The organism is Massilia niabensis (genome assembly GCF_042655085.1).
GTDB classification, from domain to species: Bacteria; Pseudomonadota; Gammaproteobacteria; order Burkholderiales; family Burkholderiaceae_D; genus Telluria; species Telluria niabensis.
Genome location: NZ_JBHSMU010000016.1, coordinates 229,369 through 284,615 on the forward strand (window position 1 = coordinate 229,369; position 55,247 = coordinate 284,615).

A 55,247-nucleotide genomic window follows, 5' to 3' on the forward strand; every position below is an offset into this window, starting at 1 on the left:
CTCTTCGAAGTGGGTCTTGGCGCGCATCACGACGCGGCCGCGGCCGGTGCGGTAACCGTCGCGCACGCCCGAGACGCCATAGATGATGCCGGCGGTCGGGAAGTCCGGCGCCGGGATCAGTTCGATCAGTTCGTCGATCGTGCAGTCCGGGTTGCGCAGCAGGTGCTGGGCGCCGTTGATGACTTCCGACAGGTTGTGCGGAGGGATGTTGGTCGCCATGCCCACGGCAATACCGGACGAGCCGTTGATCAGCAGGTTGGGGATCTTGGTCGGCAGGACCGTCGGTTCCTTTTCCTTGCCGTCGTAGTTCGGCTGGAAGTCGACCGTGTCCTTGTCGATATCGGCCAGCAGTTCGCCGGCGATCTTGTCGAGGCGGCACTCGGTGTAACGCATTGCGGCGGCACTGTCGCCGTCGATCGAGCCGAAGTTGCCCTGGCCGTCGACCAGGGTATAGCGCAGCGAGAAGTCCTGCGCCATGCGCACCAGCGTGTCGTAGATCGACGAGTCGCCGTGCGGGTGGTACTTGCCCATGGTGTCGCCAACCACGCGTGCGCACTTCACGTACGGGCGGTTGAAGTTGTAATTACTCTCGTGCATTGAGAAGAGGACGCGGCGGTGCACCGGCTTCAGGCCATCGCGCACATCCGGCAGCGCACGGCCCACGATCACGCTCATCGCGTAATCGAGGTAGCTCTTGCGCATCTCTTCTTCGAGGGAAATAGGGACTGTTTCTTTTGCGAATTGATCCATTGGGCGGGTCGACTGCTTTCAGGCTAATGGTTATGAGTTCCAACCAATGATTCTACCATGCACCTATAGGTGGTGCGACTTTTACAGGCAGGGTTCCGCCTTGGCGACCGGCCTTGGCCCCAGCGGGCGCCACAGGCACACAATTGTTGATCTGACACAGGCCTGTCATAAACATTCGTCAAGCTGGCGTGCCCTACCAAGACGTTGTTGCGCAGAAACAACGGGGGTCCACCCTGTGCACTGGAATTGCGCACTCAGGCGAGCGTGTGAGTGTGGCGTATGTGGCAAAATGGCCGAGAAGTTAATTGTATGTTTCGCAATGCGAAACGAGCGCGGCGTTGTCGATGTTAATATTCTGCCTACGTTACCCAGCATGACAGATCGTTTCGCTACGAAAAGATTAAAACCGAAAGGAAGAAAAATATGAAGAAGATTGCAACCCTCATGCTGGCAGCGTCGGCAGCGATGGCTGGTGGTGCCTTTGCACAAAGCGCACCGCCATATGCACCGCTGACGACCGACATCCAGGCGAACAAGCCGTACAGCGCGTACGTCCAGGACAGCCGCGGCGTGATCGCGCGCGATCCTTTCGGCCTTTGCTGGCGTACCGGTTACTGGACCCCTGCAGACGCGGTCCCAGGTTGCGACGCGCCGCTGTGCGTGCCGCCTGAAAAACTCGAAAACGGCAAGTGCGTCGCCCCGCCGCCACCGCCGCCACCAGTGGCCGAGGCGCCAGCCCCTGCCCCGGCTCCAGCACCGGCACCGGTCCCGACCTCGGAAAAAGTGAGCTACTCGGCTGACGCCTTCTTCGACTTCGACAAGGCTGTCCTGAAGCCTGCCGGCAAGGCATCGCTCGACGAGCTGACCTCGAAGCTGGGCGACATGAACCTGGAAGTCATCATTGCCGTCGGCCACACCGACTCGATCGGCACCGATGCCTACAACCAGAAGCTGTCGATCCGCCGCGCCGAAGCCGTCAAGTCCTACCTGCAGGGCAAGGGCGTCGATGCAGCACGCATCTACACCGAAGGCAAGGGCGAGAAGCAGCCGGTTGCCGACAACAAGAGCTCTGCTGGCCGCGCGAAGAACCGCCGCGTCGAAATCGAAGTGGTCGGTACCCGTACCCGCCAGCAGTAAGCTCCTCCCCCTTGGGGCCTCCCCCTTGGGGCCTCCCCCTTGGGGCCTCCCCTTGGGGACGCTGCCATGAACCCCGCCCCGGCGGGGTTTTTTTTCGCCCTATCCTTCAAGGGTATATTTTCGCCATGCGTCCGTCGCAAGCGAATATTTCCCGCTATTATTCCGACCTATGAATACGAACGCCGACCCCCTAGAAATCAACAAGTTCAGCGAGCTGGCCCACCGTTGGTGGGACCCGACTTCCGAGTTCCGCCCGCTGCATGAGATCAACCCGCTGCGCCTCGAATGGATCAACGCGCGCGCCCCGCTGGCGGGCAAGAACGTGATCGACATCGGTTGCGGCGGCGGCGTGCTGTCGGAATCGATGGCGCGCAAGGGCGCGAAAGTGACCGGCATCGATCTGTCGAAAAAGGCGCTGAAAGTGGCCGACTTGCACGGCCTGGAATCGGGCGTCGAAGTGCGCTACAAGCACATCGCGGCCGAAGACATGGCGTTGGCCGAACCGGGCCAGTACGACGTCGTGACCTGCATGGAAATGCTCGAGCACGTGCCGGACCCGGCCTCGATCGTGCGCGCCGCGGCGGCGCTGGCGAAACCGGGCGGCAAGCTGTTCTTCTCGACCATCAACCGCAATCCCAAGGCTTACCTGCTGGCCGTGATCGGCGCCGAATACGTGCTGCGCATGCTGCCGCGCGGCACCCACGACTATGCCAAGTTCCTGACCCCGGCCGAACTGTCGCAATTCATGCGCGCGGCCGGCCTGCAGGTCGACGGCATGAAGGGCCTGACCTACAATCCGCTGACCAAGATCTATTCGCTCAACAGCGACACCGATGTGAACTACATGGTGGCCTGCACCAAGCTCCCTGATTAAGCCTCTCTGAACCAAGCCCCTCATCCGATGACCTCCCCTGCCTTCACCCCGGCACCGCGTGCCGTCCTGTTCGACCTCGACGGCACGCTGGCCGACACCGCCCCCGACCTTGCCGCCGCCGTCAACTGGCTGCGCACCGAGCGAGGCTTCGAGCCGACGCCCTACAGCGTGCTGCGCCCGACCGCCTCGGCCGGCGCGCGCGGCATGATCGGCGCCGCCTTCGGCCTGGCGCCGGGCGACGAAGGCTATGAGGAACTGCGCCTGCAATGGTTCGACCGCTACCAGGCGCACATGGCCGTGGAAAGCGGCCTGTTCGAGGGCGTCGACGAGCTCCTGCGCGGCATCGAAGAGGCCGGCATGGCCTGGGGCGTGGTCACCAACAAGCCATCGCGCTTTACCGACCCGCTGATTCCGCAGATCGGGCTGGCGCACGCCGGCTGCATCGTCTCGGGCGACACCATGCCACACGCAAAACCCCATCCGGCGCCGCTGCTGGAAGGCGCGCGCCGCCTCGGCCTCGAACCGGAGCACTGCTGGTACGTCGGCGACGACCTGCGCGACATCGAAGCGGGCCGCGCAGCCGGCATGGTGACGGTGGCCTGCGCCTGGGGCTACTGCGGCGCCATCGAACCGACCACCTGGGGCGCGGACTTCCTCTGCGCGACGCCGGTCGAGTTGCTGGAAGTGTTGCGTGGCCTCGCGCCAAACGCCGGCGCCGTCGGCGCCGTGGAGCACAGGTCCGCGGCAAGCCAGGGTTACAACTGATTACGACTGAAACAGCCTTCTGTCTACCGTGTAACTGAAGCGGCCGGTAACCTGCATCCATCGACAACGCAACACTGATGGAGCAGAACATGAACACCACCACCGCCACCGCTACCCGCATTCATCCCCTGATGGCCGCCGCAGCCGCGTCGGTGATCATCGTCAGCCTGACCGGCGCCGCCGCCATCACCGGCCTGCTGCCGACCTCGCGCGGCGCCGCCGAACCGGCGCTGAGCCAGGCCAGCACCGCCCTGCCGCTGGCAGCCGGACAACTGCAGGCGACCGCCGTGCCGCCGGCTCAGCAAATCCTTGCAGCCCAGCCAGCAGCACCGGCCGCCGCCCCGCTGGTCGTCAGCGCCGCGCCCGGTACCACGACCTACGTGCAAACCGGCAATCCCACCGCGCCGGTGGTCGTCGTCAAGCAGGAAGCAGCGCCCGCCGTCAAGAAGACGGTCGTGCAGAAGCCGGTTGTCCAGAAAGTCGTGTACAAAGAGAAAGAGCCGAGCTACCGCCCAAGCCAGCAGGTCGCCCGCTACGAAGAACCGTCCTACCGCCCTGCCCCGGCACCCGTCGCCCCGGCCCCGGCACCAGCGCAGCCGAGCTACGTCGGCATCGGCACCGGCGCCGTCATCGGCGGCCTGATCGGCAACCAGATCGGCGGCGGCAACGGCAAGAAACTGGCCACGCTGGCCGGCGTCATCGGCGGCGGCTACCTCGGCAACGAAATCGCCAAGCGCAACGGCCAGTAAGCTATTGCTGTTCACCGAAACCGCAGCGCCAGGTGCGCTGCGTTTTTTTTGGGTTCATTTGCAACACTTCGTAACCCCACGGGGCATGCCTGATGTACGACAGCCTGAGGCACTACACATGCTGTGCGATTGGAGTACAATGGAGTTTCGTTGGGGGCGACCTGGTTTCGACGTGGGTTGCAAAGCAGCGCAGGGCATACCGAGGACTGGTTACCTCGTAAATACATCCAGAAATCAATAACTGCAAACGATAACTCGTACGCACTCGCAGCTTAATTGCTGCTAGCTCTACAACACCTCGCCCCTGGGGTGGCCGCAAGGCAGTAGAGTCATTTACAGGGGCTAGGACTCAACCGGGTTACTTGGTTGCTTCCGAAATTTAAGGTAACTCGCTGGTACAAAGGGTGCACATCCCCGTTGTGCCGGTTAAATTAAATGATAGTGCTAAGTATGTAGAACTGTCTGTAGAGTGCTTGCGGACGAGGGTTCGATTCCCTCCGCCTCCACCACCGCATAAAAAACACAGCCCCGCTGGCGCAAGCCAGCGGGGCTGTGTTTTTTATGCGGTATGGTTCCGGCGTCGGGAATCGAATCCTCGGACGGCACGGACGAGGGCCGAGTGGGGATTTCGAGCTGCGCAGCAGCGAGCCCACGAGGGACTTTGCGCCTCCGGGCGCAAAGGCTCTCCGATTCGCCTGACTAAAGGAAAATCGCGCAGCGATTTTTTGCCTTCCCGCCTCCTGCAGGCGCTGCCGAGGTATCAATCCCAGTCAACGGTTGTACACCCCCACATTTGAGCGTATCGTTTGTACATCGAAGACATGCAGTACGCACACCCATGCGAACCCGTCGCGACCACCAGACCGCCAGACTGATCGACACCACGATCAAGGACCTCCGGTCGCGCGGCATGTACGCCACCGCGCGCTCCCTGTACGAGGCAGGCGTACCCTTCGCCATCGCGCGCCGGGTCCTGGCACATCCCGACCAGCGCCGGACCTATGGCAGCGCCGCGCTGCATTAGTCTCCACGCGCAAGCCGAACCGGACATCCGCCCCCTGCCGTGTTAGCATTTGACCAACGCGACCCCAGTCGCGACATCACGTCATCAAGGGAATCATGCTGAAAGTAAACGGTAAGGAAGTACTGTACTCAACCTCATTCATCATCGGCGCAGGCGAAGAAGCCGTGCTGGCCCCTCCTCAGTTCCAGGGTACGAAAATCACGATCCATGCGGTTCAACAGGCAGACGAAGCTGCTCCGTCGCCCCTGAAAATCGAGGGTTCGCCGGGCAATGCGAAGATTTCCTTGCCGTTCCTGAACGCCGGCGCCTTCTCGGGTGGACTGGAAATGGGCGTGTCGGGCAAGGACAAGGTCACGGGCCGTGTCGTCGGCCAGGGCTTCAATGGCGCCATGGTCGTGCACTTCGCCATGTACATCGAGCGCGAACCGAACTACGCGCAGCGCAAGCCTTAAGCGCCTATCTCCCCGCCCGCTTCTTTTTCTTTCCAAAATGCATGCAACCGGTGGCAGCGTTATAGAATCGTCGCCACCGAAACCGTTGCCGTGCAAAAGGAAAGTCGCGTATGAATTTTGAAGCAGCCAAGACCCTCTGCCGGTCCTTCCCCGGCGTCACCGAAGACACCAAATGGGGCAACGACATCGTGTTCTCCGTCGGCGACAAGATGTTCGCGGTGACGAACCTTGGCGAGGCGACCGGGATGAGCTTCAAGGTCGAGGACGAGCGCTTCCTGGAACTGACCGACCGGCCGGGGATCATTCCGGCGCCTTACCTGGCGCGGGCGAAATGGGTGTATGTCGAGGATGCGAAGGCGCTGGGCGATGCGGAGGCGGCGGAGTTGCTGCGCAGGTCGTATGAGCTGGTGTTTGGGAAGTTGACCAAGAAGTTGCAGAGAGAGATAGGCGGGGCCTAGTCGCGGTTGAAAGCGCCGCAGGCCGAAGGTCAACACCCTTCAGCCGCAGCGTCCTTTCACAGGATTACGACGACGGTCCCATGTCCGCGGCTTGCGGGTCGATCTTCAAGGCCTTGAGCAGCGCGTCGTTGAACGCCGGGATATCGTCCGGCTTGCGGCTCGTGATCAGCTTTTCGTCGATCACCACTTCCTGGTCCACCCACTCGGCTCCGGCGGCACGCATGTCGTCCTGGATGTCGGGCCAGCTCGTCAGGTTCCTCGACTCGGCGATGCCGGCGTCGATCAGCACCCACGGGGCGTGGCAGATCGCGGCGATCGGCTTGTCCTCGGCGTAGAAGTCGCGGATGAAGGCGATCGATTCGGGGCTCTTGCGCAGTTCCAGGGGATTCTTCTCGCCGCCCGGCAGCAGCAAGGCATCGAAGTCCGCCGGGTTCGCATCGCTAACGTTCATCTCGACCCGGAAGGTGTCGCCCATGGCGTCATGGTTCATGCCCTGCACCGCCTGGCCTACGCCCTTTGGCGAAATCAGGATCACCTGCGCGCCCTGCCCTTCCAGGAAAGTACGCGGCCCGGTGTACTCGACCTGCTCGACGCCGTCCGTCATCAGCACTGCAACGCGCTTGCCCTGCAGCGCCCCGCCATTACTACCTTGTTCCATATGACCTCCTCGGTGTCGTTAGTCGTGATCTATCTGACACCATTCTAGGAGCACACCCGCATACACGGCGCTCGCTTCAGGTATCCGGCAGGCCCAGCGTGCGCAGGCGCGCGCGCAGCCGGCGGACTTCGTCGGCCAGGTCGATGACGAGCGCGGCCAATTCCTCGTTGGCGTCGAAAGCGCGCTCGAGCTCGAACAGCCGCCGCGCCCGCGCCAGGTCGACGCTGCGAAAGCGCACGCTTGCCAGCGCGTGCGGCGCTTCGCTGCCCGGTGCCCCCAGCACGCCTGCCTGCACATGCCGTACCACCCAGTCCGGCTCGACCCTGCAAGCCCGTGCGAGCTCGTCCAGGTCCAGCGCCACCTCGTCGATCAACACGCCAGTCAAGGTCTGGTTCGCCAACATTGTCAGCCTCCTCAATAAGCATCGTCTAACGCTACGCGGCCCGCCTAGGCGGGGCGCGGATTAAACGCGAGGTCGCGCGCCATCGCCTGGTACAGCGCCCGCGCCTTGTCATTGTTCGCCGGCGGCAGCACCACGTCGAGGATCAGGTACAGGTCGCCCGGCGGACTGGCCGGGATGCCGCGCCCCTTGAGGCGCAGCTTGCGCCCGCTCTGCGAGCCGGCCGGCACCGTGACCTCGACCGTGCCCGAGGGCGTCTGCACCGACACGCTGCCGCCGAGCGCCGCCTCCCAGGGCGTGACCGGCACGTTTTCGACCACGTTTGCGCCTTCGACCCGGTAGCGCGGGGCGGGTGCAAACTGAATTTCAAGATACAGGTCGCCCGCCCCCGCGCCGCCGTGCCCCTCGTGGCCCTGGCCGGCCAGGCGCAGCTGCTGGCCCGGCGTCACGCCGCGCGGGATGTTCACGCTCAGCGTCTTTTCTTCCATCACGGTTCGGCCCTGCGCCTGTCGGCGCGGCACGCGCAGGCTGACCGTGCGCGTCGCGCCCTGGTAGGCGTCGCGCAGGTCGATGGTAATGGCCGCATGGATGTCGTCGCCGCGCATCTGGAAGTCCCCGTTACGGCCGCCGGCGCCGGCGCCACCGCGGTGGCCTGCGCGTCGCCCGGCCTGTGCGAACAGGTCGGCAAAGAAGTCTTCCGCGCCGGCGCCGGCGAAGTCGAACTGCTCGCCCCAGTCGGGCGGCGGCTGGAACGACTCGCCCGGGCGATGGCCACGGCCGAGCGCATCGTAGGCCGCGCGCTTGGTGGCGTCACCCAGCACCTCGTAGGCTTCGTTGATTTCCTTGGTTTTCGCGTCGGCGTCCTTGAGCTTGCTGACGTCGGGGTGGTATTTGCGCACCATTTTCCGGTACGCCTTCTTGATGTCCTCCGCGGACGCCTCCCTGTCGACGCCAAGGGTCTGGTAATAGTCCTTGTATTCCACGAGCTTGCTCCTGGATCAGGTTGATGGTCGAGATACGCCATATCTAATGATCACAGGCTGGCTTTTCAACGGGACGGGATATATTTACAGGAATGTAAATGCCAATTAGAGTTGAGCTTTATTAATTATCTCCTTGCCATGGTTAATCACGCTCCGAAACGCCTGCTCATGCTTGCGGCGCTGTTGTGTATGGCACTGCCTTCTTTCGCTTACGGGCTGAAGCAAGCCCAGCCAGCAACGTGCAAGCAACCGGAATACCCGCGCCGGGCGCAGAAGGCCGGCGAAGAAGGGGTGAGCTTGCTCGGGTTTCTCGTGCGTGGCGATGGCACGGTGGCCAGTTCAGTTGTACTCAATTCCAGTGGATCCCAGGAGCTGGACCGCATAGCGGCGGACGCATTGTCCAAGTGCGTGTTCAGGCGCCCTGCCAACAGTGACGACGCTACCGAGCACTGGGTGCGCCTGGCATACACATGGGACTTCAACGACGGGCCCGGCATGCTTCGGGCGAAGCAGGCCGCAGCACTTGCCGCAGGCAAAGGCAGTCTCCCGGCACGCTACCATCTCAGCCTTCTTCTCTCGCAAACAGCCGAGACCGACGCCGATCGAGAGAAGGGATTGCTCGTCTTGCGTAGTAGCGCCGAATTGGGGCATGCGCCTGCGCAGTTCGACCTTGGCCGGCGTTACGAAAAAGGAGTTGGGGTCGAGACGAATCTCGACGAAGCAGTTCGCTGGTACCAGAAATCCGCCGCACAAGGCGATCCGCTGGCGACGCAACGCCTGAGGCTGGGACTACTGCCAGACTAGCCATACGACTGCCTGCCTTAGACAGTCTGGATTTTCAAGGGCATGCCCGAGGAGGATGCCGGCATGGGATATCTTTACAAAAATGCAATTGCAATCTAGAGTTAAGCTTCACTAATTAACTCCTCGTCATGATTATTCACGCTCCGAAACGCCTGCTCATGCTTGCGGCGTTGCTGTGCACGACAATGCCTTCGCTCGCTTCCGAGCCAATGCAGCCAGCGCCGCCCATAAGTTGCAAAAAGCCCGAGTACCCGGAACGGGCGCAGAAGGCCGAAGCGGAAGGCATCACCGTGCTCGGGTTTCTCGTGCGTGCCGATGGCACAGTAAGGGATACAGTCGTGCTCAGCTCGACTGGCTCCCGGGACCTGGACCGGGCAGCTGAGCTCGCATTGTCCAGATGCCTATTTGAACGTGTTGCCAAGGTGGACGATGCAGTCGACCTCTGGGTGCGCATGGTCTACGTATGGCACCTCACGGACGACGACTACTTGCTGCGAGCAAAGCACAAGACGGCGGTCGCCGCAGGCAACGGCAATGTCGCGGCGCGCTACCACCTCAGCCTGCTTCTATCGACGACAGCAAAGACGGATGCCGATCGGGAAAAAGCCCTGGTCGTGTTGCGCAGTGCGGCCGAGCTGGGGCATGCACATGCACAATATGATCTCGGCCAGCGTTATGAAAAGGGAGAGGGGGTCACGGTCGATCCGGATGAAGCTTTGCGGTGGTACCGGAAATCCGCAGCCCAGGACGATCCGCTCGCGAAGCAACGCCTGACATTGGGGATACTGGGAAGCTAAGCAGGCCTGCTGTCGTAGCGCCGTGCGATCGGCCCCCTCGATAGACACGCGGACTTGACACGCATTTGCCAATTAGACAGTAAAATCGGCGGCTTTCTCCACCCGTCCACCTCCTCATGACCGTCACCGTTTCCGCTGCACCTTCGTCACCCGTCCGCCTCGAAATCTCCACGCTCTGGAAACTGTCCTGGCCCATGCTCGTCGGCCAGCTGGCAACCGTCGGCATGGGCGTGGCCGACGTGGCGATGACGGGCCATGTAAGCGCAGCGGAGCTGGCCGCCGTATCGCTGGGCGCCTCGGTCTGGTCGATCGTGCTGGTGACGGTGATGGGCACCATGATGTCGATCAATACCGTGGTCGCACACGAGATTGGCGCCGGGCGCTACGACAAGATCCCGCATTCGGTACGCCAGGCCTTGTGGAAGGGTGTCGGTGTCGGCCTGATCGCCTTCCTCCTGACTAACCTGGCCACGCTGCTGTTCGACCACATCGGCCTGGACCCGGCCGTGGCCGACCGCGCCGCCATGTTCCTGCACGTGACGAGTATCGGCATGCCGGCCTTCGCCTGCTACCGCGCGCTCTACGGCTACACGACCAGTATCAACGAAACCAAGCCGATCATGATCATCGCGATCCTTGGCCTGCTGTTTGTGATCGCCAGCAACTGGCTGCTGGTATTCGGCAACTGGGGTTTTCCACAGATGGGTGCGGTCGGTTGCGCCGTGTCGACCAGCGCCGGCATGTGGCTGATGCTCATTGCGATGCTCTTCTGGGTGAAGGTGTCGCCGGTCTACCGCATGACCTATCCCTTCACGGGCTGGGAAGGTCCGGATTGGAAGGAAATCCGCGAGATGCTGCGCCTGGGCCTGCCGATCGGCGTCACCTACTTTGCCGAGGTCAGCGCCTTTGGCCTGATCAGTTTGATGGTGGCGCGCTTTGGCGTGGTGCAGGTGTCGGCGCACCAGATCGCGCTGAACTTTTCGTCGCTGGTATTCATGGTGCCGCTCAGCTTCGGCATCGGCCTCCTGACCCGCGTCGGCCAGGCGATGGGCGAAGGCAATCCGGTGCGGGCGCAGTTCGTCTCGCGCGTCGGGGTCGGGATGTCGGTCGCGTTCGGCGTGCTGTCGGCCGCCTTCATCGCCCTCTTCCGCTGGGAAATCGCGCGCGCCTACACCTCCGACCCGGCGGTGCAGGAAGCCTGCGTGCACCTGCTGCTGTTCGCGGCGCTGTTCCAGTTGTCGGATGCGACCCAGGTCGCCACCGCCTCGGCCATTCGCGGCTATCAGGTGACGCGTCCGCCGATGATCATCCAGCTGGTCGCCTTCTGGGGCTTTTCGCTGCCGCTCGGCTATATTCTCGGCATCGCACCCGCCTGGTTCCCGTGGTCGCCCGCGGCGCCGATGGAGTCGACCGGCTTCTGGATCGGCCTCGTGCTGGGACTGACGATTGCCGCCGTCCTCCTGACATGGTCGATGGAGCGGCTGTCGCGCCAGAAAGTGCGCCTGATCGCAAAATAAAGGCCAAATAGCCGGGGGGCCCGGTATGTACTGCTTTTGGAAGGCGACTCTGGTATCGTCTCGTCCGTTGCATATAGCTAACTTCAACGAGACAATCAATGCGCCTTCTCCTCTGCCTCCTTGCCGCGCTCGCGGCCGCGCCCGCTTCCGCGGAACGCCTGACACTCGACCGCATCCACGGCGAAACTTCGCTGGCTGGTCCCGGCGTGAAAAACGTGCGGGTGTCGCCCGACGGCGAACGCGTGACCTTCCTGCGCGGCCGCACGGACAACCAGTTCCAGCAGGACCTGTGGGAATACAACATGAAGGACAAGACCACGCGCCTGCTGGTCGACTCCAAGAAGCTCGTGCCCACCGAGAACCTGTCGCTCGAGGAAAAGGCACGCCGCGAGCGCGCCCGTACCGCCAGCCTGTCCGGCATCCTCAGCTATACCTGGTCGCCCGATGGCAAGCAGTTGCTGGTGCCGATCGCCGGCGACCTGTACCTGGTCGACGCGGCCAGGCCTGACGCGGCGCGCAAGGTTGCCTCGGGCAACGTGCTAGACCCGAAGATTTCGCCGAAGGGCCGCTACGTCAGTTTCGTCCGCAACCAGAACCTGGTGGTGATCGACCTGAAAACCGGCGCCGAGCGCCAGTTGACGACGGACGGCAAGGGCACCGTGCACAACGGCGAAGCCGAGTTCGTCGCGCAGGAAGAGATGGACCAGACCACGGGCTATTACTGGGCGCCGGACGACTCGCGCATTGCCTACAAGCGCTACGACGAAGCCCCGGTGCCGGTCGCGCGCCGCTTCGAAATCTTTGCCGACCGCACCGAAGTGATCGACCAGCACTACCCTGCCGCGGGCGATCCAAACGTGCTGGTGGACTTGTTCATCGTGTCGCCGGAGGTGGACGGAAAAGCGGGCGTTCCGCGCAAGATCGACCTCGGTGCGGAAAAAGACATCTACCTGGTGCGCGCCGACTGGAGCGCTGACGGCAAGACCCTGGTCTACCAGCGCCAGACGCGCGACCAGAAGCGCCTCGACCTGGTGGCGGTGGACGCCGCCACGCTGTCGCAGCGCAACCTCCTGACCGAGACCTCGAAGACCTGGGTTAGCCTGCACAACGACCTGCGCTTCCTGAAGAACCGCCAGGCCTTTATCTGGGCCTCGGAGCGCACTGGCCGCAACCACCTCTACCTGTACGACCTGAACGGCAAGCTCTTGAATACCATTTCGAGCGGCGAATGGGGCATCGACAACGTGCTCGCTGTGGACGAGGCCGCCGGCAAGGTGTATGTCGCCTCGAACCGCGACGCCGTCATCGATAAGCAGACCTATGCGCTGGCGCTGAACGGCAGCACGGCCGCCAAACCGGTCCGCATCACCCAGGGCGACGGCTGGCACGAGGCCGCGTTCGCAAGCAACGGCAAGATTTTCGTGGATACCTATTCGGACCCGAAGACGCCGCCGCAAGTGTCGATCCGCCGCGCCGACGGCAGCATGGTGCAATGGCTCGAGCAGAACGCGCTGAACGCCAGCCACCCGTACGCGAAATACCTGCCCGACCACCTGCCGACCGAGTACGGCACCATCAAGGCGAAAGACGGCCAGACGCTGCACTACTCGCTGATCAAGCCGGCCAACTTCGACGCCACCAAGCGTTATCCGGTGTTCCTGTTCACCTACGGCGGCCCGCACTCGCAGCGCGTGACCCGCACCTGGGGCAATTATTTTGACCAGTACATGGCGCAGCAGGGCTTCGTGGTGTTCCGCCTGGATAACCGCGGTTCGAGCCGCCGCGAACGCCAGTTCACCGATGTCATTTATAACAACCTCGGCAAGCACGAAGTCGAAGACCAGCTGACCGGCGTCGACTGGCTGGCGCAGCAAACTTTCGTCGACCCGAAGCGCGTCGGCGTGTTCGGCTGGAGCTATGGCGGCTTCATGACGCTGCGCCTGCTGGCGGCGGATTCGAACCGGATCGCGATGGGCGTGTCGGTGGCGCCGGTGACCGACTGGGCGCTGTACGACACCCACTACACAGAACGCTACGTCGGCGCCACGCCGAAGTCCGGCAAGGACGCCTACGACCGCAGCGGCGTGTTCGCCCACCTCGACGGTTTGAAGTCGCCGCTGCTGCTGATCCACGGCATGGCCGACGATAACGTGCTGTTCACCAACAGCACGCGCCTGATCGACGAACTCGTCAAGCGCAACGTGCAGTTCGAGCTGATGACCTACCCGGGCGCCAAGCACGGCATCTCGGGCCGCACCAGCCAGCGCCACGTGTACGGCATGATCGAGAACTTCTTCAAGAAAAATCTCGGCAGCACCGCGCCGCGCTAAGCACGCGATTTGTAAAAAAAACCGGAACGCCTTGCGGCGCTCCGGTTTTTTTTCGTCAGCAGATTCTTCGTTACCCACTGGGTTCGACGGAAATATTTCTCCCAAGTCTACGAAAATTCTGACGACCCAGCCAAATGTCAATGCCACTGTTGCGTTAACGCTACAGTGTGCAAATTATTTTGTGAATACATTTGCCCTCAAATGCTTATCCTTTCCTATAGGAATGTGAACACTGAACTCAACAGTTCAGCTTTCCTGTAACAAATTATGTCGCCACGGAATTAATTCCTACGAGTATTCTTCGTGTTCCTGATCTAGAGACACGCTCAAGAAGAGCGGCACCCAACGAGGACATTTACAAATGCACGCCATCCGTACCAGCGCTACCCGCATCTCCTTCGCAGTTTCCGCCTTGGTCATCGGCACCGCCATCGCCGCCCCGGCGTCCGCGGTCACCCGCAGCGTCGGCGCAGGCCAGACCTACGCGACCCCATGCAAGGCGTTCGCCGCAGCAGCAACTGGCGACGTCATTGAAATCCAGGCTGGCACTTATTCCGGCGACGTCTGCGCCATCTACAAGAGCAACCTGACCATCCGCGGCGTCAATGGCCGTCCGAAGATCGATGCCGCCGGCAAGAACGCGCTCGGCAAAGGGACCTGGGTCGTCGTCGGCAACAACATCAAGATCGACAACGTCGAAATGATGGGCGCCAAGGTGACGTCCCGAAACGGCGCAGCCCTGCGCCTGGAAGGAACCAACTTTACGCTGACCAACTCGTTCCTGCACAACAACGAGAACGGTATCCTGAGCGGCGCGAATACCGCCAGCGCCATCATCCTCGAGAACAACGAGTTCGGCCATAACGGCTACGGCGACGGCTACACCCACAACATCTACATCGGCTCGGTGGGGAAACTGACCTTCCGCTTCAACTTCTCGCATGACGCCAAGGTCGGCCATAACCTGAAGACCCGGGCACATTACAACGTCATCGCGTACAACCGCTTCTCGAGCCTGCGTACCGGCGAAACCGGCAGCACCGCCGCGGGCAAGCCAAGCTACGAGATCAACGTGCCGAACGGCGGCACCACCTACATTATCGGCAACGTCATCATGCAGCCGGCCGATTCGAACAACCCGGCCATGGTGGCCTATGGCGAAGAAGGCGTGGGCACCCGCAAGACCGACCTGTATGTGATCAACAATACGTTTGTGAACGACGACGCCTCGCGTGGCACCTTCGTGATGGTCAGGAACGCCGCTGTTGGCGCCAAGCTGATCAACAACCTGTTCGCGGGTTACGGCACCGTCACCAACCAGACGACGGCCGTGAAGAAGACGAACTACCAGTCGCTGGCGCTCGCTTTCGTCGACCGCGCTGCCTACGACCTGCGTCCCCTGATCGGCACCCTGATCGTCAACGCTGGCTCGTCGCCGGGCTCCTCGAGCGGCGGCCTGTCGCTCAAGGCCAGCTCGAGCTACAAGCACCTTGCCTCCGGTGCCAGCCGTTCGACCCTCGGCAGCCTGATCGATATCGGCGCCTACGAAGTCCAGTAAGTTTCCCCGGTAACGGCGCCCGGTAACGGCGGTCCCGCAATGGGAACAAGCAGGGAACTGGATGTAGAATAAAAAGCCCCGGCGTGATGAGCGCCGGGGCTTTTTGGTTCCCGCTGGCCGCCATCCGGGGACGGCGCGGCCTTCTTAATTGGTTGCGTCGCGCAGGGCGTCCTTGGCGTCGCCGTACTTCTCCTGGGTCTTGCCTTCGACCTGGTTCTTCAGGCCCTTGACTTGCTGCTCCTGGTTACCGACCAGCTTGCCCGCTTCTTCCTGGAGTTTGCCGCCGATGTCCTGCAGCTTGCCTTCGACTTGGTCTTTGTTCATGGTGCGCTCCTTGAATGCGGCGCGGTCCGGGTGACCGCGCGATGAGTCCAGAATACGCCGCCATACGGCCGCGCTCTGTACGTGTTTTCACATAGCTCGACAATATCGTGCGGCACCTGCACGGGAAGCCGGGCCGGCAAGCCGGAAACAACTCATCCATGCGCCGGGCCGGCGCGACCCATGCTAGTGTTCAGTTAATCTTTTGTTAATGGAATGCGACCATGAGCGAACACTCCGACTCCCCGCCGCCGCCGAACGGTGCCTCAGCCCCTGCACAACGTACGCTAATGAAGCGCGTGGCCGTCATCGACGGCATCGGTGTCCTGTTTTTCCTGGGGCTGGCCGCCGTCTGGTTTGCGGCCGATGCCCTGCTGCTGGTGTTTGCCTGCATCCTGTGCGCGGTGCTGTTCTACGAATTGAGCCGCATGCTGGCGCAGCGCTTTCATTTCAAACGCAAACGGGCCCTGGCCCTGGTCGTACTGCTGCTGATCGCCGTCATCGGCCTGGGCGGCTGGGCGATGGCGCCGCAGATTGCCGAGCAGTCGACCAAGCTGGCCGAAGCGGTGCCGAAATCGCTGCAACAATTGCAAAGCTTCGTCAACGAATATCCCCTGCTCAAGCGCCTGATGGCCGGCATGCCGGAGCCGGAACAGATCGTCAAGCAGATGTCCTCGATGGTGCCGAATGCCGGCCTGTTCTTCGGCGGCGTCGTGGGTGCGCTCGGCAATGTGGTGATCATCCTGTTTGTCGGCATTTATTTCGCCGCCTCGCCCCGGCTCTACACGAACGGCATCATCAAGCTGGTGCCGCAGTCGAAACGGCCGCGCGCGCGCGAGGTGCAGCAAAAGATTGGCGAGACGCTGGGGAGCTGGCTGCTCGGCAAGGCGATGTCGATGCTGATCGTCGGCATCGTGACCTCGGTCGGCCTGTCGGTGCTGGGTGTGCCGCTGGCGCTGATCCTCGGCATCATCGCCGGCCTGCTCGACTTCGTCCCCTATCTCGGGCCCATCATGGCGGGCGTGCCGGCGGTGCTGATCGCGTTCTCGATCAGCCCGGACCTGGCCCTGTACACGGTGCTGCTGTTTGTCGGCGTGCAACTGGTTGAAGGCTATGTGCTGCAACCGCTGATCGAGTCGCGCGCCGTCGACCTGCCGCCTGCGCTGACCATCGTGATGCAGCTGATCTTCGGCACGATCTTCGGGTTTGCCGGGGTGGCGCTGGCCACGCCGCTGGCGGCGGTGATCAAGGTGCTGGTGCAGATGCTGTACGTGGAGGATGTGCTGGGGGATCGGATCGAGGAAAAGAAAGAAACGTAAGGAAAGAAATGTAAGACAAAAAAAAGCCGCGACGAGTCGCGGCTTTGTTTTTCACGGGCGGCAGGATTATTTGTTGCCCTTGAAGATATCCTTCACGTCGCCCACTTTTTCCTGGACCTTGCCTTCGGCCTGGTTCAGGTTACCTTCTTTCTGCGTCTGGCGGTTGCCGGTAACTTCGCCGACTTTCTCCTGGATCTTGCCGCCGATGTCTTTGGCCTTGCCCTTGATTTGGTCGTCGTTCATGGCTATACCTCTTCGGTTGAAATGAGACCCCACCTTAGGCCTGATTGCCCGGCAAATCTGTTCGTTCGTTAACATTAATGCGGCTTGCGCCATAAGCTTGCCAGCCAGGGCTGCTGCTCGCGCGGCAAGCCCTCCGGCCGGTAGTAATGGCGCAGCGGCACGAATCCGGCCGCCACGAGGTAGCGCTCCCAGGTCGGGTAATCGTAATAGCTGCCATAGCGCGGCCCGTTCCAGCCCTCCTCGTTGTGCCCGCGCGGATTCGAGCTGAACAGCACGCCACCCGGTTTCAGGGCGCCGTGCAGCGCGGCCAGCACGCCGGGCAGCGCCGCGCTCGGCACATGGAACAGCGAGGCATTCGCAAAGATGCCGTCGAACATGTCTTCCGGCAGCGCCAGGTGCAGGAAATCCTGGTGCCAGACTTCGCAGCCGCTGTGCTCGCGTGCCATCGCGACGAATTCCGCAGCGCCGTCGAGCCCGATTGCGCGGTGCCCGAGCGTGCTGAAGGTTTTCAGGTCGCGCCCCGGCCCGCAGCCGAGGTCGAGCAGCGTGAACGGCGCAGGCCCTTCGATGGCACCCAGCAGCGCCGCCACGTTCTGGCTGACGTCGTGGCCGATGGTGCCGGCAAAGAACTGCTGCGCAGTGCGCTCGTAATGCGCCAGCGTGCGCTGCGCAATGTCGTCAAAGCGGTCGTCGAGGTGATCGGTCATGAGTCGGAATTTACCAGATCCGCACCCGTTCCTGCGGCGGCAGGTACAGCTCCTGCCCCGGCTTGACATCGAAGGCCTTGTACCACGGGTCCAGGTTGCGCACGATGTAGGTGCGGTACTGGGCCGGGGCATGGCCGTCGGTAAGCACGATGCGGCGCAGCGAGGCTTCGCGCATCTTGGTGCGCCAGCCCTGGGCAAAGCCGGTGAAGAACTGGCGGTCCGCCTCGATCGTCTTGCCCGATGGCGTGGTCTTGAAGGCGTCGTAGGACGCGGCCACACCGGCCAGGTCGGCCAGGTTTTCGCTCAGCGTCAGCTGGCCGTTCACGGCCAGGTCCGGGAACGGTTTGTAGGCGGCGTACTGGGCGACCAGCTTGTTCGATGCCGCCTTGAAGTGCGCCAGGTCTTCTTTGGTCCACCAGTCGCGCAAGCGCCCCTGGGCGTCGAACTGGGCGCCCTGGTCATCGAAGCTGTGGCTGATCTCATGGCCGATGATCGAGCCGATGGCGCCGTAATTGACCGCGTCCGGTGCTTTCGGGTCGAAGAACGGCGGCTGCAGGATCGCGGCCGGGAAGTTCATCGCGTTCTGCAGCGGCAGGTTGACGGCGTTGACCAGCTGCGGCGGCATGGCCCATTCGGTGCGCTCGGGTTTGCGTCCCAGCTTGTCGAGCTGCTGGCGGTAACGGTATTGTTCGGCGCGGATCGCATTGCCGAAGGCGTCGCCCTTGACGACCTGCAGGCCCTCGTACGACTTCCAGCGCTCCGGATAGCCGACGCCCACATAGATCGCCTTGACCTTGGCCTGCGCCTGGGCACGCGTGGCTGGCGCCATCCAGTCAAGCTTCTCGATGCGGCGGCTGAAGGCGTCGATGATGTTGGCCACCATCGCCTGCACCTTTGCCTTGTTCTCGGCCGGGAAGTAGCGCGCCACATAGAGCTTGCCGACCGCTTCGTCCATCCCCTCGTTGGTAGCGGCCAGCGCGCGCTTCCAGCGCGCCGACTGCTGCGGCGTCCCGGTCAGCGTTTTACCGTTGAATTCGAAGCGCTGGTCGGCGAAGGCCTTCGGCAACAGGCTCGCATATTGATTGAGCTTGTGGAAGGCAAGATAGTCGCGCCAGATGGCGACATCGGCCGCCGTTGCGTTCCCCAGCAGCCTGGCCGCGCCCGTCACGGCGCTCGGGTGATACACCTGGAAGCGCTGCTGGCTTGCCAAGCCGGCCGCCTTGAAGAAGGCCGGCCAGTCCACGCCCGGCGCCTTTGCGGCGAAGTCCTTCAATGTCCAGACATTGTTCGACTTCTGGATGTTGGCCGAATCCTCGCGCGTGGCATGGGTTTGCGCCAGCGCCAGTTCGAGCTCGAACACGCGGGCGGCGCGCTCCTCGGTTTTATCCATGCCGGCGAGCTTCAGCATGGCGCCGATGTGCTGCTGGTATTTCGTGCGCAGCTCGGCCATGCGGGCATTGTTCTCGAGGTAGTAGGCGCGGTCCGGCAGGCCGAGGCCGCCCTGCAGCAGGTAAGGCAGGTTGACTGACGAGTCCGTCAGCCCGCCGGCCACCCACAGGCCGAACAGGTTTTCGGTGAAGAAGTCGGTGGCATTCAGCGGGTCGACATCGGCGCGCACCGAGGCGCCCAGGGCGCGCACCAGCGCCGCCTTGTCGCGGATACCGGCGATGCCCGACAAGATCGGCCTGATCGGGGCCAGACCGCGCTTTTCGATGCCCGCCTCGTCCATGTAGGCGGCGTAGAAGTCCGCCACCTTGCGCGCTTCGCCGCCCGTCCCTTTGGCGGCACCCAGCTCCTCGATCATCTTCGCGATGCGGCCGTTGGTCTCTTCGGCAAGCGCACCCATGGCGCTCCACGAACCGCGGTCGGCCGGGATCTCGGTCTTGGCCAGCCAGTCGCCGTTGGCGTAGGCGAAGAAATCGTCGCCTGGCAGCACGGTCATGCTGGCGGTCTTGCCGGCGGCGGGACGCTCGACCGGAGGTGCGACTTTCGTCGTCTCCTGGGCATTGGCGAAGCCGAACGTGCCGCCGTAGCAGGCAAACGCAATGGCGGCTGCGGATAAGGTCAAACGTGGTTTCATGCTCGTCCTTGTCAAGTGATCGTTACCGTGGCTGGGCCGCCAGCGCGGCGCGTGCCTGCGGCAGCAGGCGCGCCTTTTGCGCCGCGCGCACGCGGATGCCGCTGCCGATGCGCCGAGCTTCGACCAGCGCATCGGGGCCGAAGTTCTGGGCCACGTAGTGCTCCATCATATCCGCATGGCGCACGTCCGACGACGAGGCGACGACGCTGGCCACCGCGCGGTTGCGCGCCACCGCGTCGGCGCTCGCCACCAGCGCGCTGCGGTTGGCGGTGGCGAATGCCCAGGCCTGTTCCGGATGCTCGCGCCCGACACCGGTCACGATGTTGCCCACCAAGTTGGCCGGGGTCTGCGGTGACAGCGCCATGTCCAGGGTGCGGCCCGCGAGCGCCGGATCCAGCACGAGCGTCATCGCCCCGCCGATACGGTAACGTTCCTCGTCCGTCGTGGCGGCCGCCAGCGCCTTGCCGAGCGCCGCGTAGGTGGCGGCGTCGGCATAGCGGCCGGCGGTGTTGATGACGAAGTCGAGCATCTCCGGGCTGATCGATGACGGATCCGCCGTGTAGCGCGCGAAGAGCCTGCGCGCCTCGGCAATCGCGCGTTCGTCGCCGGCACGCGCCAGCGCGCCCGCCAGCAGCGGGCGCAGCCGGCTATCCTCGAGCGTTTCGCCGTCCTTCGGCTCCCAGCCGAGCTTGTCGAAACGCGGCTGCACGAAACGGAGCACGAAGCGCCGGATCAGCGCGCTTTCCGGTTCGCCGCGCGCCAGGTTCTGCAGCGTGCCGAGGTTCGAGAGGATCGATTCCCAGACCGCCAGGCGCGGCTCCTCGCCATATTTCGCGACCAGTGCCAGATAGCTGGCGAGCGGCGTGCGTCCAGCCGTGACCAGGCTCCAGGTATCGAGCAGGAACTTCAGGCGCGTCGGGTCGGGCAGTTGCGCGGCATTCGCGGCGAGCGCGTCGAAGCTGGCGCGGTCGTACTGGATGCGGAAAAAACCCACGCTGTCCGGGTCGACCACCAGCGCGCCCTCGCAACCGCCCTGGGTGATGGTGGTGCTGCGGTTCGTCAGCAGCGTGGTCCAGGCACGTCCGCCGACGGTGCCGACCTGCAGCGGCACGTTCCACAGGCGGTCCTCTAGCGCCGGCTCGTCGAGCCGGTACTGCTCCTGCAACAGCGTGACCTTGCGCTTGCCGTCCTCGCAGGCCTGCGCCACGCTAATCAATGGAAAGCCGGGCTGGGTCGTCCAGTCGGCGGCCAGCCGGGCGACCGGCTTGCCGGACGCCGTTTCGATGGCCGTCCAGAGGTCGGCCGTGGTCGTGTTCGAGTACTGGTGCGCGGCGATATAGGCGCGGATGCCCTTGCGGAACTTGGTTTCGCCAACATAGTTTTCCAGCATGCGCAGGAAACCCTGGCCCTTGACATAGGTGATGGCATCGAAGGCGCCGGCGGCCTGTTCCTCGTTGTCGATGCGGGTCTGGATCGGGTGCGTGGTCTTGCGCGCATCCAGGTTCAGCACGCTTTCGCGTTCGACGATGCCGTCCAGGTAGGGCCGCCACTCGGGATGGAAGCGCTCGGTGGCTTTCGACGCCATCCACGAGGCGAAGCCTTCATTGAGCCAGAGATTGTCCCACCAGGCCATCGTGACCAGGTTGCCGAACCACTGGTGCGCCACTTCGTGGGCGTTGACCTCGAAGGTCAGCTTCTTGACGTCTTCCGGGCTTTTTTTGGGGTCGTACAGCAGGGTCGCTTCGTTGTAGACAATGCCGCCCCAGTTTTCCATTGCACCATTGAAGCCGCCGGGAATCGCGATCTGGTCGAGCTTGGCGAGCGGATACGGCACGCCGAAGTAATTATTGTAGTAGCGCAGCAGGTCGCGCGTGGCCGCCAGCGGGAAGGCGGTCGCGCCGAGCTTGCCCTCGGTGGTGACGATGCCGATCTCGACGCCGTCCTGGCGCGCCGTCACGCGCTCCATCTCGCCCGCCACCAGCACCACCAGGTAGCTCGGCATCTTCGGGGTCGGGGCGAACGCGATGCGCTGCAGGCCGCCGGCCAGCTTTTCCTGCTTCAGGGCGGGCGTGTTCGAGTAGGCCTTGAAGCTGGCCGGCACGTCGACCGTCAGCCTGAAGCGGGCGCGAAAGGCCGGCTCGTCCCAGGTCGGCAGCATGCGGCGCGCATCCGACGGCTCCATGGTGGTCGCGACCAGCTTTTTATCCACGCCGCCCGCCTTGTAGCGCACCTGGAACAGGCCGCGCCCTTCGCGGTTGATCTGGCCCCGGAAGCGCAGGGCCAGCGTGTAGCGTCCCGGCGCCAGCGGCGACTTCAACTCGAAAGCAAGCGTTTCCTGCTTCTCGTCGAGGATCGGCTGCAGCGCCTGGCGCGTCTTGCCGGGGCCGAGCAGCGTGGCCTCGTCGATTGCCAGGTTGGCGGCGTTGAGCACGATACGCTTCGTTGCGCGCAGCACCTCGATCTCGACGCTCTGCTGACCGCTGAAGGTATCGTCGGCGATGTTGGGCACGAGGTGCGCGTCGTACAGCAGCGGAACGATATCCTTCGGCAGTTTGCCGGGGGTGGTGGCAAACGAAAATGGGGCTTCGGCCAGGGCCGCTGCCGGGGCAAACGCGGCGGCCAGCGCCAGCGTGACGGCAACGCCGCACAATGCCTGCTTGTCTCTCATGATGTCCTCTCTTATTATTTTTGATGGGTATTTTGATGCCTATCCTGGTGCCGCAGCCGGCGCAGCGATCCAGCACGCACTGTAGGGGAAGCGAAGCGGCACGATACCCCGAATGCGACGAACGGCAAAAAACCGCGCTGGAATGCAGAATCCCGGCAGTATGCCGCATGCATGACGCCAGGCCTTGAGGGGCGCGTCAGCCCCTGCGCGCCGCGGCCCGAAAATTTTTGGATTATTTTTGCGAAGGACCCTAAAGTTTCCGAAAGCACTGCCGTAAAAGGAGGACAACCGGTAATCCGGCCGAAAAAAATTGCAGCGGTGCTCACATGACCTCCAACGAAGTCCTCTCGATGTACGAAAATATTGCTGGCCTGACGGGCAAGATGGCCGTGGCGGCACAATCGGAGGACTGGAACGGTTTCGACAGCCTGCAGGCGCAATGCGCCGCACAGGCAGCGGCCACTGCGACGGGCGTGCCGGCCCTCGACGGCGCCAAGCGCCTGCGCAAGATCGACCTGCTGAAACAGATCATGGCCAACGACCGCGCCATCCGCGACATCACCGAACCATGGATGGGCCAGCTGGACCGCGCGATGCGCGCGCACTGAGCTGCCCTTTCTTCGAATAATCAAGCGCCTGCGGGCGCTTTTTTTATTGCGCCTGGCAATTGATGTGAATTGGAGGCGCAAACAAAAAGGCGCCCGCAGGCGCCTTGGTGCTGTGACCGGCTGGCGCCGGCCACATGAATTCGGAGAGCAACACCAGGTAGCCTGGTGTCGCCTCTTTGCCGGTTGCATCCGGCGTCCGCTGCCGCAGTTGGCAACGTGACCGCTTCCGGAAACAGGCGTCTTGCGACGTACCTCCGTTACCCGCGCCACGCTATCGGTGGTGGCTGCGGCGGACTCTGTTCCGTTTTGTGGTTTTGACAACCAACGAACCCAGTATATATCAAAATAATAACTTGTGTAGACTGATTCGTGCGCGCCACCTTCGCCTCAGGTTTCGCTGTTTTCGAGGGCCGGCTCGACCGGTTCCGGTGCCGCAGGTTTACGCGAACCCGGCATCAGGCGCGCCTTCACGGCGGACATGAAATTTGGTTTCGGCACGCCGTCCGCGGTGGCCGCCGCCGGCATCCTGGCCGGCTTGTGCTCTTTCGGGATCTTGCCCAAGCTTGAGCGCTTGCGCCGGCGCAGCAGCGCAAGGGCCAGGCCGGCCAGCGCGAGAACGGCCGCAATGGCGCCGCCGATCAGCCCCCACGGCGTTTCTGGTTCGGGTGGCGGCGCCTTCTTTGCCTTGAGCTGGATACGCGGCGCGCCCTTCGGGGCGGGTGGCGGGGCCGTGGCAGGCGCCAGTTCAGCCGATGGTGCCCCTGCCGTCGCCTGCAACACCTTCACCTTCTCTTCAAGCTGGCCGAGCTCGTGGCGCAGCGCGGTATTCTTCTCGCCCAGCACGGTACAGGCATTGAGCTGGCCGGCTTCCGGTTGCGGCGCGCATGTGCCTGGGGTGTCCTGCCGTTTTGCCGTCGCCGTTGGCGGGACCTCGACGGGCGCGACTTCCCTGGCGATGGCCTTCTTGATTGGCACTGCCGCGCGCCTCACTACCGGCTTGCGTGGCTCCACGTATTCCTCGCCCTCGTGCAAGGCTGCTGCCGGACGCGATGCGGGTTGCGGTTTAGCCGGCAGTGTAACCGCGACCGGCACAGGCGGAGCAACCAATGCCGGTGCCGGTGCCGGTGCCGGATTCGGGTCCGGCGTCAGCCACAGCGTCACCAGGCGCACGCTGCGCTGGCCGCCATCCTGCAGCTCGAGGTAGACGTGCAGGTGGCGGCCCTCGACGGGCTTGCCTGTGGTGAGGTGCAGGAACTGGCGGCCACCCTGCCGCGTCACATTCAGGCCCAGGCTGGAGAGAACGGCGGGCATGGCGATGTTCGCGCCCCGGTAGACGTCCGGATGGGCCAGGCCCACCCCGACTTTCGCCGCCCCGTCCTCGATCATCGTCAGCTCGACGCTGGCCGCCAGTGGCTGGCCGATGTGGGACGCTACCCTTGCATCGCCCAGTTCGGCGCCGTGCGCTGCCGTGGCCGTGGTCGTGGCCACACAGGCGAACAGCAAGCTTGGGAAGATGTGGGAAGCGCGAATCGCCATGGGAAGATGAATTTGTAGCCTAAGCGTAATTAACGGGTGTTCGGCTACACTCTTTAGCTTCTGCCCCGAAAATAAATAAGAGGACAAGCTCATGGATACCCGGATAGAAGACCAGCGGATGGAAAAGGACAGTTTCGGCCCGATCGAGGTCCCGGCCGCCCGCCTGTGGGGCGCGCAGACCCAGCGCTCCCTGCACCACTTCCATATCTCGACCGAAAAGATGGCGCCGGAACTGGTCGGCGCGCTGGCCCAGGTCAAGCGCGCGGCAGCCGCCGTCAACCGTTCTCTGGGTAAACTGCCGCGCGACAAGGCCGACGCCATCATCGCAGCCGCCGACGAAGTGCTGGACGGCCGCCACCCGCACGAGTTCCCGCTGGCCGTGTGGCAGACCGGCTCCGGCACCCAGAGCAACATGAACATGAACGAGGTGCTGGCCAACCGCGGGTCCGAGCTGATGGGAGGCGAGCGCGGCGAAGCGCGCCTGCTGCACCCGAACGACCACGTCAACATGGGGCAGTCCTCGAACGACATCTTCCCCACCGCCATGCACGTGGCGGCGGCGCTGGCGGTGTCGAAAGACCTGCTGCCCTCGCTGGTGCGCCTGCGCGGCACCCTGCAGGTGAAATCGCGCGATTTCGACGACATCGTCAAGATCGGCCGCACCCACCTGCAGGACGCCACGCCCCTGACGCTGGGCCAGGAATTTTCCGGCTATGTCGCCCAGCTCGAGTTTGCCGAAAACGCGATCAAGGCGTCGCTGCCGGGCCTGCTGTTGCTGGCGGCGGGCGGCACGGCGGTCGGCACCGGCCTGAACGCGCACCCCGAGTTTGCGCCGCGCATCGCGGCTGAACTCGGTTCGCGCACCGGCCTGGCCTTCAAGACCGCGCCGAACAAGTTCGCCGCCCTTGCCGGGCACGACGCGCTCGTGTCCAGCCACGGCGCCCTGAAGACCCTGGCCACCGCCCTCATGAAGATCGCCAACGACGTACGCTGGATGGCCTCCGGCCCGCGCTCGGGCCTGGGCGAAATCACGATTCCGGAAAACGAACCGGGCAGCTCGATCATGCCGGGCAAGGTCAATCCGACCCAGTGCGAAGCGCTGACGATGCTGTGCTGCCAGGTGTTCGGCAACGACGTCGCCCTGAGCGTGGGCGCCTCGCAGGGCAACTTCGAGCTGAACGTGTTCAAGCCGATGATCGCGCATAACTTCCTGCAGAGCGCGCGCCTGCTGGCCGACGGCATGCGCTCCTTCGACGAACACTGCGCTAGGGGGATCGAACCGAACCGCGAGCGCATCGGCGAGCTGATGGAACGGTCGCTGATGCTGGTGACCGCGCTGGCGCCGCACATCGGGTATGATGCCGCCGCGCAGATTGCCAAGCACGCACAGCACACAGGCATCACGCTGCGCGAGGCGGCCCTGCAATCGGGCCTGGTCACCGAAGAACAGTTCACGCAGTGGATCGTTCCGATGGACATGACGCGGCCGGACCCGGCGTAAGCTGCGGGCGCAAGCTCAGACAAGGCCAAGCGTGCGCCCTACAATTTTTCCCGAGGATAGTATGCAAAAGACAACTTTCGAACTGACATCCGAGTTCGTCGAGCTCAACCAGCTATTGAAAATGGTCGGCTTGTGCGACAGCGGCGGCGCCGGCAAGCACATGGTGGCCAGCGGCGCGGTATCGGTCGATGGCAAGCAGGAACTGCGCAAGACCGCAAAGATTCGCACCGGACAGACGGTGACCGTGGGCGACGTGCGGATCTCGGTGCAGTAGGAGGGACTGCCGGGCTCTACGGCACACGTTTGCGCGCAGACAAACGCGACCGGTAGTCCTTGTGTAGATTTTAAGACGTGACCAACCGGCTTAAGGTGACGGCAATGGAAACCCCGCAAGACAACCCGCAAGCCCAGGAACGGCTGATCGGCGATCTGCGCCTCGTGATCGAGAACGCGGAAGAGCTGCTGAAAAACACCGATCAGTACACAAGTGTCCTGTACCAGAACGCGCGCGCCAAGCTGGCCAGGGCGCTCGACGCGGCGAACGAAGAACTCGAACGCTTCGAAGACGCCCAACTGAGTCGCATGATGGAAGCGACCCGGCAGGCCAACGAGCGATTCGCTGACCAGACCGGCGAGGCCCGCGTCCTGCGCGCTTTCCATTGAGTCGCCTGCCGCGGCGCCGCAAGGCGCCGCGTTTCGTTTACGTCCGTTCTTTCAGGTCCGCACAGCTTCTCAAGCCAGGTGAAGCAGGGATCAGGCTGTCGTGTTGATCTTGTTGCCCAGGTGCGCCGGCAGATTTGGCATCGGCGGCGGTGGCGCGATGGTGTCGAGGATCTGGGTGGCCATCGAATTTTGCATGTCCTGCTGCTTCTTGAGCATGGTCAGGGCAACCTCCTGCTTGTTGCCCGTCTCGGCAATGGTGGTAGACAACTTGGCGATAGCGAGGACATCCATTCCGGTCTCCTGATGAGGGTTATCCTCCATTAACGACTTAATTATCGGAAACTTGAGCCCTTCCCTTCATCCATTCGGTGAGCCAGGTCAACACGTCCTCGGGCCTGTTCAGGTCCAGCCAGGCCGGCCCGGTTGCACCGGTCGTTAACGCGGGCACATCCGAGGCCACCGCCACCACCAGCGGGTCGTCCAGGTACAGCGGCGCCCGTCCGAGCCCCGGGCGGAATACCTCGAGTTTCGGCAACGGCTCCCACTTGTATCCCTCGACCAGCGTCAGGTCGGCCGGGGCCAGGCGGGCGATCTGCTCGGCCAGCGGCGGTTCGCCCTCTCCGCGCAGTTCGCGCAGGATGGCGTAGCGGTAGGGCGAGGCGATCATCACCTCGGCGGCGCCGGCCATCCGCAGGCGCGCGCTGTCCTTGTGCGGCGGCTCGAGTTCGATGTCGTGGTGGCTGTGCTTGACGATGTTCACGCGCAGGCCCTGCGCGCTCAGGCGCGACACGAGGAATTCGAGCAGCGTCGTCTTGCCGCTGCCGGACCAGCCGACGACGGCCAGCACGGGGCCGGCCGCTTGTGCTACCTCCGTCACCCGGGAATCAGTAACTGACACGATAGCGGGTACCCCGGTAATTCATCACGGCGTATTTCGGCATCAGGCGCTCCAGCACCAGGCCCGGCGCCAGCTCCTCGCCCTCGCGGCGCAGCACCTTGTCGACCAGCAGCAGCCGGTCCGATGGATTCGGCGAATAGATATAGCCGCCGACGACGACCTTCGGCACTTCGCGCTGGAGCGCTTCCGGCAGTTGCTGCAGGGTGCGCAGGCTTTCTTCAGGAATCGGTTCGGGCGCGCGCGCCGGCGGGGAGGTGTCGGCGACGCGGGCAGGCGCGGGCAGGTAGACCGCTTGCGGCGCACCCTCTTGCGCGGCGATGCCGGGGGCCGCGGCAGGCCGGGCCGGTGGCGGGCGCACAGTCTTCGGCGCGGGCGGCACCGGAGCCGGCGCAGGGATCGGCACCGGCGCGGCAACAGGCTCGCTCCGCGGTGCGGCAGGCGCCGCCTCCGGCGGTGGTGCGACGGGCGGCAGCGCCGTATCGGCAACCGCTACGGCGGGTACGGGAGTATTCACCGGCGCGGCCGCGGCGGGAGAAACCTGGCTGTGCGCGGCCGGCTGCGCTGGCGCCGGCGCCGGCGCCCGGCCGCGCCAGGCCAGAGCGGCCACCACCGCGGCAAGCAGCAGGCCGGCCCCGAGCCCGATCAGCAGAGGCTTGCGGTTCGCCGGCGCCGCGCGTGGCGGCACGTGCACGGGCGCGGGCGCGTGGATGTCCGGCGCATGGCCTAGCTGGCGTTCGGCTTGCGCTTTCTTGAGTGCTTCGAGGATGTACGACATCTTATTGTCCCGTCCCGGCGGCGGCGAGCAGGCGCGGCTCCTCCACCCCGGTCAGCTGGTTGAGGCGGATATGGGTGCGCGGGCCGGCCACGCCGTCCGCAGTCAGGCCCTGATTTTGCTGGAAGGCGCGCAGCGTTTCTTTCGTGCGTGCGTTGAACGGCTGCTGCGCCGGCGGGGCCGCGACCCGGCCGAGCGCTGCCAGGCGCGCGGCGAGCCAGTCGACGTCGACGCCCGCATCGCCCAGCGCCAGCTGCTCGCGATAACCCCGTGGCATTTTCCAGAAGGTGGTGTACTCGCCGGTGAAGCGCGGCGCCAGGCTGGCGAGGTCGACGCGCTCGCGCTTGTTGCCGGTATCAATCGTCACGCCGCCCCCGTCCATGCCGACCAGCACGGCGTAGCGCGTGGCCGCACCCTCGCGCAGCGTGATCACGGCCGGGCGGTCGAGCTGGCGCAGCTCGTAGATGCCGCCGCGCCCTTGCAGGCAGCGCAGGTCGATCCGGTACGCGACCTCGCAGGGTTCGCCCTCGGGCAGGGCGCGGCCCCAGCGCGTGGCCAGCGCGCGCAGCGCCAATGCCTCGTCTGCGCGGCCAAGCGGCAGCACCGCCCGCGTGCCGGCTGGCGCCGGCTTGGCGGCGGCAAGCAGGACGGTCTTGGCCGGCGCCCTGGCTGCGGGAGCGCTTGCTGCCGGCACGTCGCCACGCGGCAACAACTGCCACGCCGCGACGCTCAAGGCCGCACCGGCAAGGACGCCGCCGGCCACCAACGGCCAGCGCGCCGACCGTGCTGCCGGGGCGCCCTCGCCCGCGAACACCTCGGCGGCGGCCGTACGCACGATGATTGGCGTCGCTTCGCGGCTGTTTTCCACGTAGGCGCCCAGCAGCGCGCGGTCGCACAGCAGGTTGATGCGGCGCGGCACGCCCCCGCTGATCCGGTGCACGAGCGGCACGACCGAGTCCGGGAACACCGGCGCGCCCTGGCTGCCCGCGACCGCCATCCGGTGCGCGATGTAGGCGCCGGTTTCCTGCTCGGACAGCGGCCCCAGGTGATAACGCGCGATCACGCGCTGGGCCAGTTGCTCGAGCTCGGGGCGCGCCAGCATCGTGCGCAGCTCCGGCTGGCCGATCAGGATGATCTGCAGCAGCTTGCGTTCGCTCGTCTCCAGGTTGGTCAGCAGGCGCAACTGCTCGAGCACGTCGGTCGAGAGGTTCTGCGCTTCGTCGATGACGAGTACGTTGTTGCGCCCCTGCGCGTGCGATTCCAGCAGGTAGGCATTGATCGCATCGATGTAGCTCTTCACCCCGCCCTGCCCGCCCGGCATCGCGATGCGGAACTCCTCGCACACCGATTGCAGCAGCTCGCCAACCGTCAGTTTCGGATTGAAGATATAGGCCAGCCGGCAGTTCTCGGGAACCTGCTCGATGAAGCAGCGGCAAACCGTGGTCTTGCCGGCCCCGATCTCGCCCGTCAGCAGCACGAAACCACCGCCGCTGTTGATGCCATACAGCAGGTGCGCCAGCGCCTCGCGGTGGCGCTCGCTCATGAACAGGTAGCGCGGATCGGGCGCGATCGAAAACGGAGCCTGCTTCAGGCTGAAGTAATTGGTGTACATGAACAGGCTAGCGGAGGAGCGCCACTGGTACAGGCGGCAAGGGTTTATACCTCGCGCAGTATATTTTGGATTTGTCCTGGTGATAAGCGATGACGCTGCCCGGGTTCGATACCCTCAAGGGAAAGCGCGAAGCGTCGGCGGGCAGGTGGCGCAGGCCGGCGCCGGCACGGACCGCGCCTTCCAGTTCTTCCGGCTTGCTGTCGAGCACGGCGGCCACGAACACCAGCGGGTTGGTGTCGTCGCTGACCATGATTTCCCGCACCGGTTTACCCCACAGGGTCGCGTCCAGCTTGAACCAGTACGCTCCGCCCTCCTGCTTGTAGGCGGGGCCGAAGGCGGTGGTGAGCCAGGAATGAAAGTAGGCGTTGTCGAGATGGCTGCGGCACAGCAGCGCGCTGCCGATGACGGGGGCAAAGGTCGAGGGCGCCGCATTGACCTGGATGCAGGCGAGCGCCAGCACAGCGCCCGCGGCGGCGCGCGGCAGGGTCACAGCTTCGACAGCCAGTCGCGGTTGGCGGCGATCTTCGCCTTGGCCGATGCCGGCAGGGCCTCATAGCAGCCGGGGTGCTGCTTGAGCGCGTGCTCGCGGACCTCTTTTTCGAGGCCATTCACGATAAACACGTAGACGGTGGCGCCGTCGCCATTCTTGCGCGTGCCCAGGTAACGAATCACTTGTTTCTCCTCACTTGACCCCCGCATTATGACACCTGCCGCCGCGGCCGGCAGTGCCATGGCGCCTCAGAATGCGCGCTGGCCCACCGGTCGCCATGAAGAACTGTTGCTTCGGAGCCACCGGTTGCCGTTCAGCGCCCTTCTTTGACTGTTGATACCGCCATTTTGCGCGTCTGTCGGTTGCCCCGTCCAGGCCGGAGCGCTTTGCCTTATCGTGCAAGTTCCCAATTAAACAAAAACAACGAGGACACCTGTGAATACCCGAATCAAGCACACCGCCGTTGGCGCCCTCCTGCTCTGCATTGGCATTGCCAGCATGCAGGGCGTCATTGCCGAGGAGCGCGCCCAGGAGCCGCGCCAGGCCGTGACCCTGGACAAGCGCAGCGTTGGCGCCTTTAACGCCATCGAACTGGCCGGTCCGTTCCGCGTCATCGTCAGCGAAGGCGCGCCGCGCCTCGAACTGTCGGGTGAGCCGAAGCAGCTGGCCGAGATCGAAAGCGAAGTGCGCGGCGGCACCCTCATCGTGCGCCAGCGCTCGCGCTCCGGCATCCACATCAGCTTCGGAAAGCGCGACCGGCAGGAGGTGGTCGTGCGCATCGGTGCAAGCGGCTTGAAGAGTCTGACTACCAGCGGCAGCGGCGACGTCGAGCTCGAATCGATCGGCGGCGAACGCTTCGTGCTGGCCGCGCAAGGACCGGGCGACATCCGCGCCCGCGGTTCGGTGCGCGACCTGCGCCTGACCAGCAGCGGCAGCGGCGACCTCGAGCTGCGCGGCGTGAAGGCGGCGAATGTCGACCTGGCCATGTCCGGCCCGGGCGATGTGCACCTCGGTAGCATCGGCAGCGACCTGGCGGCGCGCGTGTCCGGTTCCGGCGACGTCGAAGTCGACGAACTGCGCGTCGCGCGCGCCGTGGCCCAGGTCAGCGGTCCGGGTACTGCGCGCCTGCGCGGCAGTGCCCGCGAACTGCGGCTCGAGCTGACCGGTTCCGGCGACTTCGACGGTTGCAAGCTCGATGTCGAAAAGCTGAGCAGCGTGCAGCGCGGGCCGGGCAGCGCCTGCGTCGCCGGCACCATCCGCCAGTTCGAAGCCGAGGTGCACGGCTCGGGCGATTTGGATGCCCGTGGCCTGCAGGCCGGCCGCGCCATCCTGCGCATGAGCGGCCCCGGCAGCGCCACGCTGTCGGGCAGCGCCGACGAGCTGCGCGCCACCCTGAGCGGCTCGGGCGAACTCGAAGCCGAGCGCCTGGCGGTCAAGAACGCCATGATCGACAGCGGCGGACCCGGCGACGTATCGCTGGCCAGGGTATCGGACACCCTCGACGCCTCGCTGCACGGCTCGGGCGACCTGTCGGCGGCCATCGACGGCAAGCGCGTCATGCTCAAGATGCGCGGCCCCGGCAGCGCACGCCTGGAAGGCCGCGCCGACCGCATGGAGGCCGAGCTGACGGGATCGGGCACCCTGCAGGCACGGCGCCTGACCGTGCGCCAGACCGACATCAATGTGCGGGGGCCGGGCAGCGCGACGGTGAATCTGGTGCGGGATGGGGAGAACGGCCGCCGCGATGAGCTGGTGCTCGTCGAGCGCGGCGGGCGCCGCCAGGCTGACTAAGAAACAGATGAGGCGGGCTGAATGCCCGCCCCACGCGAAGCGGCATCGTTGTCCACCGTGCTGCCAGCTCATCAATACCACTTCGCACCGCTGACCATACCAATCAGATACCTGTTGACAAGCCGGGACCGCCTCCCTATAGTGCCCTGACCTCCCTCCGGCACCTATTTCACATGATCGAATACCTTATCGGCGTCGATGGCGGCGGCACCGGCACCCGTGTGCGTTTGGCCCGCCCCAGCGGCGAAGAGCTCGCGCAAGCGACTGCCGGCCCCTCCGGCCTCTCCCACGGCATCGGCAATGCCTGGACCACCATCCTCGGTGCCATCGGCGAAGCCTGCGCCATTGCCGACATCGGCTCCCCTCCCCTGTCCTCGATGGCGATCGGCCTGGGCCTCGCCGGCGTCCACAATAAAGACTGGGCGGCGCAGTTCGTGGCCAGCGATCCCGGTTTCGCGGCCCTGGTGCTCGATACCGACGGCTTTACGACGCTGATGGGCGCGCACGGCGGCAAGCCGGGTGCCATTGTCGCCATCGGCACCGGCAGCGTCGGCGAAGCGATGCTGGACGACGGCACCAAGGTCGAAGTCGGCGGCTGGGGCTTCCCGGCCGGCGACGAGGCGAGCGGCGCCTGGATGGGCCTGCGCGCGTTGAACCACATCGAGCAGGTGCTCGACGGCCGCGTCGAAGGCGGCGCGTTTGCACGCGAAGTGATCGCGGAGTGCGGCGGCAACCGCGACGCCGTGCAGATCTGGCTCGGGCGCGCCAACCAGACGGCCTACGCCGGCCTGGCGCGTTTCGTGGTCATGCACGGCGAGACCGACCCGACTGCCCGCGCCATCCTCGAGCACGCCGGCCGGGAAACCGCCGCCATCGCCGACGCGCTTGACCGCGGCCACACGCTGCCGCTCGCCCTGTGCGGCGGCCTTGGCGAAGCGTTGATGGCCTGGCTGCCCCACGAGACCCGCGCGCGCTGCCTGGCGCCGCAAGGCGACTCCGCGCGCGGCGCCCTGCTCATGATCGAACGACACCTGGAAAGAAGCGCCCGATGAAAGGCAACATCCTCACACCCGGCGGCTGGGTCCACGGTAACCTGCGCTTCAGCGCCACCGTCGAGGCCATCGAAGGCAGCCCGGTCGACCCGGACGGGAACGGCGACGACTACATCCTGCCCGGCTTCATCGACGTGCACGTGCACGGCGGTGCCGGCCGCGACATGATGGAAGGCGGCGACGCGCCGCACGTGATCGCCGCCCTGCACGCGAAGCACGGCACCACCAGCCTGCTGGCGACCACCATGACCGCGCCGCCGGAAGACATCGAGCGCGCGCTCGACGCCATTGGGGCGGCCGTTGAGACGCGCGGCAAACGCGAGGCGCGCATCCTCGGCGTGCACCTGGAAGGCCCGTACATCAACTCGGCCAAGCTGGGCGCCCAGCCGCCGTTCGCGAAGGAAGCGACGCTGGCCGAAGTGGAAGCCTACGGCCGCCGCGCGCCCATGCGCGTGATCACGGTGGCGCCCGAGATCCACGGCCACCTGGAACTGGTGCGCGCGCTCACCGACCTGGGGGTCCGCGTCCAGATTGGCCACACCAGCGGCTCGTACGAGGACGGCGTCGCCGCGCTGGAGCACGGCGCGGCCGGCTTCACCCACCTGTTCAATGCGATGCCGGGCCTGCACCACCGCGAGCCGGGCATGGTCGGCGCGGCGCTGGCCCATGCGCAGTACGCCGAGATCATCCCCGACCTGCTGCACGTGCATCCGGGCGCGATCAAGGTCGCGCTGCGTTCGATCCCGCACCTGTTCTGCGTGACCGACTCCACCGCCGCCGCCGGCATGCCGGATGGCGAGTACATGCTGGGGCGTCAGGTCGTCCATAAATGCATGGGCGGCGTGCGCCTGGCCGACGGCACCCTGGCCGGCTCGACGCTGACCATGGACGGCGCGCTGCGCAACCTGGTCAAGATCGGCCTGCCGCTGGCGGAAGCCTCGCGCCGCGTCTCGACGAATGCCGCCGACTACCTCGGCGAGACCCGGCGCGGACGCCTCGCTCCCGGCTGCCATGCCGACATCGTGGTCCTGGACCGCGACCTGAATATCAAAGCTGTCTATATCGAAGGGGAAGTGCTGTGACGGTCAATGAAACCTCGAATTTGACTTCCCTTATGCTGCAGGAAGCCCTGTCCGCCGGCGACTGCGTCGCCCTGCAACTGAGCCAGGACGTGGAACGCTACGCCGAACTCGGGCGCACGCTGAGGTCGACCAACTTCCACAGCGCCGTCACCGTGGCGCGCGGCAGCTCGGACCACGCGTCGAACTATGTCGCCTACCTGATCATGTCGCGCATGGGGCGCCTCGTCACCTCGCTGCCGATGTCGCTCATCACGCTGTACAAGTCGCCGCTGGTCACGCGCGACACGCTGGCGATCTCGATCTCGCAATCGGGCCAGAGCCCGGACGTGGTCGAGCCGATCCGCTACTTCGGCGATGGCGGCGCCACCACCGTGGCGCTGGTGAACGACGCCGAGTCGCCGCTGGCGCAAGCCGCCCACTGGGCCATGCCGCTGCACGCGGGCAAAGAGCAGAGCGTGGCCGCGACCAAGAGTTTCATCACGAGCCTGGTCGCCGGCGCGCGCCTGGTCGCCGAATGGCAGAACGACGACGGGTTGAAAGCGGGCCTGGCCGCCCTGCCCGACGACCTGCGCGCAGCCTCGCAAGTCGACTGGTCCGCGGCAATCGAGGTGCTGGCCCCGGCGCGCAACATCATGGTCGTCGGGCGCGGCATCAGCTTCCCGATCGCGCTGGAGGCGGCGCTAAAGTTCAAGGAGACCTCGGCCCTGCAAGCCGAAGCCTTCTCCGGCGCCGAGATCAAGCACGGCCCGATGGCGTTGATCGAGGATGGCTACCCGCTCCTGATCTTCGCCACCCGCGGCCCGGCCCAGGCCAGCCTGGTGGCGCTCGCCATCGAGATGCGCGGGCGCGGCGCGCGCGTGCTGCTGGCCGCGCCCGAAGACGTCAACGAACGCGACCTGACCCTGCCGGTCGCCGCCACGCCCGATCTCGACCCGATCGTCGCGATCCAGGCCTTCTATGTGATGGCGGCCAAGCTGTCGAAAGCGCGCGGCCTCGACCCGGACCGCCCGCGCCACCTGAGCAAAGTCACCCGGACCAACTAAGAGCTAAAACGATGGACGAACTGAGCATGGATGAATTCCGAAAAATCGCCGGCCAGCTGATCATGGTGCGCCTGTTCGGCACCGAGCTGGACGAAGACACCGCGGCCTTTCTGGCTGAAAACAAGGTACGCGGCGCCTGCCTGTTCCGCCAGAACATGACGGACGCGGCGCAACTGACCCGCCTCACCGGCGCCCTGCGCGCCGTAATGGGCCCCGGCGCGCTGATTGCACTCGACCAGGAAGGCGGCGCCGTGGTGCGCTCGACCTGGGTGCCGGCGCCGCCGTCGGCGATGGCGTTGGGCGCCGCCAACGACCCGACGCTGGCACGCGAAGTCGGCGCGGCGGTGGCGCGCGCGGTGCGTTCGCTGGGCTTCAACTGGAATTTCGCCCCGGTGCTCGACCTGAACAACAACCCGGATAACCCCGTGATCGCAGAGCGTTCCTTCGGCGCCGACCCGGACATCGCCACGCGTATCGCGCTGGCCTGGATGGAAGGCAGCGAAGCCGAAGGCGTGGCCTGCTGCGTCAAGCACTTCCCCGGCCACGGCGACACCCACGTCGACTCGCACCGCACGCTGCCGACCGTCGACAAGCCACTCGAGGAGCTGGAACGCTTCGAATTCGCGCCCTTCCGCATGGCGGCCCAGGGAAGCAATGCTGCACCGGCGATGATGACCGCGCACATCATCTACCCCGCGCTGGACGCCGAAAACCCGGCGACCATGTCGCGCGCGATCCTGACCGGCATCCTGCGCGAGAGCTGGAACTACCAGGGCGTGATCATCACCGACGGCATGGACATGCATGCGATCGCGCACCGCTACGGCGCCGGCCCGGCCGCCGTGCGCGCGCTGGTGGCCGGCGCCGACATGGTGATGGCAATCGGCTCGCGCGAAACGCAGGTCGAGACAATCGACGCGATTGCCGCCGCGATCGCATCTGGCGAGCTGCCGATGGCGGAAGTCGAAGCGCGCCTGGCGCGGCTGGCAAAGCTGGCCGACGCGCATCCGGCCGGCGGCGCACTGCGTCCCGCCGCGGCCATCGTGGAAGGAAGCCCTGCCGTCATGACCGGCGACGCACCCGGCGCCGACGAAGCCCCGATCTACACCACCGACAGCGAAGACCGCGAGCTGATGTCCCGTGCCTGGCGGCGCGCCCTGAGCGCGCGCGGGCCGGTAACGCGTCCGGTCGCGGGCAGCCGCGTGCGCCTGGTGGCGCGCCAGGACGTGGTCAGCGACGGCGTGTCCGAGGCCGGCGTGCCAGCATCGAACATCGCCGCCTCCCTCGCCCAGTTGTACGAGGTGGAGCTGGTGACCTTTGCCGACCCCGACACCTTCGACTGGAGCGCGCTGCCCCAGGACGGGCGCTTCACCATCCTGGCCTCGACCTCGCGCCGCCGCTACGGCGCGCATGCGCGCGACACCTGGCGCCCGGACCTGCACCTGGCCCTGTGGAACCCCTACCAGGCGCTCGATTTTGCCGCACCTGCCCTGATGACCTATGGCTTCGCGGCGCCGGCCCTGGCGGCCGTCAACGCCTGGCTGGCGGGCGAGATCGAGGCCGAGGGCCGTTGCCCGGTTCCGGGTTTCTGACGGTAACGCTATGTAACGGCACGCCGCGCACGGCCTGGCGTGCTGCACAATTGCGGCGCAGTGTCCCGGACATTTATGGGACAATGCGCGTTTACACAAGCTTGGCAAAACTGCCACCATGTTGCGGACGTACCGCTCATGTTGAACCGCTCATCTTTTTAGAAGGATCATTCATGTCCCATTTCCGCCTTGCTCGCCTTTGCCTGCTGCTGGCCGCCGTTGGCCTGAACACCGCGCCTGCCCTGATGACGAGCGCCCATGCGCAGAAGGCCGCTACGCCCGCAGCCGCGCCGGCCAACAACGTCCGCCCGGAGCTGGCCAAGATCTTCGATCCGGCGCAAGTCCAGCAATTTGTCGCCGCCAAGAACGTGGCCGAACTGCAGAACCGCATCACCCAGGCCGAGGCGCTACCGAACAAGACGCCTTACGAGACCTATTACACCACTCGCATGAAGATGGTGCATGCCTCACTGGCCGGCAATGAAGCCGGCGTGCTCGCATCCGCCGAGGAAGTGCTGAAGTCGGGCTTCGAGCCGAAAGAGTCGCAGCCGAAGCTGATGCTGGCCATCGCCGACATCCAGTACAAGACCAAGAACTACGCCGGGGCGATCGAAAATCTCAAGCGGTATGAAGCGGCGGGCGGCGACATGACGACCGCGCGGCCGTTGCTGGTGCGCGCACAGTACCTGAACAAGGACTACGCCAGCGCCAAGACCCAGCTGCTGCAGACCGTCGCCGACGCCGAAAAGGCCGGCAAGGCGCCGACCCAGGAAGACCTCAAGCTCCTGCTGAGCGCTGCGAACGAAACCAAGGATACCGCCGCCTACGAAACCACCGTCCAGAAGTTGGTGGCGCATTATCCAAGCGACGACATGTGGAACGAAGTGATCCGCGTCGGCGTGATCAAGAAGCCGGGCTTCAGCCAGGACAACTACATGCCGGTGCTACGCCTGCAGCACGCAGTCACCAAGACGATGCGCGAGGAAGACTATGTCGACCTGGCCGAAAGCGCGCTGCGCGACGGTTTCCCGACCGAAGCGAAGACCGTGCTGGACGCGGGCTACTCGGCAGGCGTGCTGGGCAAGGGCGGCAACGCCAAGGCCCACGACGCCCTGCGCAGCCGCGCCAACAAGGGCGCCGCCGACGATGCGAAGAACATCGCCGCCGGCGAAGCCTCGGCCACGAAATCGAAGAGCGGCGCCGGCCTGGTCAACCTGGGCTGGGCGTACGTGACGATGGGCCAGCACGACAAGGGCATCGGCTTCATCCAGCAGGGTATCGCCAAGGGCGGCCTGAAGCAGCCTGACGAAGCGAAGATCCGCCTCGCCGCGGCCCAGGCCAAGGCCGGCCGCAAGGACGAAGCGATCAAGACCTTCGAGAGCGTGAAAGCCGGCGGCGGCCTGTCCGACGTGGCACGCGTCTGGGCCATGTCGCTGCGCCAGTCGGGCACTGCCGGCGCATCTGCCGCACCTGCTGCTACCGGGGCCTCGGCCCAGTAAGCCACCCTGCTGCAAACTCGGTTGCTGCAAAAAAGCGGGAGGCGCCATTGGCGCCGCCCGCTTTTTTTATCCTCCGGTCAAATGGCGGTGAAACCGCCATCCACCGCCAGCTCGTGCCCGGTCACGAAGGACGAGGCGCCCGAGCACAGCCACAGCACCGCATCGGCGACCTCGCCGGGTTCGGCGAAACGTCCCATCGGATGCGCGGCGCGCAGTTTCTTGTCGAAGCCCGGTTCGCGGCCAACGGCGCGCGCCAGCATCGGGGTGCGCACGGCGCCGGGACACACGGCATTGACCCGGATGCCATCCTTCGCATAGTCGAGCGCGGCGCTTTTCGTCAGGCCGGCCAGCGCATGCTTGCTGGCCGCGTAGACCGACTGGGCGGGCGCGCCGACCTGGCCGAAGGCCGACGACAGGTTGACGATCGCGCCGCCGCCGTCCTTTCCCATCTGGCGGATCTGGTACTTCATCGACAGCCAGACACCCTTCACGTTGACGTCCATGATCCGGTCGAAGCCTTCTTCGTCGATGTCAGCCAGGCGCAGGCCCTCCTCCTGGACGCCGGCACAATTGACGGCGCAGTCGAGCCGGCCGTAGTGGTGCACCGTCTTGTCGACCAGCGTTTCGACCTCGAGCGCGCGCGTCACGTTCGCCGCCACGAACAGCGCCTTGCCGCCATGCTGGACGATCGTGGCCGCCGTCGCGTGTCCGCCGTCGACCGAGACATCGGCCACGACCACCGACGCCCCGGCGCGTCCGAACGCCAGCGCCACCGCGCGACCGATGCCGCCTGCGGCGCCGGTAACCAGTACCACCTTGCCGGCAAAGGAAGCCGGGTCCTGCCTGGGGTCTCGTTTGAGGTCTTGCTTGATACTGCCCTTCATGATGCTGCTCCCGCGATGATGCCGAATGATTCTCAAAGGCAACATGATAGCGGGATGGCGCGCAATCATCAAATGCGCGCGCGCCCGGGGGCGGCAAATGTTGCGTTACGGCTTCTTTGCCCCGCCTGCGGTCACTGCCGGCGCCACTTTCACGGGCGCCTGTTTCGCCTTGCCCTGGTCGCCCGCCACGACCACCGACAGCCTGGCCGGGTCGATCGCCTTGCGGAAGGCGGCATTCAGCTGCGGCAGCGTCACGGCCATCAGCTTGTCCTCGAACTGGCGCGACCAGGCATAGGTGCGGTCGCGGTACAGGTAGGAAGTCCAGCCGGCGGCCACCGCCCCATCCTCGGCACGGGTCTGCTGGCGCTGCTGCATCAGGCCCGATTTCGCGCCCGCCAGTTCGGCGGCGGTAAAGCCCTCCTTCACCGCGCGCGCCAGCTCTTCGCGCACCGCGGCATCGAGCCGCTGCAGGTTTTGCGGCGCGGCAATGGCGCTGATGCCGAAGCCCCCTGCCCGGTCCAGGTCGCCGGCGTCGAGCTGCGAACCGCCGCCGTAGGACAGGCCGTCTTTCTGGCGGATGCGATCCATCAGGCGCGAGCGCAGGCCGCCCTCGCCAAAAATGTAATTCGCCAGCATCAGTGCCGGGTAGTCGGCGTCGTCGATGTTCAGGTCGAGGTTCAGGCGCGCCAGGTAGAAGCCGTTTTCCTTGTCCGGCGTGTCGAGCGTCTTCTTCAAGGCCGGGATGTCGGCATGGCGGCGCAGCACCGGCGCGAAGTTGGCCGGCGCTTTCCAGGCGCCGAACAATTCCTCGACCAGCGGCGCGATCGTCGCGGCGTCGAAGTCGCCGACGATTGCCATCTCGGCCGGCACCGTGCCATAGAACTCGCGGTGGAAGGCGCGCAGGTCTTCCAGGCGCGCGGCCTGCAGTTCGGCCAGGTCCTCGTCAAAGGTGTTCGCGTGGCGCACGTCGCCCTTCGGGTACAGGTCGAAATGCTGGGACAGCGCGCGCGAGGCCACTGCCTGCGGCTCGGCGCGGCTCGCTTCCAGGGCTACCTGCGACTGGCGCCGCAGCTGCTCGAACTCGGCTTGCGGGAAGCCCGGTTCCTTCAGCACGTGGGCCACCAGGCGCAGGGCCTGCGGCAGGTGCTCGCGCGTGGTCTGGAAGTGGGTCAGGCCGCCGGCGATCTTGAGGCGGTCGAATTCGTCGGCCAGCTGCTCGCGCGTGTAGCGGCTGGTGCCGCGCACCAGCATCGCGGCGGTCAGTTCGGGAACCGCGCCCTTGCCGAACAGGTTCTTCTCGTCGCCCATGTGCTGGCGCAGGTTCACGGTCACCGTTTCGCCGCGGTTCTTCTTCGGCAGCAGCGCCAGCTTCACCCCGCCTGCCCGGGTCAGCTGCGTGCGCTTGAGGATGTTTTCCTGGGTTGGCTCGAAGTCTTCCGCCACCAGGGTCGAGGCGTTCGGCTTGAATTTTTCCAGGATGCTTTCGATGGACGGCGCTGGCGGGATCACGGCGCGCAGCGGGGATTCTTCGGGCACGAACACGCCAGTGACGCGATTGTCGCGCCGGAAGTAGCGCTTCGAGGCGGCGGCCACCTCCTCGGCGGTAATCGTCTTGACGCGCTCGCGGCCGGTGAAGAACAGGCGCCAGTCGCCCAGGGCAATGGTCTCGGACAGCGCCACGCCGACCCGCTGCGGGTCGTTCAGGCTGCGCTCCATCTCGTTCTCGTACATGCGGCGCACGCGTGCCATTTCATCGGGCGTAGGCGGCTTGCTCCCAAAGCCTTCGACCGCTTCCGTCAGCGCCACGCGTACCGGCTCGATCGGTTCGCCCTTCTTGACGATCGCGCCCACGTACTGCAGGCCGGGCGCGTAGCCGGTTTCGCCGAAGGTGAACACCTGGCTGGCCTTGCCGGTTTCGACCAGGCTCTTGTGCAGGCGGCCGGTCGGCACGTCGCCCAGGATGCTCGATGCGAAGGCCATCACGTCGCTGTCGTCGTGCACGCTCGAGGGCACCTTGTAGCCGAGCATGACGATCTGGACGTCGCCCTGGCGCCGCACGGCGAAACTGCGCTCGCCATCCTGGGTCGGCTCGACCGTCCAGAATTCGGGCAGCTTGCGTTTCGGCTTCGGGATCGCGCCGAACAGGCGGTTGATCTTGGCCAGGGTCGGTTCAAGCTGGAACTTGCCCGCCACCAGCAGCACGGCATTGTCGGGCTGGTAGTAGGTGCGGTAGAAGGCCTGCAGGTTCGCCAGCTTCACGTTCTCGATGTCGCTGCGGTTGCCGATGGTCGAGCGGCCATAGCTGTGCCAGTCGTAGGCAACGCTCTGCATGCGCTTGACCAGCACGCTCGAGGGCGAGTTCTCGCCACTCTCGAACTCATTGCGCACGACCGTCATTTCCGAGTCGAGGTCCTTCTGCGCGATGAAGGAGCCGGTCATGCGGTCCGCTTCCATCTGCAGCGCCCAGTCGAGGTTCTCCGGCGTCGCCTGGAACACTTCGTAATAATTGGTGCGGTCGAGCGAGGTGGTGCCGTTGAAATCCATGCCGCGGTCGGCGAACTGGCGCGTGATGTCGGGGTTCTTCTTCGAGCCCTTGAACAGCAGGTGCTCGAGCAGGTGCGCCATACCGGTTTCGCCGTAATTCTCGTGGCGCGAACCGACCAGGTAGGTGACGTTCACGGTAACGGTCGGGCGCGAGCTGTCGGGAAAGAGCAGCACTTTCAAGCCATTGGCCAGGCGGTACTCGGTGATGCCCTCGACCGAGGCGCCCAGGGTGACGCCCTTCGGCAGTGGCGCAGCCAAGGGTGCAGTCACCGCGGTGCCTGCCGCGAGGAAGGCGAACGCGCTGGCCACCAGGTGCGCAGGCAGGCCGCGCGTGAAGCTCGTGAAAATCATGTCATCCCGTCAGATTGTGCGTCGCACGGACGCGCGTGCGCCGCTCTCGCGGCGCGCCAACGGCGATGGTAACAGATGGTTGTTCCGGGAGATGCCGGCCCGCACTATTGCGTGCTCAGTGACGGGCGCGTTTCTCGTGGGCTTGCTGGCTGCCGCTGATGCGCGACAGGTCGCCCATTTCGTCGGCCAGGAATTCGAGCAGGTCGTCGGCGCTGACGATGCCGGTGAGCGAGCCGGCGTGGTTTACCACCGGCACCCGGCGGATGCCGCGCAGGCGCATGTGCTCGATGGTCTGGTAGACGTCGTCGTCCTCGCGGCAGGTGAGCAGGTCGTCCGTCATGATGTCGCCGACCAGCAGGCTGGACGGATCGAGCCCCAGGGCGATGACGGAGACGACGATGTCGCGGTCGGTGACGATACCCACGGGAATGGCGTCGTCGTCGACGCGGTCGACGACGACCAGGTCGCCGACATGGTGCTTACGCATCAGGAACGCGGCGGACTGGACGGTTTCGTCGCGCGTGCAGCTGATCGTGTCGGCGGTGCAGATGTCGCTGATGTTCATGGTGGTCTCCCCTGCTGGTTTGCCGTGGTCGCTTTGGTAGGGTGACCCTACGAAGCCAAGCTAACGCAAGAGGACGTGGGTCGTTTGATCTAGCTCAAACGCCTCAGGACCGCTCAATCCTTCTTGTCGCCCGGCAGCTCGACGAAGCAGGCATTCACCACCTGCAAGTCGTTATCCTTGGCGAAATTAAGGACAAAGTGATAAGCCAGCGGTTCGGCTTTTTGCAGCGCGTTGTTGACGACAACGGCCTTGACGCCGTTCACGACGGTCGGGTGGACGTAGGGGGAAAACTGGAGGTGGGCGTGGCGGCCGCCGCTGCCTTCCGGGCGGAAGCAGGACATGACGCCGCACAGGCGCTCGGCCCAGTCACTCGGGCGGAACTGCTTGCCATTGCTGGTAAGACCCAGGATAAAGAACTCGCCGGCGGCGCTTTCCTTCCCGGTATGCGGTAACTCGGCCATAGTGCTGCTTGCTGATACAAGAATGCTGCGTGGAGGAGAAGAACTATTATATCTTATAGAAGACCTGCGGACGAGGCTTGCTGCCTAGCGAACTCGGGAGGCCGGCGTACGGCCAGCGTCCCGAGTCCGCCATCAGCCCAGCCAGACCATGCTCGAAAGAAGTAGCAACAGGATCATCCATAGTATCAGGGCGCGCCAGACAAGTCCCACCGTGCTTTGCAGTGCGCGCAGGCTTGGTTCCTCGCCGGGCAGGACGTCGTTTTCCGTATCGGTCAGGTCGACCAGGGCGGCGTCGACCGGCAACAGCTGGGCCGCGTTCTCGTTCGGGGTGCCGAGGCGCACGCCCATCGCCCCGCCGCCGGCGGCGAGGATGATACCGCGCGACTCATCCGCCCAGCGATTCGCGAAATTGCGCCAGGCATAGATGGCGTCCTCGAAATTGCCGACCACGGCAAAGGCGATAGCGGTCAGGCGCACCGGGATCCAGTCGATCCAGTAGAAGGCTTTGGCGGCGAACTGGCCGAAGGCTTCGTTGCGCATGTGCTCGGGCTCGTTCCAGGCCCGCGCCAGGTATTCGGACACACGGTACAGCACGGCGCAGGCGGGGCCGGCCGGCATCAGGAACCAGAAAAACACGCCGAAGACGCTGCGGTGCGTCGTAATGAGGGACATTTCGACGGCGATGCGGGCGATCTCGGTGGCGTCCATGCCGACCGTATCGATCCGGGCCCACTCGGCCAGCAGCGTGCGCGCGCTCGCTTCGTCGCCATTGTTGAGTGCCAGCTGGATCGAGGTGAAATAGTGGCTGTAATGGCGGAAGCCGAGCGTCAGGTAGACGATCGCCACGTTCCATGCAAAGGCCAGGAACACGAGGCCGAAGTACTGCAGCACCCAATAGACGAGCGCAACGGGCAGCACCAGCACCGCCATCATCAGGATCCAGCCCATGCGGCCATTCTTCGGCTCGCCCGCGTTGAACCAGCCTTCGATGCGCATTGCCAGGGCCTTGATGCCGCCATAGACCTGGTTATCTGCGCGCAGGGGTTTCAGTTGCTCGATGAGCAGGGCGCACAGAATGGAAAAAAATGTCATGCAAGTCCTTCTTTTGTTATGGCAATACCACGCTGCTCGCTACGATAGCGCAGGTGACCGCCATAATCAAATCGAAGTCTGTCATCACTCTTTCATGCTCTTAAGAAATGGAACAGATTACGCAGCATGCCGGCAGTTGCCCCCCAGATGAAGAAACGCTCGTAGGGCATCGCATACACATTGCGCCGCCCTGCCCCTTCCGGCAAGTCGAAGGACAGGCGCTGGTGGTGCATGCCGTCCATCAGGAAGGCGAGCGGCACCTCGAAGATCTCGGCCACCTCGTTCGGGTCGGCGGTCAATTCAAATGGCGGCTTGACCAGGGCCACGACCGGCGCGACGCGATAGGCGCTGCCGGTGACGTAGTCGGGCAGCACGCCCAGGATCGACACATGGCGCCGGTGCAGCCCGATCTCTTCCTCGGACTCGCGCAGCGCGGTCTCGATCGGTGATGAGTCGAGCTCTTCGGTGCGCCCGCCGGGAAAGCTGATCTGCCCGGCGTGGCTCGTCAGGTGGTCGGTGCGCAGGGTCAACAGCACTGTCACGCCTTCGGGACGCTCGACCAGCGGAATCAGCACGGCGGCGCGGCGCAGCTTCAGGCCTGATGGCACCAGCAATTGCTCGGGCGCCTCGGGGGTCCAGGTGGGCTGTGACTGGGCGAAGCGCGCACGCAGGCGTGCCGGATCGAGGAGATCGGGCGTGACGGCCGCTTCGCCGGCAATACCGTCGACTGGCAGGCGCGAGGGATCGAAAGGGACCTTAACCAATGCACTTCCTTCAACATGATGTGGGGACGAATGAAAAAAGGCATCCCGAAGGATGCCTTTTCCGTACCACAGACGCGATTACTGAGCGGCTGGAGCAGCAGCGACTTTGCGCTGTGGCAGCTTTTCTTTGATACGTGCCGACTTGCCCGAACGCTCGCGCAGGTAGTACAGCTTGGCGCGACGGACGTCACCGCGGCGTTTCACTTCGATCGAAGCGATCAGCGGCGAGTACAGCTGGAACGTACGCTCGACACCTTCGCCCGACGAGATCTTGCGAACGATGAAGTTCGAGTTCAGGCCGCGGTTACGACGCGAAATGACGACGCCTTCGTATGCCTGGGCGCGCTTGCGGGTGCCTTCGACGACGTTGACGTTGACGATCACGGTGTCGCCAGGTGCGAAATCAGGAATCGAACGGCCGAGGCGCGCGATTTCTTCCTGTTCGAGTTGTTGAATCAGATTCATTTTTATGACTCCAAAAACCATCTTGCTGGCGCTGCTGCTGCAAATGCGTGCCCAGTAGAGGATGGGGTTGAACATACGAACGACATGTTCGCATGTCTCGCACCAATTGGTGCATTTTCCGGCTACTCCCCTGGGGGGAGTGTTGCCAAAAATTTTTCGTCGGCTGGTGTCAACCGGCCCGCTGCGCGTGCCTGGCTTAACAGTTCCGGCCGTTTCTTCGCGGTCGCTTCCAGCATCCGCTGGCGGCGCCACTTGATAATCTCGGCGTGGTTGCCGCCCATCAGGACTGGCGGCACCGCGACGCCCTCGTAGACTTCCGGGCGCGTGTAATGCGGCGAATCGAGCAGGCCGTTGACAAAACTGTCTTCGACTGCCGAGGCGTCGTCGCCCAGCACCCCGGGCAATTGCCGCACTACCGCATCCATCAGCGCCATCGCCGGCAGCTCGCCGCCGGACAGGACGAAGTCGCCCAAGGAAATTTCCTCGTCGACGACGCGGTCCAGCAGGCGCTGGTCGACCGCTTCGTAGCGGCCGCACAGGACGACCAGGCCCGGCTCGTCCTTCAGCGCCATGACGCGCTCGTGCGTCATCGGTTTGCCTTGCGGCGACATGAAAACCACGCGCGGCGGCGGCAGGCCGAGTTCGACCTGGCGCGCCTTGGCCGCATTGACCGTCGCCTCCAGGGGGCGGGCCAGCATCACCATCCCGGGGCCGCCGCCATACGGGCGGTCATCCACGGTGCGATGGCGATCCGTTGTGAAATCGCGCGGATTCCATAACGTGAGGCCCCAGCGTTCCTGCTCGAAGGCGCGCCGGGTCACACCCGACTGCGTCAAAGCGGCAAACATCTCGGGAAACAAGCTCACGACGTCAAACTGCATCGGGACCTCGCTTCGTGCTGACCGGGTTAATAATCCAGGCCCCAGTCCAGGGTAATCTTTTTTGCTTTGAGGTCGACGTGCTTCACGAACTGGTCCACGAACGGAACGAGGCGCTCGGGCGCCTTGTCGGTGGTGTCAGGCGCGGCGACGGGCTCGATGCGCAGGATCGACTGCGGACCGTTGCTCATCATGTCGATCACCTTGCCGAGGGCTTCGCCCTCCAGGTTCACGGTATCCATGCCGATCAGGTCGGACCAGTAATACTCGTCTTCTTCAAGCGAGGGAAACTCTGAGCGCGACACGTACACGCCGGTGCCCTTGAGGGCCTCGGCAGCATCGCGGCCGGGCATCCCGACCAGGGTGGCGATCACGTCGCCACCATGCATCTTCACGGTCCGTACGGCGACGGAACGCAGGCTCGGCTTGTCGAGCCACCAGGTTTTCACGTTCAGCAGCGCATCCGCATCCGTCGAGAACGGCGTGACGCGGATGGCGCCTGCAATCCCGTAGGCACCGGACACATACCCGACCTGGGTCAGGTCGTCAGGGGCTTGCGCCCCGCCAGCAACTGCAGCTGAATCGGTCAAACCTGGAACCTTGCTTTAGGCAGCTGCTGCTGGGGTCTGCTGAGCGACCAGGCGAGCAACGGTTGGCGACAGTTGTGCGCCAACGCCTTGCCAGTAGGCCAGACGGTCAGCGGTGATGCGCAGGCCGACTTCGGCGCCCGACGCCATCGGGTTGTAGAAACCGATGCGCTCGATGAAACGGCCATCGCGACGGTTACGCGAATCGGTTGCAACGATGTTGAAGAACGGGCGCTTCTTGGCGCCTCCACGAGCTAAACGAATAACGACCATAATATTTCCAAAAAGTTGTGCTGGGCGGAGAAAGCCGACGATTATAGCGCGCAATGCCGCAGATCAGCAAGCAATATGGTAAAAGGCGGACAACAGGCGCGCGGTCCCGGCCGAATTGAGCATTATCGCTGATTTTCGGCGCGCCCGCTACCTGCCCTCCGGCCTGGATGCCGGGACTGCTACATACTGATACATAGCATTTACATAAAAGCTGATGCTTTTGCCACCTTTTTGAACGATACTCGGTGTTTCCGTGTACACATTCTTTGCATCCCTCCCCGCATTCACTCATATACGCATGGCACACAAGAACAAGACGCTCGCCACTGCCCTGGCACTGCTCCTGGGCACGCTCGGGGCGCACCGTTTTTACCTGCACGGCGCCGTCGACCGGCTCGGCCTGCTGCACGCAAGCAGCCTGCCGCTCTCGGCGCTCCTCTACAGCAAGGTGGACGGCATCCATACTTTCTACGCCCTGCTGCCGATGCTCATCTCGAGCATTGCCGCTTTCATCGGCGCCCTGGTCATCGGCCTGAGCCCGGACGATAAATGGGACGCCCGCTTCAATGCCGGTTCAGGCAAGCAGTCGCGCTCGAACTGGCCGCTGGCCGTCCTGCTCGTGCTGACCCTGCTGGTCGGCACGACGGTGCTGATCGCCACCATTTCGCGCCTGTTCGACCTGATGTATACGGGCGGGGCCTACGGCTGAACTCGCGCGCAGCACCCAGCCGGCCCGCTCGCGCCCCTCCCTACTCTCATAAGCCGCTGGGCCACCGATACTTCGGCAACACCGGCGGCGCCTTGCCGCTGATGATGACGATTTCGCGGTGCGCCGTCAGCTCCAGCTGCGCCGGATCGCCCGTGAAGGGCGTGAGTTTTTCGTCCTCGATCAGGTAGAAGCGGACCGGCCCCGCCAGCCCGGCCGTGCCGCCTGTCCCCAGCGGCTGGTTCCACAGCGCGAAGAACTGACCCAGCGTGAACTTTTTCGGCACGTCGGTTTCGATGTGCACCACGCCCGTCACGTCATGCGTATGCAACTCATACGCACAGCCGCTGCGCCCGACGTTTTCGGGCAAGCCCTGCCGCACCCCGTCCTTGTAGATCGTGACCAGCGAATGCAGGTGGTAGTTTTCGTTGATGAGGCAGGCGACACCACTGACGGGGACACGGCCGGCGGGCGCCACCCAGGCTGGCCAGGGGGACTGGCTGGTGATGGTTCCGGCGACGAGTTCGGTATAGGTGTCGGCAAGGACGACTTCCGGCGGCGGTGGGTTGGGCTGTGCCGGCGGGGGCGCGGGCTCCGGCGGAGGCGGCGCAGGCGGCGGCAGGGGCGGTGCGGGCTGCTGCGGGGGAGCAGGCGGCGCAGGCGGATCGGCGGCGATGACGTCCGGGCGCGAATCGCCGCCACCGCCGCAGGCTGCCAGCAACAACAGCGAGGACACGGCCAGGGCCGGAAAAAGGGTTTTGCGCACCAGCGTCGATAACATGTTGCCCCCCCTGTATTGATGGGTGAATGGAGCCAGCTTACGAACGCGGCTGTAGTGTTCCGTTTATCCGAGATCAAACTCAGCCGATAGAGGGCGCATAAAAAAAGCGGCCCGCAGGCCGCTGCTTGAAAGCGCCGGGCGTTCAATGACAGTCCTTGTCGACTTTGCGGCAGGCCTTGGCGAGGTCGACCTGCAGGCGCTCGACGGTGCACAACTCGCCGAAGATGTGGTCAAGGATCTTATTGACGAAGACCAGCTCGGCAGGCGAGATCCAGCCCTTGCAGTCGATGATGCGCTGCAGCTCGCGCAGGTGCGCCCCGCGGCCCAGGTCATCCAGCCGGTCGGCCATCTTCTTCACGGTCTTCTCCAGCTCGTGGATGTGGTGCGAGTGGTACCGGCACTTGTGGCGATCCTTGCCATGGTCATGGTCATGGTCGTGATCATGGTCATGGTCGTGGTCGTGGTCCTCGCGCTTCTTCTCCAACTGTTCCTTGGCAGCCATAGTGAATCTCCTCGTCGAGCCGGTGAGATTGGACGGGGCCGTGCGGCTCATGCGCGGCTTGAGTACAAGTTAGTTCACTCAACATGAGCTCGCTTTGAGCCAAACTAAATATGGCCTCTGATTATTCCTTGCAAACTTTTATCATAGTAAAACTTCGCTATCGAAATATTGTTCGATATTATCTTGTTAACGACAGAGAACAATGTGGTCTGCCAGATGGCAATAAAAAAGCGGCCCGCAGGCCGCTTCCAGTGAGCTCTCAAGAGTTCGCTCAGAACTGCTCCACCTCCAGCGCCAGCACGCCGGCGCTGCCTTCGACGATCGCACTGCGCAGGCCGCCAGCGCCTGACAGGATGTGGTCGGCAAAGAAGCGCGCGGTGGCGATCTTGGCGCGCAGGAAGGCGGCATCGCCCTCCCCTGCATCGAGCTTCTGCTGCGCGACCAGTGCCGCGCGCGCCATCTGCCAGCCGCCCAGCACGATGCCGGCCAGCTTCAGGTAAAGCACGGAACCGGCAAACACGCCCTTGACGTCGAGCTTGGCGTTCGCCACGACGAAGTCGACGACTTCTTCGAGTGCGGTACTGCCGAGGGCCAGCTGCTTGCGGATCGCCGCCAGGTCGGCGCCCTGCGCTTCGCCCAGCGCCGCCTCCGTCGCGCGCACTTGGGCAATGATCGACTTCGCAGTCGCGCCGCCGTCGCGCACCGTCTTGCGTCCGACCAGGTCGTTCGCCTGGATCGCGGTCGTGCCTTCATAAATCGTCAGGATCTTCGCATCGCGGTAGTGCTGCGCCGCGCCGGTCTCTTCGATGAAGCCCATGCCGCCGTGCACCTGCACGCCGTCGCGGGTCACGTTCTCGCTCATCTCGGTCGACCAGCCCTTGATGATCGGGACCAGGTATTCGTACACCGCGAGGCTGGCCTTGCGGGTCGCCTCATCCGCGTGATAGTGGGCGATGTCGGAAATGCCCGCGCCGACATAGGCCAGCGCGCGCGCCGCTTCGGTCTGGGAGCGCATCGACATCAGCATGCGGCGCACGTCCGGGTGGTTGATGATGGCCACCGGGCCGCTTGACCCCGCGAGGTCGCGCGACTGGATGCGCTCCTTGGCAAAGGCCGCGGCTTGTTGGTAGGCGCGTTCGGCCAGGCCAATGCCCTGCATGCCGACGCCGAAGCGGGCCGCGTTCATCATGATGAACATGTATTCCAGGCCGCGGTTTTCCTCGCCCACCAGGGTGCCGATGGCGCCGCCGTTGTCGCCGAACTGCAGCACGGCGGTCGGGCTGGCCTTGATGCCCAGCTTGTGCTCGATCGAGACGCAGTGCGCGTCGTTACGCGCGCCCGGCGTGCCGTCGGCATTGACCAGGAACTTCGGCACGATGAACAGCGAGATCCCCTTCACACCCGGTGGCGCGTCCGGCGTACGGGCCAGCACCAGGTGGATGATGTTCTCGGCCATGTCATGCTCACCGTAGGTGATGTAGATCTTGGTGCCGAAGATTTTATAGGTACCGTCGCCCTGCGGCACGGCGCGCGTGCGCACGGCGGCCAGGTCCGAACCGGCCTGCGGCTCGGTCAGGTTCATGGTGCCGGTCCACTTGCCGGTGATGAGCGGCTCCAGGTACAGGGCCTTTTGCTCGTCCGAACCTGCAGTCAGCAGCGCCTCGATGGCGCCATCGGTCAGCAGCGCGACCAGCGCGAACGAGATCGACGCGGCGTTGAGCATTTCGGTGCATGGCGTGCCGACCAGCTTCGGCAGGCCCTGGCCGCCGAATTCTTGCGGGTGCTGGATGCCCTGCCAGCCGGACTCCCCAAAGGCCTGGAACGCGACCTTGAATCCGGCCGAGGTGGTTACCTCGCCGTCGTGCCAGAAGCTCGGCTCCTTGTCGCTCGGGCCGTTCAGGGGCGCTACGACTTCGCCGCAGAACTTCGCGTTCTCTTCCAGCACGGCTTCGACGGTGTCGAGCGTCGCGTCTTCGCAGCCTGGCAGCTGGCTCACCTGCTGCAAGCCGGCCAGTTCGTTCATCACGAACAGCATGTCTTTGATCGGGGCTTGATAGCTCACCTTGGTCTCCTCAGAATTGGATGTAAAACAGGCCACGCAGCCTGGCAAGAATGCCGGACCAGCGTGGCCTGTGGGTGCGTGCCCTTACGGTTTAACCGAGGGTTTAACCGAGTTCTTGCACAAGCGCCGGAATCACCTCGAACAGGTCGCCGACCAGGCCGTAGTCCGCCACCGAGAAGATCGGCGCTTCCGGATCCTTGTTGATGGCGACGATGGTCTTCGAGTCCTTCATGCCGGCCAGGTGCTGGATCGCGCCCGAGATGCCGACGGCGATGTACAGGCTTGGCGCGACGATCTTGCCGGTCTGGCCGACCTGCCAGTCGTTCGGCACGTAGCCGGCGTCGACTGCGGCGCGCGAAGCGCCCATGGCCGCGCCCAGCTTGTCGGCCAGCGGCTCGAGCAGCTTGAAGTTGTCACCGGAACCCATGCCGCGGCCACCGGAGACGATGATCTTGGCGGCGGTCAGTTCCGGACGGTCCGACTTGGCCAGCTCGCGGCCCACAAAGGCCGACTTGCCGAAGTCCGGCGCGGCGGCGACCTGCTCGACGGCAGCCGAACCGCCGGTGGCAGGCGCTGCATCGAAGCCGGTGCCGCGCACGGTGATGACCTTGATGCTGTCGGTCGACTGCACGGTCGCGATCGCGTTACCGGCGTAGATCGGGCGCTCGAAGGTGTCCGGCGAATCGACGCGGGTGATTTCCGAGATCTGGGCGACGTCCAGCCTGGCGGCCACGCGCGGCAGGATGTTCTTGCCGAAGGCGGTGGCCGGGGCCAGGATGTGCGAGTACGAACCGGCGATGGCCAGGATCTGCTCGGCCACGTTTTCGGCCAGGCCGTCGGCAAAGTGCGGCGCGTCGGCGACCAGCACTTTCGAGACGCCCGCGATCTGCGCGGCGGCGTCAGCGGCGGCGCCGCAGTTCGAACCGGCGACCAGCACATGGACTTCGCTACCAGATCCTGCGCCGCACTGGGCGGCCGCGGTCACGGTGTGGTGGGTTGCGCCCTTCAGGGAGCCATTATCGTGTTCAGCAATTACGAGTGCGACCATGATGTATCCTATATTTTTAGATGACTTTGGCTTCAGTGCGCAGCTTCTGCACCAGCGTGGCGACGTCCGGCACCATGATGCCTGCCGTGCGCTTGGCCGGCTCGACGACCTTCAGGGTCTTCAGGCGCGGGGTCACGTCGACGCCCAGCTCTTCCGGCTTGATCGTTTCCAGCGGCTTCTTCTTCGCCTTCATGATGTTCGGCAGCGTGACGTAGCGCGGCTCGTTCAGGCGCAGGTCGGTGGTGACGATCGCAGGGAGCGTCAGGGCAACCGTCTCCAGGCCGCCGTCGACCTCGCGGGTCACGGTCACTTTGCCGTCTTCGAGCACCACTTTCGACGCAAACGTCGCCTGCGGCCAGCCCAGCAGGGCCGCCAGCATCTGGCCGGTCTGGTTCGAGTCATCGTCGATCGCCTGCTTGCCCAGGATGATCAGCTGCGGTTGTTCCTTGTCGGCCAGCGCCTTCATGATCTTGGCCACGGCCAGCGGCTCGGTGTCGCCAGCCGTCTCGACCAGGATGCCGCGGTCCGCGCCGATCGCCATGCCGGTGCGCAGGGTTTCCTGGCACTGCGGAACGCCGATCGACACCGCCACCACCTCGGTGACCTTGCCGGATTCCTTCAAACGGGTCGCTTCTTCGAGCGCGATTTCGTCGAACGGGTTCATCGACATCTTGACGTTGGCGATATCCACGCCGCTGCCGTCGGACTTGACGCGGACCTTGACGTTATAGTCGACCACGCGTTTGACGGGTACCAGGACTTTCATAGGTGTGCCTTTGCAAAATTGAAGAGGTAGACTGGCTGAGGGCCTAGATTATAAGAGATAAACAGCTTCAAGGCTGAATTAAAGCACGATCGTGCGATTTTCGGTTAGAGGGAATCTTCGAAACTGTTCGATGGGCAGGAAATCAAGGGAAACTGGCGGGGCCGAAGGCGCCCCGCCGGAAGAAGAATTTACTTGCGGCGCATCAGGAAGACAAACTCGCCGTTGTTCTGCGAGTGCGACAACAGGGCGTTGCCGGTCTGCTTGGCGAACGCCTGGAAATCGCGCACGGAGCCGGTGTCGGTTGCCGTAATGCGTAATACCTCGCCGGTGGCCATTTCGGCCAGTGCCTTCTTGGCTTTCAGGATCGGCAGCGGGCAGTTCAGGCCGCGCGCGTCCAGGTCCTTCTGGAATTGAATTGTATCGGGGTCGAGAATGGTGTCGCTCATCGCATGCCTGCTTAGGTGGTGATACTGAATTGGAGTCTACTCCAATTTCTGGATTATGACGCGCCGCACAAAAATAGTCACGAAATGTTGCACGGGCACAACTGGATGAGGCCGGTTACCTTGGTAGCCCCCTCGTACCCACGCAGTACGGACCGTCCTTTTGCCCCGCAACAGAGCCGTCATCCAACTCGTGAGGCGCACGCATCGCCGTCATGTGTCCGATAAGTACGTAGGGTGGACGGGTTCCCCGTCCACGCGTTCAGCCAGCCGGTGAAACGCCGAAGCGTCACATCAACCGTGCGTTGAACGCGTGGACGGCAGAGCCGTCCACCCTACAGTCACCGTTACGCGCGCTCGCCCACCCAGGCGGCGACACCCGCCAGCGCCGCCGGCAAGCCCGATGGATCGGTACCACCTGCCTGCGCCATGTCCGGACGCCCGCCGCCCTTGCCGCCCACCTGCTGGGCGACGAAGTTGACCAGCTCGCCTGCCTTGACCTTGCCGGTGGCATCCTTGGTCACGCCCGCGATCAGGCTGACCTTGCCGTCCACCACGCTGGCCAGCACGATGGCCGCGGTCTGCAGCTTGTCCTTCAGCTTGTCCATGGTTTCGCGCAGGCTGGTCACGTCGGCGCCGTCCATCGTTGCGGCCAGCACCTTGATGCCGTTCACATCCACCGCCTGGCTCACCAGTTCGTCGCCTTGGCCCGAGGCCAGCTTCGACTTCAGTGCCGCGACTTCCTTTTCCAGCAGCTTGACCTGGTCCTGCACCTGGGCGATGCGCGATGGCAGTTCCTCAGGAGCCGTCTTCAGGGCGGCGGCGGCGGCCAGCAGTTTCGCGTTGGTCGCTTGCACCCATGCCAGCGCGCCCTCGCCCGTCACCGCTTCGATACGGCGGATGCCGGCAGCGACGCCGCTTTCCGACACGATCTTGAACAGGCCGATGTCGCCGGTGCGCGTCACGTGCACGCCGCCGCACAGCTCTTTCGAGGAACCGATGTCGAGCACGCGCACTTCGTCGCCGTACTTCTCACCGAACAGCGCCATCGCGCCATGCTTGACGGCGTCGTCGAAGGACATGTTCTGCGCCTGCGTCGCGTGGTTTTCGAGGATCTCGCGATTGACGATCAGCTCGACCTGGGCGATCTGCTCGGCCGTGACTGGCGCGTTGTGGCTGAAGTCGAATCGGGTTTTATCCGGATCGACCAGCGAACCCTTTTGCTGGACGTGGCCGCCCAGCACTTCGCGCAGCGCCTTGTGCATCAGGTGCGTCGCCGAGTGGTTGCGGATGGTGCGGGCGCGCTTGGCCTGGTCGACCTGCGCATCGACGGTGTCGCCCA

At 64.7% G+C, this 55,247-nt stretch carries 57 protein-coding genes and 1 other RNA gene (2 of these 58 only partly in view); 25 read left to right on the forward strand and 33 right to left on the reverse strand.

All coding sequences use genetic code 11. The features are described 5' to 3' along the window. Positions 1–750, reverse strand: the start of a protein-coding gene (gene gyrA / locus ACFPN5_RS21890; RefSeq protein WP_379785949.1) for a DNA gyrase subunit A. 1,869 nt of this gene lie to the left of the window's left edge; only the first 750 of its 2,619 coding nucleotides appear in the window; the start codon lies at positions 748–750; the stop codon falls past the left edge of the window. Positions 751–1,173: 423 nt separating this feature from the next. Between gyrA and ompA the strand changes: the two genes are divergently transcribed. From ompA to ACFPN5_RS21930, 8 genes are all read left to right on the forward strand, one after another. After that, positions 1,174–1,887, forward strand: coding sequence for an outer membrane protein OmpA (gene ompA / locus ACFPN5_RS21895; RefSeq protein ID WP_379785950.1), 714 nt, complete (start codon positions 1,174–1,176; stop codon positions 1,885–1,887). Positions 1,888–2,056: 169 nt separating this feature from the next. Continuing rightward, positions 2,057–2,761, forward strand: coding sequence for a bifunctional 2-polyprenyl-6-hydroxyphenol methylase/3-demethylubiquinol 3-O-methyltransferase UbiG (gene ubiG / locus ACFPN5_RS21900; RefSeq protein ID WP_379785951.1), 705 nt, complete (start codon positions 2,057–2,059; stop codon positions 2,759–2,761). Positions 2,762–2,788: 27 nt separating this feature from the next. After that, complete coding sequence (locus ACFPN5_RS21905) at positions 2,789–3,526, forward strand: HAD family hydrolase (protein WP_379785952.1); 738 nt, start codon at positions 2,789–2,791, stop codon at positions 3,524–3,526. Between the two features lie 89 nt (positions 3,527–3,615). Further along, positions 3,616–4,275 (forward strand): glycine zipper 2TM domain-containing protein, encoded by a 660-nt coding sequence (locus tag ACFPN5_RS21910; RefSeq protein WP_379785953.1) that lies wholly within the window; start codon positions 3,616–3,618, stop codon positions 4,273–4,275. A 152-nt stretch (positions 4,276–4,427) separates the two neighbouring features. Then, positions 4,428–4,784, forward strand: a transfer-messenger RNA (tmRNA) gene (ssrA, locus tag ACFPN5_RS21915). Positions 4,785–5,113: 329 nt separating this feature from the next. After that, positions 5,114–5,299, forward strand: coding sequence for a hypothetical protein (locus ACFPN5_RS21920; protein WP_379785954.1), 186 nt, complete (start codon positions 5,114–5,116; stop codon positions 5,297–5,299). 95 nt (positions 5,300–5,394) lie between these two features. Further along, on the forward strand, positions 5,395–5,751 hold the full coding sequence (locus ACFPN5_RS21925) for a hypothetical protein (RefSeq protein ID WP_379785955.1): 357 nt from the start codon (positions 5,395–5,397) through the stop codon (positions 5,749–5,751). Between the two features lie 110 nt (positions 5,752–5,861). Continuing rightward, on the forward strand, positions 5,862–6,209 hold the full coding sequence (locus tag ACFPN5_RS21930) for an MmcQ/YjbR family DNA-binding protein (protein WP_379785956.1): 348 nt from the start codon (positions 5,862–5,864) through the stop codon (positions 6,207–6,209). Positions 6,210–6,273: 64 nt separating this feature from the next. On the opposite strand, the gene ACFPN5_RS21935 is transcribed toward ACFPN5_RS21930, so the two are convergent. The 3 genes from ACFPN5_RS21935 to ACFPN5_RS21945 form a co-directional block, all read right to left on the reverse strand. Beyond that, positions 6,274–6,867 (reverse strand): type 1 glutamine amidotransferase domain-containing protein, encoded by a 594-nt coding sequence (locus ACFPN5_RS21935; RefSeq protein ID WP_379785957.1) that lies wholly within the window; start codon positions 6,865–6,867, stop codon positions 6,274–6,276. Positions 6,868–6,943: 76 nt separating this feature from the next. Then, positions 6,944–7,270 carry a MerR family transcriptional regulator gene (locus tag ACFPN5_RS21940; protein WP_379785958.1) on the reverse strand — a complete coding sequence of 109 codons (327 nt, stop codon included), beginning with the start codon at positions 7,268–7,270 and terminating at the stop codon, positions 6,944–6,946. A gap of 44 nt (positions 7,271–7,314) precedes the next feature. Next, positions 7,315–8,250, reverse strand: coding sequence for a DnaJ C-terminal domain-containing protein (locus tag ACFPN5_RS21945; protein WP_379785959.1), 936 nt, complete (start codon positions 8,248–8,250; stop codon positions 7,315–7,317). Positions 8,251–8,361: 111 nt separating this feature from the next. Here ACFPN5_RS21945 and ACFPN5_RS21950 point away from each other — a divergent pair, with 111 nt between their 5' ends. The 5 genes from ACFPN5_RS21950 to ACFPN5_RS21970 all read left to right on the forward strand — a co-directional run bounded on the left by ACFPN5_RS21950 (position 8,362) and on the right by ACFPN5_RS21970 (position 15,256). Beyond that, positions 8,362–9,054 carry a TonB family protein gene (locus ACFPN5_RS21950; RefSeq protein WP_379785960.1) on the forward strand — a complete coding sequence of 231 codons (693 nt, stop codon included), beginning with the start codon at positions 8,362–8,364 and terminating at the stop codon, positions 9,052–9,054. Positions 9,055–9,182: 128 nt separating this feature from the next. Next, positions 9,183–9,851: a TonB family protein gene (locus ACFPN5_RS21955; protein ID WP_379785961.1), complete on the forward strand. Its 669-nt coding sequence runs from the start codon at positions 9,183–9,185 to the stop codon at positions 9,849–9,851. Positions 9,852–9,967: 116 nt separating this feature from the next. Continuing rightward, positions 9,968–11,368: an MATE family efflux transporter gene (locus ACFPN5_RS21960; protein ID WP_379785962.1), complete on the forward strand. Its 1,401-nt coding sequence runs from the start codon at positions 9,968–9,970 to the stop codon at positions 11,366–11,368. A 98-nt stretch (positions 11,369–11,466) separates the two neighbouring features. Beyond that, entirely contained in the window at positions 11,467–13,698 is a 2,232-nt protein-coding gene (locus tag ACFPN5_RS21965; RefSeq protein ID WP_379785963.1) for a S9 family peptidase, read from the forward strand. A 361-nt stretch (positions 13,699–14,059) separates the two neighbouring features. Next, positions 14,060–15,256 (forward strand): right-handed parallel beta-helix repeat-containing protein, encoded by a 1,197-nt coding sequence (locus tag ACFPN5_RS21970; RefSeq protein ID WP_379785964.1) that lies wholly within the window; start codon positions 14,060–14,062, stop codon positions 15,254–15,256. Positions 15,257–15,400: 144 nt separating this feature from the next. Here the strand turns inward: ACFPN5_RS21970 and ACFPN5_RS21975 are convergent, their stop codons facing one another. Then, on the reverse strand, positions 15,401–15,580 hold the full coding sequence (locus ACFPN5_RS21975) for a CsbD family protein (RefSeq protein WP_379785965.1): 180 nt from the start codon (positions 15,578–15,580) through the stop codon (positions 15,401–15,403). Between the two features lie 221 nt (positions 15,581–15,801). Here ACFPN5_RS21975 and ACFPN5_RS21980 point away from each other — a divergent pair, with 221 nt between their 5' ends. After that, positions 15,802–16,896, forward strand: a complete 1,095-nt coding sequence (locus ACFPN5_RS21980; protein WP_379785966.1) for an AI-2E family transporter — start codon at positions 15,802–15,804, stop codon at positions 16,894–16,896. A 66-nt stretch (positions 16,897–16,962) separates the two neighbouring features. Here ACFPN5_RS21980 and ACFPN5_RS21985 read toward each other — a convergent pair whose 3' ends face one another. From ACFPN5_RS21985 to ACFPN5_RS22000, 4 genes are all read right to left on the reverse strand, one after another. Continuing rightward, positions 16,963–17,139, reverse strand: a complete 177-nt coding sequence (locus tag ACFPN5_RS21985; RefSeq protein WP_379785967.1) for a CsbD family protein — start codon at positions 17,137–17,139, stop codon at positions 16,963–16,965. 74 nt (positions 17,140–17,213) lie between these two features. Continuing rightward, on the reverse strand, positions 17,214–17,846 hold the full coding sequence (locus ACFPN5_RS21990) for a class I SAM-dependent methyltransferase (RefSeq protein ID WP_379785968.1): 633 nt from the start codon (positions 17,844–17,846) through the stop codon (positions 17,214–17,216). A gap of 10 nt (positions 17,847–17,856) precedes the next feature. Continuing rightward, positions 17,857–19,926 carry a M13 family metallopeptidase gene (locus tag ACFPN5_RS21995; protein WP_379785969.1) on the reverse strand — a complete coding sequence of 690 codons (2,070 nt, stop codon included), beginning with the start codon at positions 19,924–19,926 and terminating at the stop codon, positions 17,857–17,859. Between the two features lie 22 nt (positions 19,927–19,948). Further along, positions 19,949–22,594: a M1 family metallopeptidase gene (locus ACFPN5_RS22000; RefSeq protein WP_379785970.1), complete on the reverse strand. Its 2,646-nt coding sequence runs from the start codon at positions 22,592–22,594 to the stop codon at positions 19,949–19,951. Positions 22,595–22,920: 326 nt separating this feature from the next. On the opposite strand from ACFPN5_RS22000, the gene ACFPN5_RS22005 reads away from it, so the two are divergent. After that, complete coding sequence (locus ACFPN5_RS22005; RefSeq protein ID WP_379785971.1) at positions 22,921–23,202, forward strand: flagellar protein FliT; 282 nt, start codon at positions 22,921–22,923, stop codon at positions 23,200–23,202. Positions 23,203–23,589: 387 nt separating this feature from the next. Here the strand turns inward: ACFPN5_RS22005 and ACFPN5_RS22010 are convergent, their stop codons facing one another. After that, a complete protein-coding gene (locus tag ACFPN5_RS22010; protein WP_379785972.1) occupies positions 23,590–24,738 on the reverse strand; it encodes a FimV/HubP-related protein in 1,149 nt (382 codons plus the stop codon). A gap of 91 nt (positions 24,739–24,829) precedes the next feature. Here ACFPN5_RS22010 and fumC point away from each other — a divergent pair, with 91 nt between their 5' ends. From fumC to ACFPN5_RS22025, 3 genes are all read left to right on the forward strand, one after another. Further along, complete coding sequence (fumC, locus tag ACFPN5_RS22015) at positions 24,830–26,239, forward strand: class II fumarate hydratase (RefSeq protein ID WP_379785973.1); 1,410 nt, start codon at positions 24,830–24,832, stop codon at positions 26,237–26,239. A 61-nt stretch (positions 26,240–26,300) separates the two neighbouring features. Continuing rightward, complete coding sequence (locus tag ACFPN5_RS22020; protein WP_379785974.1) at positions 26,301–26,513, forward strand: RNA-binding S4 domain-containing protein; 213 nt, start codon at positions 26,301–26,303, stop codon at positions 26,511–26,513. Positions 26,514–26,617: 104 nt separating this feature from the next. Then, positions 26,618–26,902 (forward strand): DUF883 family protein, encoded by a 285-nt coding sequence (locus ACFPN5_RS22025; protein WP_379785975.1) that lies wholly within the window; start codon positions 26,618–26,620, stop codon positions 26,900–26,902. Positions 26,903–26,992: 90 nt separating this feature from the next. On the opposite strand, the gene ACFPN5_RS22030 is transcribed toward ACFPN5_RS22025, so the two are convergent. Genes ACFPN5_RS22030 through ACFPN5_RS22055 form a run of 6 tightly spaced genes read right to left on the reverse strand, consistent with a single transcriptional unit; the run spans position 26,993 to position 30,856 of the window. Then, positions 26,993–27,193 carry a putative motility protein gene (locus tag ACFPN5_RS22030; RefSeq protein WP_379785976.1) on the reverse strand — a complete coding sequence of 67 codons (201 nt, stop codon included), beginning with the start codon at positions 27,191–27,193 and terminating at the stop codon, positions 26,993–26,995. 37 nt (positions 27,194–27,230) lie between these two features. After that, complete coding sequence (gene mobB, locus ACFPN5_RS22035) at positions 27,231–27,779, reverse strand: molybdopterin-guanine dinucleotide biosynthesis protein B (RefSeq protein ID WP_379785977.1); 549 nt, start codon at positions 27,777–27,779, stop codon at positions 27,231–27,233. A gap of 7 nt (positions 27,780–27,786) precedes the next feature. Next, a complete protein-coding gene (locus ACFPN5_RS22040; protein WP_379785978.1) occupies positions 27,787–28,575 on the reverse strand; it encodes a general secretion pathway protein GspB in 789 nt (262 codons plus the stop codon). Position 28,576: 1 nt separating this feature from the next. Then, positions 28,577–30,184 (reverse strand): AAA family ATPase, encoded by a 1,608-nt coding sequence (locus ACFPN5_RS22045; protein ID WP_379785979.1) that lies wholly within the window; start codon positions 30,182–30,184, stop codon positions 28,577–28,579. A gap of 7 nt (positions 30,185–30,191) precedes the next feature. Further along, positions 30,192–30,674 carry a hypothetical protein gene (locus tag ACFPN5_RS22050; protein ID WP_379785980.1) on the reverse strand — a complete coding sequence of 161 codons (483 nt, stop codon included), beginning with the start codon at positions 30,672–30,674 and terminating at the stop codon, positions 30,192–30,194. Then, positions 30,671–30,856: a hypothetical protein gene (locus tag ACFPN5_RS22055; protein WP_379785981.1), complete on the reverse strand. Its 186-nt coding sequence runs from the start codon at positions 30,854–30,856 to the stop codon at positions 30,671–30,673. Before ACFPN5_RS22055 ends, ACFPN5_RS22050 begins: the two co-directional genes overlap by 4 nt. Positions 30,857–31,109: 253 nt before the next feature. On the opposite strand from ACFPN5_RS22055, the gene ACFPN5_RS22060 reads away from it, so the two are divergent. The 6 genes from ACFPN5_RS22060 to ACFPN5_RS22085 all read left to right on the forward strand — a co-directional run bounded on the left by ACFPN5_RS22060 (position 31,110) and on the right by ACFPN5_RS22085 (position 38,733). Beyond that, positions 31,110–32,465, forward strand: a complete 1,356-nt coding sequence (locus tag ACFPN5_RS22060; RefSeq protein ID WP_379785982.1) for a GIN domain-containing protein — start codon at positions 31,110–31,112, stop codon at positions 32,463–32,465. Between the two features lie 173 nt (positions 32,466–32,638). Further along, positions 32,639–33,517 (forward strand): glucosamine kinase nucleotide-binding domain-containing protein, encoded by an 879-nt coding sequence (locus ACFPN5_RS22065; protein ID WP_379785983.1) that lies wholly within the window; start codon positions 32,639–32,641, stop codon positions 33,515–33,517. Next, positions 33,514–34,599, forward strand: coding sequence for an N-acetylglucosamine-6-phosphate deacetylase (gene nagA / locus ACFPN5_RS22070; protein WP_379785984.1), 1,086 nt, complete (start codon positions 33,514–33,516; stop codon positions 34,597–34,599). Before ACFPN5_RS22065 ends, nagA begins: the two co-directional genes overlap by 4 nt. Before the next feature lie 32 nt (positions 34,600–34,631). Next, positions 34,632–35,642, forward strand: a complete 1,011-nt coding sequence (locus ACFPN5_RS22075) for an SIS domain-containing protein (RefSeq protein ID WP_379786102.1) — start codon at positions 34,632–34,634, stop codon at positions 35,640–35,642. 26 nt (positions 35,643–35,668) lie between these two features. After that, complete coding sequence (gene nagZ / locus ACFPN5_RS22080; protein WP_379785985.1) at positions 35,669–37,234, forward strand: beta-N-acetylhexosaminidase; 1,566 nt, start codon at positions 35,669–35,671, stop codon at positions 37,232–37,234. Positions 37,235–37,407: 173 nt separating this feature from the next. Next, positions 37,408–38,733: a tetratricopeptide repeat protein gene (locus tag ACFPN5_RS22085; RefSeq protein ID WP_379785986.1), complete on the forward strand. Its 1,326-nt coding sequence runs from the start codon at positions 37,408–37,410 to the stop codon at positions 38,731–38,733. A 77-nt stretch (positions 38,734–38,810) separates the two neighbouring features. Here the strand turns inward: ACFPN5_RS22085 and ACFPN5_RS22090 are convergent, their stop codons facing one another. From ACFPN5_RS22090 to rpsP, 10 genes are all read right to left on the reverse strand, one after another. Then, positions 38,811–39,617 (reverse strand): SDR family oxidoreductase, encoded by an 807-nt coding sequence (locus ACFPN5_RS22090; protein WP_379785987.1) that lies wholly within the window; start codon positions 39,615–39,617, stop codon positions 38,811–38,813. A gap of 105 nt (positions 39,618–39,722) precedes the next feature. Next, positions 39,723–42,512, reverse strand: a complete 2,790-nt coding sequence (locus ACFPN5_RS22095) for a M16 family metallopeptidase (protein WP_379785988.1) — start codon at positions 42,510–42,512, stop codon at positions 39,723–39,725. A 115-nt stretch (positions 42,513–42,627) separates the two neighbouring features. Then, positions 42,628–43,077 (reverse strand): CBS domain-containing protein, encoded by a 450-nt coding sequence (locus ACFPN5_RS22100; RefSeq protein WP_379785989.1) that lies wholly within the window; start codon positions 43,075–43,077, stop codon positions 42,628–42,630. A gap of 113 nt (positions 43,078–43,190) precedes the next feature. Next, positions 43,191–43,538, reverse strand: coding sequence for a DUF3579 domain-containing protein (locus tag ACFPN5_RS22105; RefSeq protein ID WP_379785990.1), 348 nt, complete (start codon positions 43,536–43,538; stop codon positions 43,191–43,193). A gap of 132 nt (positions 43,539–43,670) precedes the next feature. Continuing rightward, positions 43,671–44,630, reverse strand: a complete 960-nt coding sequence (locus ACFPN5_RS22110; protein WP_379785991.1) for a CobD/CbiB family protein — start codon at positions 44,628–44,630, stop codon at positions 43,671–43,673. Between the two features lie 92 nt (positions 44,631–44,722). Then, positions 44,723–45,394 (reverse strand): CoA pyrophosphatase, encoded by a 672-nt coding sequence (locus ACFPN5_RS22115; RefSeq protein ID WP_379785992.1) that lies wholly within the window; start codon positions 45,392–45,394, stop codon positions 44,723–44,725. Between the two features lie 78 nt (positions 45,395–45,472). Further along, positions 45,473–45,859 carry a 50S ribosomal protein L19 gene (gene rplS / locus ACFPN5_RS22120; RefSeq protein ID WP_379785993.1) on the reverse strand — a complete coding sequence of 129 codons (387 nt, stop codon included), beginning with the start codon at positions 45,857–45,859 and terminating at the stop codon, positions 45,473–45,475. Positions 45,860–45,981: 122 nt separating this feature from the next. Continuing rightward, positions 45,982–46,740, reverse strand: coding sequence for a tRNA (guanosine(37)-N1)-methyltransferase TrmD (gene trmD / locus ACFPN5_RS22125; protein WP_379785994.1), 759 nt, complete (start codon positions 46,738–46,740; stop codon positions 45,982–45,984). Positions 46,741–46,766: 26 nt separating this feature from the next. Next, entirely contained in the window at positions 46,767–47,327 is a 561-nt protein-coding gene (gene rimM, locus ACFPN5_RS22130; RefSeq protein WP_379785995.1) for a ribosome maturation factor RimM, read from the reverse strand. 15 nt (positions 47,328–47,342) lie between these two features. Continuing rightward, the gene (gene rpsP, locus ACFPN5_RS22135) at positions 47,343–47,597 is read right to left on the reverse strand and encodes a 30S ribosomal protein S16 (protein WP_379785996.1); all 255 of its coding nucleotides are present in this window, start codon (positions 47,595–47,597) and stop codon (positions 47,343–47,345) included. A gap of 298 nt (positions 47,598–47,895) precedes the next feature. Here rpsP and ACFPN5_RS22140 point away from each other — a divergent pair, with 298 nt between their 5' ends. Next, positions 47,896–48,306: an NINE protein gene (locus ACFPN5_RS22140; protein ID WP_379785997.1), complete on the forward strand. Its 411-nt coding sequence runs from the start codon at positions 47,896–47,898 to the stop codon at positions 48,304–48,306. 46 nt (positions 48,307–48,352) lie between these two features. Here ACFPN5_RS22140 and ACFPN5_RS22145 read toward each other — a convergent pair whose 3' ends face one another. The 7 genes from ACFPN5_RS22145 to alaS form a co-directional block, all read right to left on the reverse strand. Next, the gene (locus tag ACFPN5_RS22145) at positions 48,353–49,084 is read right to left on the reverse strand and encodes a hypothetical protein (protein WP_379785998.1); all 732 of its coding nucleotides are present in this window, start codon (positions 49,082–49,084) and stop codon (positions 48,353–48,355) included. 142 nt (positions 49,085–49,226) lie between these two features. Further along, positions 49,227–49,586 carry a hypothetical protein gene (locus ACFPN5_RS22150; RefSeq protein WP_379785999.1) on the reverse strand — a complete coding sequence of 120 codons (360 nt, stop codon included), beginning with the start codon at positions 49,584–49,586 and terminating at the stop codon, positions 49,227–49,229. Between the two features lie 271 nt (positions 49,587–49,857). Further along, on the reverse strand, positions 49,858–51,648 hold the full coding sequence (locus ACFPN5_RS22155; protein ID WP_379786000.1) for an acyl-CoA dehydrogenase: 1,791 nt from the start codon (positions 51,646–51,648) through the stop codon (positions 49,858–49,860). Between the two features lie 103 nt (positions 51,649–51,751). Further along, positions 51,752–52,696 (reverse strand): electron transfer flavoprotein subunit alpha/FixB family protein, encoded by a 945-nt coding sequence (locus ACFPN5_RS22160; RefSeq protein WP_379786001.1) that lies wholly within the window; start codon positions 52,694–52,696, stop codon positions 51,752–51,754. A 16-nt stretch (positions 52,697–52,712) separates the two neighbouring features. Next, entirely contained in the window at positions 52,713–53,462 is a 750-nt protein-coding gene (locus ACFPN5_RS22165) for an electron transfer flavoprotein subunit beta/FixA family protein (RefSeq protein WP_379786002.1), read from the reverse strand. Between the two features lie 188 nt (positions 53,463–53,650). Then, positions 53,651–53,908 (reverse strand): sulfurtransferase TusA family protein, encoded by a 258-nt coding sequence (locus tag ACFPN5_RS22170; RefSeq protein ID WP_379786003.1) that lies wholly within the window; start codon positions 53,906–53,908, stop codon positions 53,651–53,653. Positions 53,909–54,252: 344 nt separating this feature from the next. After that, positions 54,253–55,247: the final stretch of an alanine--tRNA ligase gene (alaS, locus tag ACFPN5_RS22175; protein WP_379786004.1), read on the reverse strand. The gene runs 1,627 nt beyond the window's last position; only the last 995 of its 2,622 coding nucleotides appear in the window; its start codon lies beyond the right edge, outside the window; its stop codon occupies positions 54,253–54,255.

Bases quoted from the DNA above. Each gene is read 5' to 3' on its own strand.
- ACFPN5_RS21980 (WP_379785966.1), top strand. From the start codon at position 15,802: ATGAGCGAACACTCCGACTCCCCGCCGCCGCCGAACGGTGCCTCAGCC.
- fumC (WP_379785973.1), top strand. From the start codon at position 24,830: ATGGATACCCGGATAGAAGACCAGCGGATGGAAAAGGACAGTTTCGGC.
- rpsP (WP_379785996.1), bottom strand. From the start codon at position 47,597: ATGGTCGTTATTCGTTTAGCTCGTGGAGGCGCCAAGAAGCGCCCGTTC.
- ACFPN5_RS22065 (WP_379785983.1), top strand. From the start codon at position 32,639: ATGATCGAATACCTTATCGGCGTCGATGGCGGCGGCACCGGCACCCGT.
- ACFPN5_RS21925 (WP_379785955.1), top strand. From the start codon at position 5,395: ATGCTGAAAGTAAACGGTAAGGAAGTACTGTACTCAACCTCATTCATC.
- rplS (WP_379785993.1), bottom strand. From the start codon at position 45,859: ATGAATCTGATTCAACAACTCGAACAGGAAGAAATCGCGCGCCTCGGC.
- ACFPN5_RS22110 (WP_379785991.1), bottom strand. From the start codon at position 44,630: ATGACATTTTTTTCCATTCTGTGCGCCCTGCTCATCGAGCAACTGAAA.
- ACFPN5_RS21985 (WP_379785967.1), bottom strand. From the start codon at position 17,139: ATGAACGACGACCAAATCAAGGGCAAGGCCAAAGACATCGGCGGCAAG.
- ACFPN5_RS21930 (WP_379785956.1), top strand. From the start codon at position 5,862: ATGAATTTTGAAGCAGCCAAGACCCTCTGCCGGTCCTTCCCCGGCGTC.
- ACFPN5_RS21905 (WP_379785952.1), top strand. From the start codon at position 2,789: ATGACCTCCCCTGCCTTCACCCCGGCACCGCGTGCCGTCCTGTTCGAC.
- ACFPN5_RS22145 (WP_379785998.1), bottom strand. From the start codon at position 49,084: ATGTTATCGACGCTGGTGCGCAAAACCCTTTTTCCGGCCCTGGCCGTG.
- ACFPN5_RS22150 (WP_379785999.1), bottom strand. From the start codon at position 49,586: ATGGCTGCCAAGGAACAGTTGGAGAAGAAGCGCGAGGACCACGACCAC.
- ACFPN5_RS21990 (WP_379785968.1), bottom strand. From the start codon at position 17,846: ATGACCGATCACCTCGACGACCGCTTTGACGACATTGCGCAGCGCACG.
- ubiG (WP_379785951.1), top strand. From the start codon at position 2,057: ATGAATACGAACGCCGACCCCCTAGAAATCAACAAGTTCAGCGAGCTG.
- ACFPN5_RS21970 (WP_379785964.1), top strand. From the start codon at position 14,060: ATGCACGCCATCCGTACCAGCGCTACCCGCATCTCCTTCGCAGTTTCC.
- ACFPN5_RS22075 (WP_379786102.1), top strand. From the start codon at position 34,632: ATGCTGCAGGAAGCCCTGTCCGCCGGCGACTGCGTCGCCCTGCAACTG.
- ACFPN5_RS22165 (WP_379786002.1), bottom strand. From the start codon at position 53,462: ATGAAAGTCCTGGTACCCGTCAAACGCGTGGTCGACTATAACGTCAAG.
- ACFPN5_RS22105 (WP_379785990.1), bottom strand. From the start codon at position 43,538: ATGGCCGAGTTACCGCATACCGGGAAGGAAAGCGCCGCCGGCGAGTTC.
- ACFPN5_RS22040 (WP_379785978.1), bottom strand. From the start codon at position 28,575: ATGTCGTACATCCTCGAAGCACTCAAGAAAGCGCAAGCCGAACGCCAG.
- ACFPN5_RS22160 (WP_379786001.1), bottom strand. From the start codon at position 52,696: ATGGTCGCACTCGTAATTGCTGAACACGATAATGGCTCCCTGAAGGGC.
- ACFPN5_RS21935 (WP_379785957.1), bottom strand. From the start codon at position 6,867: ATGGAACAAGGTAGTAATGGCGGGGCGCTGCAGGGCAAGCGCGTTGCA.
- ACFPN5_RS22100 (WP_379785989.1), bottom strand. From the start codon at position 43,077: ATGAACATCAGCGACATCTGCACCGCCGACACGATCAGCTGCACGCGC.
- ACFPN5_RS22095 (WP_379785988.1), bottom strand. From the start codon at position 42,512: ATGATTTTCACGAGCTTCACGCGCGGCCTGCCTGCGCACCTGGTGGCC.
- ACFPN5_RS22045 (WP_379785979.1), bottom strand. From the start codon at position 30,184: ATGTACACCAATTACTTCAGCCTGAAGCAGGCTCCGTTTTCGATCGCG.
- ACFPN5_RS21920 (WP_379785954.1), top strand. From the start codon at position 5,114: ATGCGAACCCGTCGCGACCACCAGACCGCCAGACTGATCGACACCACG.
- ACFPN5_RS22025 (WP_379785975.1), top strand. From the start codon at position 26,618: ATGGAAACCCCGCAAGACAACCCGCAAGCCCAGGAACGGCTGATCGGC.
- ACFPN5_RS22005 (WP_379785971.1), top strand. From the start codon at position 22,921: ATGACCTCCAACGAAGTCCTCTCGATGTACGAAAATATTGCTGGCCTG.
- ACFPN5_RS22090 (WP_379785987.1), bottom strand. From the start codon at position 39,617: ATGAAGGGCAGTATCAAGCAAGACCTCAAACGAGACCCCAGGCAGGAC.
- ACFPN5_RS21960 (WP_379785962.1), top strand. From the start codon at position 9,968: ATGACCGTCACCGTTTCCGCTGCACCTTCGTCACCCGTCCGCCTCGAA.
- ACFPN5_RS21965 (WP_379785963.1), top strand. From the start codon at position 11,467: ATGCGCCTTCTCCTCTGCCTCCTTGCCGCGCTCGCGGCCGCGCCCGCT.
- ACFPN5_RS22170 (WP_379786003.1), bottom strand. From the start codon at position 53,908: ATGAGCGACACCATTCTCGACCCCGATACAATTCAATTCCAGAAGGAC.
- ACFPN5_RS21955 (WP_379785961.1), top strand. From the start codon at position 9,183: ATGATTATTCACGCTCCGAAACGCCTGCTCATGCTTGCGGCGTTGCTG.
- nagZ (WP_379785985.1), top strand. From the start codon at position 35,669: ATGGATGAATTCCGAAAAATCGCCGGCCAGCTGATCATGGTGCGCCTG.
- ACFPN5_RS22010 (WP_379785972.1), bottom strand. From the start codon at position 24,738: ATGGCGATTCGCGCTTCCCACATCTTCCCAAGCTTGCTGTTCGCCTGT.
- nagA (WP_379785984.1), top strand. From the start codon at position 33,514: ATGAAAGGCAACATCCTCACACCCGGCGGCTGGGTCCACGGTAACCTG.
- ACFPN5_RS22000 (WP_379785970.1), bottom strand. From the start codon at position 22,594: ATGAGAGACAAGCAGGCATTGTGCGGCGTTGCCGTCACGCTGGCGCTG.
- ACFPN5_RS21910 (WP_379785953.1), top strand. From the start codon at position 3,616: ATGAACACCACCACCGCCACCGCTACCCGCATTCATCCCCTGATGGCC.
- ACFPN5_RS21975 (WP_379785965.1), bottom strand. From the start codon at position 15,580: ATGAACAAAGACCAAGTCGAAGGCAAGCTGCAGGACATCGGCGGCAAA.
- ACFPN5_RS21940 (WP_379785958.1), bottom strand. From the start codon at position 7,270: ATGTTGGCGAACCAGACCTTGACTGGCGTGTTGATCGACGAGGTGGCG.
- ACFPN5_RS22020 (WP_379785974.1), top strand. From the start codon at position 26,301: ATGCAAAAGACAACTTTCGAACTGACATCCGAGTTCGTCGAGCTCAAC.
- ACFPN5_RS22085 (WP_379785986.1), top strand. From the start codon at position 37,408: ATGTCCCATTTCCGCCTTGCTCGCCTTTGCCTGCTGCTGGCCGCCGTT.
- ompA (WP_379785950.1), top strand. From the start codon at position 1,174: ATGAAGAAGATTGCAACCCTCATGCTGGCAGCGTCGGCAGCGATGGCT.
- ACFPN5_RS22140 (WP_379785997.1), top strand. From the start codon at position 47,896: ATGGCACACAAGAACAAGACGCTCGCCACTGCCCTGGCACTGCTCCTG.
- trmD (WP_379785994.1), bottom strand. From the start codon at position 46,740: ATGCAGTTTGACGTCGTGAGCTTGTTTCCCGAGATGTTTGCCGCTTTG.
- ACFPN5_RS22030 (WP_379785976.1), bottom strand. From the start codon at position 27,193: ATGGATGTCCTCGCTATCGCCAAGTTGTCTACCACCATTGCCGAGACG.
- ACFPN5_RS21995 (WP_379785969.1), bottom strand. From the start codon at position 19,926: ATGAAACCACGTTTGACCTTATCCGCAGCCGCCATTGCGTTTGCCTGC.